This is a genomic window from Bacteroidota bacterium, from assembly GCA_017303905.1.
Classification (GTDB): Bacteria; Bacteroidota; Bacteroidia; order B-17B0; family Aurantibacillaceae; genus JAHEYG01.
This window is the reverse complement of sequence record JAFLBH010000002.1, coordinates 1-57,671: the sequence shown is the minus strand read 5'-3', so window position 1 is coordinate 57,671 and position 57,671 is coordinate 1. Positions and strand designations below refer to the sequence as shown.

The 57,671-nt window shown below is 35.3% G+C and carries 51 protein-coding genes, 2 tRNA genes, 1 rRNA gene and 1 pseudogene (1 of these 55 running past the window's edge); 14 read left to right on the top strand and 41 right to left on the bottom strand.

Annotated features, from left to right (window positions below; translation table 11 throughout):
- The 21 genes from J0L69_08045 to J0L69_07945 all read right to left on the bottom strand — a co-directional run.
- Positions 1–1,236 carry the 5' portion of an efflux RND transporter periplasmic adaptor subunit gene (locus tag J0L69_08045; GenBank protein ID MBN8693132.1) on the bottom strand. It extends 144 nt beyond the left edge of the window, so the window shows 1,236 of its 1,380 coding nt (coding positions 1–1,236); the start codon lies at positions 1,234–1,236; its stop codon lies off the left edge, out of view.
- Positions 1,233–2,423 (bottom strand): TolC family protein, encoded by a 1,191-nt coding sequence (locus J0L69_08040; protein MBN8693131.1) that lies wholly within the window; start codon positions 2,421–2,423, stop codon positions 1,233–1,235. The genes J0L69_08045 and J0L69_08040 overlap by 4 nt, the downstream gene beginning before the upstream one ends.
- Positions 2,424–2,512: 89 nt before the next feature.
- Positions 2,513–4,408 carry an efflux RND transporter permease subunit gene (locus tag J0L69_08035; GenBank protein ID MBN8693130.1) on the bottom strand — a complete coding sequence of 632 codons (1,896 nt, stop codon included), beginning with the start codon at positions 4,406–4,408 and terminating at the stop codon, positions 2,513–2,515.
- Between the two features lie 24 nt (positions 4,409–4,432).
- Entirely contained in the window at positions 4,433–5,695 is a 1,263-nt protein-coding gene (locus tag J0L69_08030) for an efflux RND transporter permease subunit (GenBank protein MBN8693129.1), read from the bottom strand.
- A gap of 103 nt (positions 5,696–5,798) precedes the next feature.
- Positions 5,799–6,008 carry a heavy-metal-associated domain-containing protein gene (locus J0L69_08025; GenBank protein ID MBN8693128.1) on the bottom strand — a complete coding sequence of 70 codons (210 nt, stop codon included), beginning with the start codon at positions 6,006–6,008 and terminating at the stop codon, positions 5,799–5,801.
- A 6-nt stretch (positions 6,009–6,014) separates the two neighbouring features.
- Entirely contained in the window at positions 6,015–8,444 is a 2,430-nt protein-coding gene (locus J0L69_08020) for a copper-translocating P-type ATPase (GenBank protein ID MBN8693127.1), read from the bottom strand.
- An 84-nt stretch (positions 8,445–8,528) separates the two neighbouring features.
- Positions 8,529–9,092 carry a helix-turn-helix transcriptional regulator gene (locus J0L69_08015; protein ID MBN8693126.1) on the bottom strand — a complete coding sequence of 188 codons (564 nt, stop codon included), beginning with the start codon at positions 9,090–9,092 and terminating at the stop codon, positions 8,529–8,531.
- A 7-nt stretch (positions 9,093–9,099) separates the two neighbouring features.
- Positions 9,100–9,654: an ATP-binding protein gene (locus J0L69_08010; GenBank protein ID MBN8693125.1), complete on the bottom strand. Its 555-nt coding sequence runs from the start codon at positions 9,652–9,654 to the stop codon at positions 9,100–9,102.
- Positions 9,635–10,243 carry a hypothetical protein gene (locus tag J0L69_08005; GenBank protein ID MBN8693124.1) on the bottom strand — a complete coding sequence of 203 codons (609 nt, stop codon included), beginning with the start codon at positions 10,241–10,243 and terminating at the stop codon, positions 9,635–9,637. Before J0L69_08005 ends, J0L69_08010 begins: the two co-directional genes overlap by 20 nt.
- 5 nt (positions 10,244–10,248) lie before the next feature.
- The gene (locus J0L69_08000; GenBank protein ID MBN8693123.1) at positions 10,249–10,713 is read right to left on the bottom strand and encodes a hypothetical protein; all 465 of its coding nucleotides are present in this window, start codon (positions 10,711–10,713) and stop codon (positions 10,249–10,251) included.
- 145 nt (positions 10,714–10,858) lie between these two features.
- Entirely contained in the window at positions 10,859–13,483 is a 2,625-nt protein-coding gene (locus tag J0L69_07995) for a cation-translocating P-type ATPase (protein MBN8693122.1), read from the bottom strand.
- On the bottom strand, positions 13,470–14,336 hold the full coding sequence (locus J0L69_07990) for a restriction endonuclease (protein ID MBN8693121.1): 867 nt from the start codon (positions 14,334–14,336) through the stop codon (positions 13,470–13,472). The genes J0L69_07995 and J0L69_07990 overlap by 14 nt, the downstream gene beginning before the upstream one ends.
- Entirely contained in the window at positions 14,333–14,626 is a 294-nt protein-coding gene (locus J0L69_07985) for a winged helix-turn-helix transcriptional regulator (GenBank protein MBN8693120.1), read from the bottom strand. The genes J0L69_07990 and J0L69_07985 overlap by 4 nt, the downstream gene beginning before the upstream one ends.
- An 84-nt stretch (positions 14,627–14,710) precedes the next feature.
- Complete coding sequence (locus tag J0L69_07980; GenBank protein MBN8693119.1) at positions 14,711–15,085, bottom strand: heavy-metal-associated domain-containing protein; 375 nt, start codon at positions 15,083–15,085, stop codon at positions 14,711–14,713.
- A complete protein-coding gene (locus tag J0L69_07975; GenBank protein ID MBN8693118.1) occupies positions 15,082–15,957 on the bottom strand; it encodes a T9SS type A sorting domain-containing protein in 876 nt (291 codons plus the stop codon). The genes J0L69_07980 and J0L69_07975 overlap by 4 nt, the downstream gene beginning before the upstream one ends.
- On the bottom strand, positions 15,957–17,669 hold the full coding sequence (locus J0L69_07970; GenBank protein ID MBN8693117.1) for a multicopper oxidase domain-containing protein: 1,713 nt from the start codon (positions 17,667–17,669) through the stop codon (positions 15,957–15,959). Before J0L69_07970 ends, J0L69_07975 begins: the two co-directional genes overlap by 1 nt.
- 11 nt (positions 17,670–17,680) lie before the next feature.
- Positions 17,681–18,571: a T9SS type A sorting domain-containing protein gene (locus J0L69_07965; protein ID MBN8693116.1), complete on the bottom strand. Its 891-nt coding sequence runs from the start codon at positions 18,569–18,571 to the stop codon at positions 17,681–17,683.
- A 109-nt stretch (positions 18,572–18,680) separates the two neighbouring features.
- Positions 18,681–19,067, bottom strand: a complete 387-nt coding sequence (locus tag J0L69_07960; GenBank protein ID MBN8693115.1) for a hypothetical protein — start codon at positions 19,065–19,067, stop codon at positions 18,681–18,683.
- A gap of 203 nt (positions 19,068–19,270) precedes the next feature.
- Entirely contained in the window at positions 19,271–20,497 is a 1,227-nt protein-coding gene (locus J0L69_07955) for a hypothetical protein (GenBank protein ID MBN8693114.1), read from the bottom strand.
- Between the two features lie 4 nt (positions 20,498–20,501).
- On the bottom strand, positions 20,502–20,942 hold the full coding sequence (locus J0L69_07950) for a Rieske (2Fe-2S) protein (protein MBN8693113.1): 441 nt from the start codon (positions 20,940–20,942) through the stop codon (positions 20,502–20,504).
- Positions 20,942–22,132 carry a c-type cytochrome gene (locus tag J0L69_07945; protein MBN8693112.1) on the bottom strand — a complete coding sequence of 397 codons (1,191 nt, stop codon included), beginning with the start codon at positions 22,130–22,132 and terminating at the stop codon, positions 20,942–20,944. The genes J0L69_07950 and J0L69_07945 overlap by 1 nt, the downstream gene beginning before the upstream one ends.
- Positions 22,133–22,210: 78 nt before the next feature.
- Between J0L69_07945 and J0L69_07940 the strand changes: the two genes are divergently transcribed.
- Entirely contained in the window at positions 22,211–22,867 is a 657-nt protein-coding gene (locus tag J0L69_07940; GenBank protein ID MBN8693111.1) for a metal-dependent transcriptional regulator, read from the top strand.
- Here the strand turns inward: J0L69_07940 and J0L69_07935 are convergent.
- The 6 genes from J0L69_07935 to J0L69_07910 form a co-directional block, all read right to left on the bottom strand.
- Positions 22,864–23,232 carry a DUF3703 domain-containing protein gene (locus tag J0L69_07935; GenBank protein MBN8693110.1) on the bottom strand — a complete coding sequence of 123 codons (369 nt, stop codon included), beginning with the start codon at positions 23,230–23,232 and terminating at the stop codon, positions 22,864–22,866. The two genes, J0L69_07940 and J0L69_07935, sit on opposite strands and share 4 nt — an antisense overlap.
- Positions 23,229–23,369, bottom strand: a complete 141-nt coding sequence (locus tag J0L69_07930; GenBank protein ID MBN8693109.1) for a hypothetical protein — start codon at positions 23,367–23,369, stop codon at positions 23,229–23,231. Before J0L69_07930 ends, J0L69_07935 begins: the two co-directional genes overlap by 4 nt.
- Positions 23,369–25,360 (bottom strand): cadmium-translocating P-type ATPase, encoded by a 1,992-nt coding sequence (gene cadA / locus J0L69_07925; GenBank protein ID MBN8693108.1) that lies wholly within the window; start codon positions 25,358–25,360, stop codon positions 23,369–23,371. Before cadA ends, J0L69_07930 begins: the two co-directional genes overlap by 1 nt.
- A gap of 93 nt (positions 25,361–25,453) precedes the next feature.
- Positions 25,454–26,623, bottom strand: coding sequence for an efflux RND transporter periplasmic adaptor subunit (locus J0L69_07920; GenBank protein MBN8693107.1), 1,170 nt, complete (start codon positions 26,621–26,623; stop codon positions 25,454–25,456).
- 15 nt (positions 26,624–26,638) lie between these two features.
- Complete coding sequence (locus J0L69_07915) at positions 26,639–31,015, bottom strand: CusA/CzcA family heavy metal efflux RND transporter (protein ID MBN8693106.1); 4,377 nt, start codon at positions 31,013–31,015, stop codon at positions 26,639–26,641.
- Between the two features lie 114 nt (positions 31,016–31,129).
- Positions 31,130–31,435 carry a hypothetical protein gene (locus J0L69_07910; GenBank protein ID MBN8693105.1) on the bottom strand — a complete coding sequence of 102 codons (306 nt, stop codon included), beginning with the start codon at positions 31,433–31,435 and terminating at the stop codon, positions 31,130–31,132.
- 419 nt (positions 31,436–31,854) lie between these two features.
- On the opposite strand from J0L69_07910, the gene J0L69_07905 reads away from it, so the two are divergent.
- The 5 genes and pseudogenes from J0L69_07905 to J0L69_07885 all read left to right on the top strand — a co-directional run bounded on the left by J0L69_07905 (position 31,855) and on the right by J0L69_07885 (position 34,692).
- Positions 31,855–32,310 (top strand): hypothetical protein, encoded by a 456-nt coding sequence (locus tag J0L69_07905; GenBank protein ID MBN8693104.1) that lies wholly within the window; start codon positions 31,855–31,857, stop codon positions 32,308–32,310.
- 10 nt (positions 32,311–32,320) lie between these two features.
- The gene (locus J0L69_07900; GenBank protein ID MBN8693103.1) at positions 32,321–32,605 is read left to right on the top strand and encodes a hypothetical protein; all 285 of its coding nucleotides are present in this window, start codon (positions 32,321–32,323) and stop codon (positions 32,603–32,605) included.
- A 105-nt stretch (positions 32,606–32,710) separates the two neighbouring features.
- A complete protein-coding gene (locus J0L69_07895; protein ID MBN8693102.1) occupies positions 32,711–33,667 on the top strand; it encodes a hypothetical protein in 957 nt (318 codons plus the stop codon).
- 215 nt (positions 33,668–33,882) lie between these two features.
- Positions 33,883–34,134, top strand: coding sequence for a hypothetical protein (locus tag J0L69_07890; GenBank protein MBN8693101.1), 252 nt, complete (start codon positions 33,883–33,885; stop codon positions 34,132–34,134).
- A gap of 30 nt (positions 34,135–34,164) precedes the next feature.
- Positions 34,165–34,692, top strand: a pseudogene (locus J0L69_07885) (recombinase family protein).
- A 209-nt stretch (positions 34,693–34,901) separates the two neighbouring features.
- Here the strand turns inward: J0L69_07885 and J0L69_07880 are convergent.
- The 9 genes from J0L69_07880 to J0L69_07840 form a co-directional block, all read right to left on the bottom strand.
- Positions 34,902–35,075 (bottom strand): hypothetical protein, encoded by a 174-nt coding sequence (locus J0L69_07880; GenBank protein ID MBN8693100.1) that lies wholly within the window; start codon positions 35,073–35,075, stop codon positions 34,902–34,904.
- Between the two features lie 665 nt (positions 35,076–35,740).
- A tRNA-Ser gene (locus J0L69_07875) sits at positions 35,741–35,829 on the bottom strand.
- A 65-nt stretch (positions 35,830–35,894) separates the two neighbouring features.
- Positions 35,895–36,389, bottom strand: coding sequence for a 16S rRNA processing protein RimM (gene rimM, locus J0L69_07870; protein ID MBN8693099.1), 495 nt, complete (start codon positions 36,387–36,389; stop codon positions 35,895–35,897).
- A complete protein-coding gene (locus tag J0L69_07865; protein ID MBN8693098.1) occupies positions 36,389–37,999 on the bottom strand; it encodes a CTP synthase in 1,611 nt (536 codons plus the stop codon). The genes rimM and J0L69_07865 overlap by 1 nt, the downstream gene beginning before the upstream one ends.
- A 55-nt stretch (positions 38,000–38,054) precedes the next feature.
- Positions 38,055–40,040 carry a SpoIIE family protein phosphatase gene (locus J0L69_07860; protein ID MBN8693097.1) on the bottom strand — a complete coding sequence of 662 codons (1,986 nt, stop codon included), beginning with the start codon at positions 40,038–40,040 and terminating at the stop codon, positions 38,055–38,057.
- Between the two features lie 38 nt (positions 40,041–40,078).
- Positions 40,079–40,429: a heavy-metal-associated domain-containing protein gene (locus tag J0L69_07855; protein ID MBN8693096.1), complete on the bottom strand. Its 351-nt coding sequence runs from the start codon at positions 40,427–40,429 to the stop codon at positions 40,079–40,081.
- Positions 40,426–41,055 (bottom strand): polysaccharide deacetylase family protein, encoded by a 630-nt coding sequence (locus J0L69_07850; protein ID MBN8693095.1) that lies wholly within the window; start codon positions 41,053–41,055, stop codon positions 40,426–40,428. The genes J0L69_07855 and J0L69_07850 overlap by 4 nt, the downstream gene beginning before the upstream one ends.
- A 6-nt stretch (positions 41,056–41,061) precedes the next feature.
- Complete coding sequence (locus tag J0L69_07845) at positions 41,062–41,823, bottom strand: class I SAM-dependent methyltransferase (GenBank protein ID MBN8693094.1); 762 nt, start codon at positions 41,821–41,823, stop codon at positions 41,062–41,064.
- A gap of 2 nt (positions 41,824–41,825) precedes the next feature.
- Positions 41,826–45,098, bottom strand: a complete 3,273-nt coding sequence (locus J0L69_07840) for a DUF2723 domain-containing protein (protein ID MBN8693093.1) — start codon at positions 45,096–45,098, stop codon at positions 41,826–41,828.
- 134 nt (positions 45,099–45,232) lie between these two features.
- Between J0L69_07840 and J0L69_07835 the strand changes: the two genes are divergently transcribed.
- The 3 genes from J0L69_07835 to J0L69_07825 all read left to right on the top strand — a co-directional run bounded on the left by J0L69_07835 (position 45,233) and on the right by J0L69_07825 (position 46,377).
- A tRNA-Gln gene (locus tag J0L69_07835) sits at positions 45,233–45,305 on the top strand.
- A gap of 108 nt (positions 45,306–45,413) precedes the next feature.
- Positions 45,414–45,728, top strand: coding sequence for a GIY-YIG nuclease family protein (locus tag J0L69_07830; protein ID MBN8693092.1), 315 nt, complete (start codon positions 45,414–45,416; stop codon positions 45,726–45,728).
- Between the two features lie 124 nt (positions 45,729–45,852).
- Positions 45,853–46,377, top strand: a complete 525-nt coding sequence (locus tag J0L69_07825; GenBank protein ID MBN8693091.1) for a hypothetical protein — start codon at positions 45,853–45,855, stop codon at positions 46,375–46,377.
- A gap of 37 nt (positions 46,378–46,414) precedes the next feature.
- On the opposite strand, the gene J0L69_07820 is transcribed toward J0L69_07825, so the two are convergent.
- Complete coding sequence (locus J0L69_07820) at positions 46,415–47,182, bottom strand: hypothetical protein (protein ID MBN8693090.1); 768 nt, start codon at positions 47,180–47,182, stop codon at positions 46,415–46,417.
- Positions 47,183–47,358: 176 nt separating this feature from the next.
- Positions 47,359–48,135, bottom strand: coding sequence for an ABC transporter substrate-binding protein (locus tag J0L69_07815; protein MBN8693089.1), 777 nt, complete (start codon positions 48,133–48,135; stop codon positions 47,359–47,361).
- A gap of 97 nt (positions 48,136–48,232) precedes the next feature.
- On the opposite strand from J0L69_07815, the gene J0L69_07810 reads away from it, so the two are divergent.
- The 5 genes from J0L69_07810 (at position 48,233) to J0L69_07790 (ending at position 53,659) form a co-directional block, all read left to right on the top strand.
- Positions 48,233–49,132 carry a DMT family transporter gene (locus J0L69_07810; protein ID MBN8693088.1) on the top strand — a complete coding sequence of 300 codons (900 nt, stop codon included), beginning with the start codon at positions 48,233–48,235 and terminating at the stop codon, positions 49,130–49,132.
- Positions 49,129–49,998, top strand: coding sequence for a YicC family protein (locus J0L69_07805; GenBank protein ID MBN8693087.1), 870 nt, complete (start codon positions 49,129–49,131; stop codon positions 49,996–49,998). The genes J0L69_07810 and J0L69_07805 overlap by 4 nt, the downstream gene beginning before the upstream one ends.
- A 1-nt stretch (position 49,999) precedes the next feature.
- Entirely contained in the window at positions 50,000–50,917 is a 918-nt protein-coding gene (gene miaA / locus J0L69_07800) for a tRNA (adenosine(37)-N6)-dimethylallyltransferase MiaA (protein MBN8693086.1), read from the top strand.
- 1 nt (position 50,918) lies between these two features.
- The gene (locus J0L69_07795) at positions 50,919–52,169 is read left to right on the top strand and encodes an MFS transporter (protein MBN8693085.1); all 1,251 of its coding nucleotides are present in this window, start codon (positions 50,919–50,921) and stop codon (positions 52,167–52,169) included.
- Between the two features lie 179 nt (positions 52,170–52,348).
- A complete protein-coding gene (locus tag J0L69_07790; GenBank protein MBN8693084.1) occupies positions 52,349–53,659 on the top strand; it encodes a hypothetical protein in 1,311 nt (436 codons plus the stop codon).
- Here the strand turns inward: J0L69_07790 and J0L69_07785 are convergent, their stop codons facing one another.
- The 3 genes from J0L69_07785 to rrf form a co-directional block, all read right to left on the bottom strand.
- The gene (locus J0L69_07785; GenBank protein MBN8693083.1) at positions 53,660–54,535 is read right to left on the bottom strand and encodes a DUF4249 domain-containing protein; all 876 of its coding nucleotides are present in this window, start codon (positions 54,533–54,535) and stop codon (positions 53,660–53,662) included.
- A gap of 2 nt (positions 54,536–54,537) precedes the next feature.
- Positions 54,538–56,913 (bottom strand): TonB-dependent receptor, encoded by a 2,376-nt coding sequence (locus J0L69_07780; GenBank protein MBN8693082.1) that lies wholly within the window; start codon positions 56,911–56,913, stop codon positions 54,538–54,540.
- Positions 56,914–57,338: 425 nt separating this feature from the next.
- Positions 57,339–57,451: ribosomal RNA gene (gene rrf / locus J0L69_07775) — 5S ribosomal RNA — on the bottom strand.
- Between the last annotated feature and the right edge of the window lie 220 nt (positions 57,452–57,671).

The following is a 57,671-nucleotide window of genomic DNA, read 5'->3' as shown; positions in this document are numbered from 1 at the left end:
ATTGTTCTCCTTTAAAAACACCACTTTATTATTGCCTAAATCAACAATAGAACTAACAGGAATGAAGAGTCCTGTTAGTTCTCCTGCGTCAATAGTTGCCTTTACATTCGAACCAACTTCAATTGAATTGTTTGGGTTGGAAATGTAAACTCTTGCAGTAAGAGTATTTTGTCCTGCTCTTATTTCAGGCTCTATAAAATCAATTTTACTACCATTGGATAATTGTTTGCCGTCAACAGTAAGCAAAACATTCTGACCTTTTGAAACTATGTTTTGATTGTCAGTATAAATACTTAATAATACCCAAAGTTTTTTTGTGCTGTACACATTAAAAACAGCTTGACCTTTTTGAACATACATCCCTTCCTTAATCAAAAGTTCTTGTTGTATTTGTTCGTTCATCGAAGTCATTGTTGCTGAATTTGTTTTTTCTCCAATTAAATCATGCAAGTGTCCCGAAAACGGGCTATAAATTGTCACATATTCTATTGCCTTTTTATCTCCTTTTATTTTCTTGATTTGCTCTGCTGTTAATCCTTGAAGTGCTAAACGATCTTCAGCAGCTTTAATAAGAGCAGTATTGTCAGGATCATTTTTTAAAAGATAAATGTAATTCTCTTGTTCTGTTAGTAGTTCCTTACTATAAATATCCATTAGCTTTTGCCCTTTACTTAAAGGTTGGTATAAGTATTTGATGTACAATTTTTCAATCCTTCCCGCTACTCTTGATGATATAGTAGAAATTTCCCGTGTATCATAACTGACTTTTCCAGTGGCGTTAATCAACAAAGGAATCTTCTTTTGTTGCATACTTACCGTTTTAACCTGAGAGACCACATATCTATTAGTAGGTTTAAGTAGAATGTCTAACTCTGTATATTCTTCTTTGGTTTCCTCATTTTTCATTTCAACCAAATCCATTTTACATTTTGGGCATATTCCAGTTTTATCTTGAATAATTTCAGGATGCATAGGGCATGTATATTTCTTATCTGAAGAAGCCTCTTCTTTTTTCTCAACAAGATCCATTTTGCAAATGGGGCATTGTCCCGGTTCATCCTTTATAATTTCCGGATGCATAGGACAAGTGTACTTCTTGCCTTGGCTTGTTGCAACGTGATTTTTATGTTCACTGTTGTGGTGTTCATTCATATCGTTATGTTCTTTCTCATTCGTGCTATTGCAAGAACTAAAAATTAGAACGATAGATAATATTTTTAATAAACGCATTATCATTTTATTTCAAGTTGGTTTTCGTATTGAATTTGCAATTCAGCTAATTCCATTAGCTGGTCAATATAGTTTAATTGCATTAATTTTAAGTTTTGCCAAGCGTCCAGTACCATAAATAATTCTTCTGTATTCTGCTCATATGCCAACAAAGTTGTCTCGTAATTTTTCTTCATAGATGGAATAACAACTTTTTCAAAAAGCTCAATCTGTTGTTTTTTATTCTTAATTTTTACTTTGATATTTTCAATAGTCCCACTTACATTATTTACAAAACCTTGCTGCTCAAATTTAGCAGCTTCGATCTCATAATTTAAACCCTTCACAGTTGACTTATACATTTTAGATGACCAAGGGGCGATAGGTATTGTTACCATTGCCATTAAACTGAACTGCTGTGGCTGCTTTCCAAAGGCAAGCATGTGATCGTATTTTAAACCAAAGTCCGGGAGTCTTTTCGAGTTTTCAAATGTCTGTTTAGTTCGTAATAGGTTTTCGTTTTGCTTAAGAATCTTGAAGTCACTCCTTGCCGACATGATTGCAGCACTATCAATCAACACGTTTTCATATTCATTAAACTTTATTAAAGTATCTACATCAAAAGAGAGTTTTTTGTCACGATTCATTAAAGTATTTAATTCAATCATTTTTTGATTGATTTCTTGATTTGTCATTACCATCATAGTTTGAACGTCTCCTAACATACCCTTTGCTTTGTAATAAGCGTTGAGCTTATCCATTCCATATTTATATCTTAGCTCAGTTGACTCGATAAGGTATTTTAAAATATTCTCACTTTCCATAAGTATGGCTCTCCTTCTTTTTAGAATGACCCACTCATTGTAACTCATTTTAGCCATAGAAAAGAGTTCGTTTTTCATCGAGCCTTTCATTTCCTTTTCAATACCCGACATGCTTTTCATGTAATTTGAATTTGCATTTAACTTTTTAGGATTCATGATCATTTGTTGAGCTGACAACATAAAAGACCCCATGCCGTTTGTGTTCATTGCCGGGTCAGCCTTCCACATCTGAGGATTATAAGGAGTCATAAAGAAACCTGCGCCAACCTGTGGTGCATCCAATGCCTTTGCGCCTGTAGCATAAGTGTCATACGCATTAATTTTTGCATCGTATTTTTTCAAATCAGGTTGATTTTTTTCAATCTCATTTAAGACATTTTCAAGTGACATTACCTGTGAAAACATTTTTGATGAGTCAAGCAAAAAAACTGTAATCAGTAGAATGCTTTTTATTAAATATTTATATGTATTCATCATTTTTAATCTTCAAATTCCTGAACAATTAATTTTCCGTGTTTTCTTAGCTCGTATTCTCTTACCAATGCATAAAGGACTGGTAACACAATTAGCACAAATAAAGTGGAGGTAATCAACCCAAATACAAACGGAATAGTAATGGGCTTCATTACATCGCTTCCTGTTCCTGTTGCAAGTAAAACCGGCATTAGACCAATAATATCCACTAACACTGTCATAAGTTTTGGGCGTAGTCGTAAAGCTGCGCCATCGTAAATAGCGTCCTCAACATCTTGGCTTGTCAATTCTTTGTTTTCCGATTTCACCTTTTTTACTTTCTTAAATACTGAGTTATTCATATAGACCAACATCAGCACTCCTGTTTCGACCGCTACACCAAACAAGGCAATAAAACCTACGGCAACAGCCACAGAGAAGTTTACATTAAAGAAATGCAAAGAATACGCCCCACCAACCAAAGCAACCGGAACCGCTGACAAAACGATAAGAACTTCTCTGAAAGTATGGAAGGTGAAATAAAGTATGACCATAATTATCACAAGAACTATAGGAATTATCATAGTTAATCTCTCATTTGCCCGAACTTGGTTTTCATACTGACCACTCCATGTTAAGAAATAACCTTTAGGCAATTTCTTTATCACGCTTTCAAGTTTCTTTTTAGCATCATTTACCGTACTTCCTAAATCCCTATCTCTCACGTTGAATAACAATGTTCCTCGCAACATAGCGTTCTCAGAAGTAATCATTGGCGGGCCTTCGTTTATTTTAATTTCTGCAACAGCAGACAATGGTATTGGCCCATAATCCATTGTTTGTAACTGTAGTCTCTTTAGTTTATCAATTTTGTCCCTAAAATCCTGTGCAAATCTTACATTAACAGTAAAACGTTGTCTTCCTTCAACCGTAGTAGTTACATTCATTCCTCCTAATGCAGTTTCAATAAACATATTCACATCATCTACACTTAGGTCGTAACGACCAATTTCATCTTTTTTGATTTTTATATCCACATATTTACCTCCTACAATTGGATCAACATATAAATCCTTAACTCCATCAATTCCTTCTAATTCCTTTTTAAATTTTTGAGCAAGTTTGTTTATGGTGTCAAGACTTTGTCCATATATTTTCACCCCAACATCAGTTCTGATTCCGGTTGAAAGCATATTGATGCGGTTAATGATTGGTTGAGTCCAGCCATTAATTACGCCCGGAATTTGCATTTTCGAATTCAGGTCATTAATTATATCATCCTTGGTAAATCCTTCTCTCCATTCTTTTTGGGGCTTTAACAGAATAATACTTTCGATCATGCTTATTGGCGCATTGTCTGTTGCTGTATTTGCTCTTCCTGCTTTTCCCAATACATTTTGCACCTCCGGCACGGTCATAATTAGTTTATCCTGTACTTGCATAATTCTCTTTACCTCAGAATTTGAAACATCAGGCAATGTAACAGGCATGAATAACAATGAACCTTCATCTAAAGGAGGCATAAATTCCGTACCAAGGTTTAAAACAAGCGGAACGCTTCCTAATACCAAAGCAATACTTAATCCGATAGTAGTCTTTTTCCATTTCAAACACCACCGTATTAGCGGATTATACATCCAAAGGAAAAAGCGTGAAACAGGGTGTTTGCTTTCAGGCCTAACATTTCCTTTTAAAAACATAGTCATAAGAACAGGAACAAGGAATACTACAACGAAGGCAGATCCTATCATAGCGAAAGTTTTTGTCCACACAAGTGGGGAAAATAGTTTATGTTCCTGCCCCTCTAAAAAAAGGATCGGGCTAAATGACACCAAAGTGACAAGTATGGAATTGAACACTGCCTTTCCAATCAATTTAGAAGAATTTTCAATCTTCTTTTCTCTTTCTTCGTTTGATAACATATCAGTTAAATTATTTTGCTCAAATTAATCGTCTTCACCACTTATTGATTTTAATGCGTTTTCTACCATCACAATACCCGCATCCACTAAGTCACCAACCGCCAACGCTACACCGGCCAGCGACATAATATTAGATGTTATCCCAAACCAACTCATCATAATAAATGAAATTAAAATAGAAATTGGTATTGTGATAATTACTATCAAAGCGCTTCTTACATGAAATAAAAATATTAGTAACACGATTGCAACTACAATAATCTCTTCAATTACTGCCTCTTTTAATGTAGCTATTGTAGCTTCAATTAAATCTGACCTGTCATAAGCTGTTTTAAATTTTACACCGACAGGTAGACCTTTTTCTATTTCGGGAAGCTTTTCTTTTATTCTGTCAATGACATCTTTTGCATTCTCTCCATAGCGCATAATTACTATTCCACCAACTTTTTCTCCTTGTCCGTTCTCATCAATAATCCCTAATCTTAAATCGCCTCCCATTTGCACAGTAGCGACATCTTTTACTCGTATTGGAGTCGAATTAATAGTTTTCAAAGGAATCTCTTCAATCTCCTTAATATTTTTGATATAGCCTGAACCTTTTATGATATAACCAATATCAGATTGTTCAAATTTCCGTCCTCCAACATCGTTGTTATTTGCAGCAATTTTTTCATTAAGATCCATCAATGTTACATTATAGTATCTTAGCTTATTTGGGTCGGCAACGACTTGATATTGTCTTTGAAATCCCCCGAAAGAAGACACTTCACTCACACCTTCAACTGTTTGTAATGCAAAGCGAACATACCAATCTTGTAATGCCCGTAATTCACCTAAATCATATCCGGGTGCATCTAAAGTGTACCAATAAACATGTCCTAATCCGGTTCCATCAGGCCCAAGTGTAGGTGTTATTCCTTCAGGCAACAAACGCTGGGCATAATTCAATCTTTCTAAAACCCTTGTCCTTGCCCAATAAATATCTGCGTCATCATCAAAAATGACAAAAACGAAACTCATTCCAAACATGCTGTTAGCTCTGATGTTTTTTACTTTAGGAATACCTTGTAGGTTACTTACCAAAGGGTACGTTATTTGGTCTTCGATGATTTGCGGATTTCTGCCCATCCATTCAGTAAAAATAATTACCTGATTCTCGGATAAATCCGGAATAGCATCAACAGGGGTATTCTTAACCGCAATTATCCCATAAACAGTCACACCCGCTGCAATTAGCAGAACGATGATTCTGTTTTTTAATGCCCATGTTATGAAGTTACTTATCATCTTTTGTCTTTATTTCTTAAACGTACTACTTGCTATTTACAGCATGATTTTTTTGGGACAAATATCCACTTTATAATTCTCAAAATATTTTTAAGAACTCTTTTCATATTTTTTCTGCTTTAAATCCGGCTTTTTCTATTGTTTCGATTACTTTCTGTGCATCGATATGCGTTGTTTCAACTGTCAGAATTTTTTCAGGGTTATAGATGTCAACTTCCCACTTTTCAATCTCTGATTCGTTATTAAGCAAGGGCGTTACTTTTGCAACACATCCTGTACATTTTATATTGGTTTTGAATTTTAAAGTTTCCATGTTTTTTTAATTTATAGTTTTTAATTTAAGCCATAAGCTATTGCTTACAACACTAACTGAACTTAATGCCATTGCAGCACCAGCAATCATTGGGTTAAGAATAAATCCATTAAATGGATACAGAAGTCCGGCTGCAATTGGGATCCCTATGATGTTATAGATAAATGCCCAAAATAAATTTTGCCTGATAGTTTTTACTGTAAGCCTTGATAGTTTGATCGCCTCCGGAATGAGCATAAGATCTGAAGAAATGATTGTCATCTTGGCTACATCAATAGCAATATCTGAGCCCTTACCCATCGCAATACTAACATCTGATTGTGCTAAAGCTTGAGAATCATTAATGCCATCACCTACCATTGCCACAACTTTTCCCTTAGCCTGTAATTCTTTAATAAACTCGGATTTTTGAGCGGGTAGAAATTCCGCTTTGTAATTTATTAATCCGACTTGTTTAGCTACCGCAGAGGCTGTTTGTGTATTGTCGCCAGTAAGCATGTATACTTCTATTCCCTGATTTTGCAAATGCTCTATAGCTTTGGCTGAATTAACTTTTACTTTATCCGCTATTGCTATCACTATTAAAACCTGTTTTGAATCAGAAAAGAAAGTTACTGTTTTAGCTTCGCTTTGCAGGGCAGCTGCTTTTTCAGAATCAGCGGAATTTATTTGAATATTATTTTCGTTCATTAAAGCCTTGTTCCCTACAAAATAAGCTTGCCCATCTATAATTGCTTTAACGCCTTTACCAGTAATATTCTCAATACTATTTAATTGAATCGGAATTGTATTATCCTTTTTCAAATACTTACTTACAGCTTCGGCAAGCGGATGAGCAGATTGCGATTCAATGGCCATCAAGATTTGTTTTGATTGATCTGCACTTATTATATCCGAAATAATGAAATCAGTTACTTCGGGCTTCCCTTCTGTTATAGTTCCGGTTTTGTCTAAAATAATTGCAGTAACATTTTTTGCCAATTCAAGACTTTCGGCATCTTTAATTAATATGCCATGCTCGGCACCTTTTCCAACCCCAACCATAATAGCTGTGGGAGTTGCCAATCCTAATGCGCATGGACAGGCAATTACTAATACGGTTACCATTGAAAGTAATCCTTGTGTAAGCCCATTGTCACCACCAAAAATCCACCAAACCATTAAACTTAATATGGAAAGAGCTATTACAACGGGGACAAATATCGCTGCAATTTTATCTACAAGTTTCTGAACCGGGGCCTTACTTCCCTGTGCTTCCTGCACCATTTTTATTATTTGAGCAAGAACAGTTTCGCTTCCAACTTTAAGTGCCTTAATTTTGAAACTACCTTTTTGATTTAATGTACCGGTAAAAACTTTGTCGCCTTGTCGTTTTTCTACAGGAATAGGTTCTCCACTGATCATGCTTTCATCAACAAAGGATACGCCTTCTATTACTTCACCATCTACCGGAATTTTATCACCGGGTTTCACCAGAAGAATATTACTCATGTGTACTTTTGAAATCGGCATTTCCATTTCATGACCGCCTTCATGAATGACTGTAACAGTCTTAGGTTGTAAACCTATTAATTTCTTAATGGCTGATGACGTGTTAGACTTTGCCTTTTCCTCTAACAGCTTTCCTAATAAAATAAATGCTATTACCACTGAGGCTGCTTCAAAATAAACATGTGCATGTAAGCCTCTCTTATGCCAAAACTCAGGATAAAATGTATTAAATGCACTAAACAAATAAGCTATCCCTGTGCTTAATGCAACCAAAGTATCCATATTAGCACTAAAGTGCTTGATTTGCTTGTAAGCATTAATAAAAAAGTTCCTGCCAAACCAAAAAAGAACAGGAGTTGTTAAGACCATCATTATTTGATTTGCGTATGGCATTTCCATAAAGAACATACCAATAATGACAACAGGAAAAGAGAGTGCTACCGCCCAAATTGTTTTATTTCGTAATTCGACATAAAGATTCTGATGAATTTTCTCCTTTAAGTCGTGTGCATTTTCCTCATCAATTATCATGTCATAACCGATTGATTGTAATGCGATTTTCATTTGAGAAAGAGTTACAAGATCAGGAATGAATTCGACAGTTGCGCTTGCATTTGCAAAGTTGGAGGCTACACTAATTACACCATCTAAGGATTTCAAAATTGATTCGGTACTTACCGCACAAGAAGCACAGGTCATTCCTGTGATTGGAAAAGTTTTCTTAATACTTTCTACATCATAACCTAAATCTCGGACAGTTTTTACAATGTAACTGAATTCAGGCTTTTTAGAATTGAATTCAATAACCGCCTTATTATTATTAAAGTCTACACGATGCTTTGATATACCTTCCAATTTAGATAAACCACCATCAATAAGCATAGCGCAATGCTCGCTATCCATACCGACAAGAGGAATTTCGATTGTATTTTTTAAGGTTTCCATTATTATTATTTTTTATTCAAAGGTAGACAGGTTGGCTTACATAAATATTATGATATTTTCTTTTTAGTTTATGATATTTACTGGTTAAATTTTATCTAATGATTTTCTTTTGTTTTCCTTAATAGTTTTAAAGTAACTTGGGGTTAGACCTGTTACTTTTTTGAATTGCCCTGATAAATAAGCAACACTACTATACCCCATTTGGTCAGCAATTTCACTCAAGGAAAGCTGATTATACACAAGGAGTTCCTTTACTCTCTCTATCTTCTGTAAAATAATATACTTTTCAATAGTAGTTCCCTCAATCTCTGAAAAAAGATTACTCAAATAGTTATAATCACGTTTAAGTTTTTCCTCAATAAATTTTGAATAATTGATACGAACATCATTATCATTGTGATGAATTAGATAAATGATTTCTGTTTTTATTTTTTCTATCGTTTTGGCTTTAGAATCATCCAATATTTCAAAACCAATTTCTTTTAAGGCTATTGATAGTGCTTCCTTTTTATCGGCACTTAATTCATTATCAATAGTAATCTCACCAAGGTCAATACTTGTTGTATTAATTCCAAGTTTAGTTAACTCAAATTTCACCGCCATTTTGCAGCGATCACAAACCATATTTTTAATATAGATTACCATCATCTCCCTCCTATAAATTATTCAATATGTAATCAACTCTTTCATCCGTTGGTAACACCGGTACATGCACAACAGGAAAGGGAAGAGCCTCATAAACTTCTGTTATCAACGAATGAATTTTCTTTTGAGCCTCAGCATTTTCTTTGCGCGCGTAATCGTTTACTAATGGTAGACATTCGAGAATGAATACTTTTTTATAATAAACATTTTTCAGCGCCTCTATTAATTTTAAATCAGGCTCAAGATTTAAAAAGCGATAATAGGCAAGCGCATCAGGGATTGCACGATCAAGAAAAACCTGAACCTCAGGTGCGATTTCATTTTCTTGCTCGATTTGCATATCTAAAACTCCCAACTGAAATTCACGTTGATTTTTTCTAACCTCTTCAATAGTTCTTCCTTTTAATCGTTGAGTATCAAGAAAATGTCGGGCATGCTCCATTGTTGTGATGTAGCCTCGCTCTCTTAGTATATTTACTGTAGTGGTTTTGCCTGAACTTGGCCCACCTGTGATAACATACCAATTGGTTTGCTTTGTAGAATTATTAATGATGACTTTTTTCATTAGTGCCTTTAGTTTCAATTGAGTTTTGTAGTACACGGTTAATCTTCATTATTTTATGAAAATCATCATACTGCGTTAATTCGATATTATTATGAAAATCCATGTCTATGAGATCATGAAATTTATGATTTTCCGGAAAGGCAGCTTTAATATTGTAAATTGTAAGTTCTTGAATATTACTCTTGGCATCTTTGCTGAAATAAAAAGTAGTCTTTACGGTTGAACCGCTTTTTCCGGTGGAGCCTGAAACTACTTTAAAAATCATTATTGCTTCATTTGGATTAATTAAAGGATATTCTGAGTTATTGTAAACCCTTACAATTGAGCCATCACAATATTTAATTCCGTAAATAGAATCTTTAGGATAAGTGTAAGTTGAATCGGCATGTTTGATTGAAATCTCTTTTGGATGAAAAATCATATCAGATTTTATTTTATGTTTTTGAGTTTTGCAGTTAATAGCAAAACTTAAATTGTGCTTCGTGTAATCATCAGCGGTAAAATAAATCCCACTACTGTCTTTTTGTGAGAAAGCACAATGGGAGATAATGATTATAGCACTTATAAGTATTACGTTTATTGTTTTCATGATAGTTAATTTAATTTATTTATGTTTTCAAAATGTTTTCTTGTATCCTTTAACATACTTTTAACACACCACTTTGCGTACCATTTACCAAATAGAAAACCCAAAAGTCCTTTGTGTTTAGTGTAATTAATACCAAGTTTGGCATTAGATTTCCCATCCTTTTCAGGTGTCATTGTCAAATCCATTTCAAACCAATCAATTACTATCATTTTCGCATCTCCTACAGTACCCCATACTTTCTCTTTTCCCCCAATCCATTTGCTTACTTCAACAGTAAAATCCATTTTCATTCCCACAACTTTTCCTGTCCATCTATATTTAGTGCCTAATCCTGTTTTGTGATCGGAGAGCCATTCGATTTTCAATTTACTACCTGCCATTGCTCCACTGCTCTCTGTCATGTGTTTACCTGTATTTCTAATATCATCCATAAAAGCAAAAACCTCTTCCTGTGATCCATTAAGAATCATTTCTCATTCGTGATGTCTTGTTTTTCTATTTTTAACAGTGTCAGTTTTTATTGATTCGTTTAGTGTGTAGTGCAGACAGAAAGCAGGACTTGCTATAATTAACACTATTAAAATCGTCAAAATTATTTTCATTCTATTATTATTTTTATTGTTGTGCGATTTTTAATTTTTTACCAATCTGAATTACTATTAAGGAAACTATACTTGCTCCAATAGAAATAAGCCAATCATAAATTGACATCTCATAAATTGATAGCACTTTCCTAACAGGTTCAATTGCATAGACGCCTAATAAAATTATTATAGAGAGAGCAATTGCACCCCATACATATTTATTCCTAAGTACTTCTGAATTGAAAAAAGATGTACCATTTCCCATATTGAAAACATGAAGTAACTGTGAAAATATAAGTGAGAAAAATAAAATATTGTTACATAATTCCGGGTTCCAAGTTTCTGTATTGTGAACTGTAAAATGACTAAAAAATACTGCTCCAACGCTAACTGCTCCAATAATAATTGAATAAAAGAAAATGGCTATCCACCTTTTTTTGTCAATGATAGGTTCATTCATGTTCCGTGGTGGTCTTTGCATTATTTCATTACTCCCTTCGGTAACACCCAAAGCAAGTGCAGGTAAAACATCCGTTATTATGTTAATAAATAGTATCTGAAGAGCGAATAGCTGAAAATGAAGATTAAATACAGAAGCAGTGGCAATTACTAATAGTTCACTCAAATTACATGAGAGTAAAAAGATCACGAACTTTCGGATGTTCTCAAAAATAATGCGCCCTTGTTTAATGGCAATTACTATTGATGAAAAGGAATCATCTTTCAATACCATGTCAGCTACTTCCTGGGAGACTTGCGTACCTCTTAAGCCCATTGCGATGCCTATATCTGCCTTTTTTAAAGCAGGGGCATCATTTACACCATCTCCTGTCATTCCAACAATGTTTTTTCCTTCCTGTAAAACAGCTACAAGATCCAATTTTTGTTTTGGGCTAACTCTTGCAAACACTTGCGTGTCCATCCAACTCAATTTTTCATTGACGGTCAAATGTTCAAAGTCTTTCATTTCTTTACCAATCATTGCTTTAAAATTGCCGTTGTCGGCAATGCCAAGTTTAACAGCAATATTTTTAGCAGTTGCAGGATGATCACCTGTTATCATTATAACTTTTATTCCTGCTCCTTTGCATTCTTTAATGGCTTCAAATACTTCTTCTCTCGGTGGATCTATCATTCCGAATAATCCAACAAATACAAGATTAAGAGACAAGCCTCCTTCAGCAGAAGCCAAAGGATTATATGCACCTGCAATCACTCTCAATCCTGAGTTTGCTAGCTCCTCCGCTTTTTTTATCCAAAGGGTTCTGTTTTCTGTATTAAGTTCTTTAATGCCATCCTTCTCTAAAATACGATTACAACGCAACAGCAACTCTTCTGAGGCTCCTTTTGCATAGGTGGTATTATTGCTTTGATCTTTATGCAGTGTAGCCATTATTTTCGTTTCCGAAGAAAATGGTTCTTCTTTTAATTTTGGATATTTTGCCCTATAGCCTTGAACATTTATGGAATTCTTTTCGGCAAATTTTAGTAGCCCTGTTTCAAGCGGATCTCCAATTTCTTTAACAGTACCGTTACTGTTTTGTAATTCAGCAGTATTACATAAAACAGCAATACGATTAATAATTTCTAACGCTTCAATATTATCAGCAGGCGTAACTATTTTATTTACTTCTATTTTATTTTGAGTAAGTGTGCCTGTTTTATCTGTGCATATTACATTCGTTCCGCCAAGCGTTTCAACTGCGGATAGTTTTTTTACAATTACATTGTATTTTGCCATTTTCATCATCCCTTGTGCTAATGCCATTGTAGCAACAATGGGCAAGCCTTCAGGTATAGCGGCAACTGCAAGTGCAATTGAGGTCTCCAACATTTCAAGGAATTTTTGTCCATTCAAAAGTCCGGCAACAAAAATAACAACTACCAACCCCACGGTAATCCAAATAAGTTTTTTGCTAAAATTTTCTAATTTTTTCTCTAAAGGAGTGGCTGCCTGATCAGCTGATTGAACCATTCGGGCGATATTACCAAGCTCGGTGTCCATTCCTGTAGTTGTTACAACCATAAACCCATTCCCTTTTGTTGAGAAAGTGCCTTTATACAACATATTGGTTCTCTCTGCAAGAGTTGTATCCCCATGCAATTTATCGGTTTGTTTCTCTACAGGAAGCGATTCTCCTGTTAAAGCTGATTCATCAATTTGGACTTGAGAAGCTTTAAAAATTCTTCCATCGGCAGGAATCATGTCTCCTGCCTCAATATAAATTATATCTCCCGGAACAATTTCCTCCGCATTTATTTCTTCTAACTTTCCATTGCGCATTACTTTGGCAGGAACAGCAGATAATTTCTTTAAGGCATTCATAGAGCGTTCTGCTTGGTACTCCATGTAAAAGCCTATAAGTGCATTGATTAGTATTACAATAAGAATAGCGATGCCATCTAATAACTCACCAAAATAAAAAGACAATCCTGCTGCGAAAACAAGAAGCCATACTATAGGACTTTTAAATTGACTCAGGAAAATGAGCCAAATACTTTTGTCTTTTTTTGCTTCAATTTTATTTGCACCATTCTTTAATCGTTTTTGTGCTTCTGTTGAAGTTAAGCCATTTGCAGCATCAGAATGTAAGGCAGTTAATACTGCCTCCGGCTCAATAGCGTGTGGATTTATATTTAATTTAATGCTTGCCATTATTCATTAGTTTATGGCAAAGTTGCTGCCCCTCTTCTAAAACCTTTTTAACTTTAGTTTCATTCATTCCAATATCATATAGAAGTTTTTCATTGGCACAAATTTCTGTACAGAGTACAATTTTCATTTCCAGTAACTTTTGTTTTTCAGCGCGAGTAAGCGTAGTAAGGCAGGTAATAGGGTATAAGCCTAAATCATCAATAATATCTTTAAGACTGTTTTTAATCGGGTAATCCCATCCTAAAAGTTTTAATCCGGCACAGTTTCCGTATTGTATGGCATCTGAGCTAAATTTTGTATTTGTTACAACCCATCCCTGATGGATTTTTTTATCGTGTTGGGGAATTTTTAGCCATTCAACTTCTACATCTTTAAAGCGAGATTGAATGTAAAGAGGTATTTTTACATCACACACAATCCCTTGCATATTATGGTATTTACACTCTATCATAAAATGATGATGATCCGCCAATGCAATCACATCTACTTCGTGAGTGACACATTTACCTTTTACAATCTCACCAACTTTTACCGAGTAGCCTTGCTCTTTTAGTATTTCTCCAATGAATCTTTCAAATGGATAGCCGGAAGGGCCTAATTCCATTATGCCTTGTTTCAAATGGTATCGAGCAGCCAAATGTTTAGAGCGATCTTTTAATTTATTAAATGCTAAACGATAGATTTTTTTTGTAGAAATTCCTTCATATAATTGACTCGAAACTTCTTTGAGTATTTCATCAGTTTGTTTATCATTTGCTCCAGACCGTATCAAAGAATTGCGGAGCTTATCCTCAATAAAAGGTGCTGTTTCTCCTGAAGCTTTTGTTACAAATATGCTTTTCTTATTCTTCATTTCTTGTGGAGCAATTTTTCGATACAGTTAAAAACCAAATTATTTTTGTTTAGTGAGTAGTAAATGTGCGAACCAACTCTTTCAAACATTAAAATCCCTTTATTTTTTAATATTGAAAGATGCCTTGACACTTCAGGCTGATTTAATTTTAACTGGTCACAAATCTGACTAACCGAAAACTTAATTTCTTTTTTTTGACCAAGAAGAGTTAAAATACTAATTCTATCAGGGTGTGCCATTGCTTTCAATGACTCCGATATCAATACTAAGTCGTGTTCTTTTTTTCTCATAGTTTATACATATTCAGATATACGAATATCCGTATATCTGAATATGTACTAACTGATATGCATCAAAGAACGATATGATTTATATCACTTTCTATCGTATTGACAGCATCCGGCTAACTCACTATAAGCCTTGTCGTCCCCTTTGTATTTTTCATTATCGTAACCAACCGAGGCAATGTTTTTTTGTATTTGATCCAAAGTGATCTTACTATTATCGTAAGTTACTGTCATTATTTTTGAATCCACATTCCAGTCAGCTTTTGTAATTCCATCAACTTTTAGAGAACTTTCTATAGTTTCCTTACACATTTCACAGTTCCCCCAAACCTTGAAAGTCGAAGTTGTTACCCCATCTATTACCTCAGTAGCTGTTGCGGTATTTTCAGATTCTGCTTTATTAGAGCAGGATGCAAGTACTACAACCATAAGGCTTGCTACTAATATTGTTTTTAGTTTCATTGGATTATTATTTTTTTGTTAATACTTGATTTATTGTTTCTACTTATTTTAATGAAATAGGCTCCTCTTGCCCATGTCATTGTATTTACTGTTACACTATTTGAAGATGATGTACAAAAAACTTGTTTCCCCAATATATCACTAACTGTTATTTCTACTTCAGATATATTGTTTTTCAATTCCACTATGAGCAATTCAACTGTTGGATTGGGATAAATAAGGACATCTTCCTGATTTATACTTTGTTCATTGATACCGATAACCGAGCCAGTGAATAGCAAGTTGTCCAAATAAATATAGCTTCCGTTCTTCGGACTACTTGAACTTGAAGACAAAATAATTAACGCACTATCAGGAGCATCTCCACTTTGATAATTCAAATAAGTACTGCCAACAAACCAAGAATGCGCCATTGCATTGTAATAGCTGGCGCCATAAGCAATCGTATCACGAAGCATAGTTGAAGTATTCCATTTAGTTAACAAAACTTTCACACTCGTTGAGTCCGTTGGATCATAAGGCATGTATTGGATATTGTAATTTAAACTTTGCGGCCTATTTGTAAAGGAGTAACCTGATAATGGCTTATAAGTGTTTGTGTCTAGTTTTCCTGAAACTGCAATTCCCGGAACGACTCCTCGGCCCGGAACAGTTTTAGACATTAAAAACAGGTAACTGCTGCCGGGATTTCCCGGAGTCCCTTGCGAACACGTAAATATTCCACTTGAAAAAGTTATTTGATTTAAGTTGTCCCAATTCGCAGGGGTCGAATATCCACTCATGGAATTCCATGTTTCAAAACTGTTGTTAGGAACTTGCCCAACAACAGTCTTGAATCCCAACATCAATATATAAATCAAATAAAATCTCATTATTCTACAATTATTTTTTTAAATGCTCTGCTTCCTTCTTGTTGAATTTCTATTAAATATAAACCACCTGACCATTGCCCAATATCAATTACCGTATTTGTATCTTTAATATCAGTTTGATAAACCAGTTTTCCAATGCTGTTGTACACTTTTACTTCAACAGGTTTCGGGTTGGATAACTGTTCAATATTTAAAAACAAAATATCTTTTACGGGATTCGGATATATTTTGATACTTAAGTCATTCAAAGCAATTTCATTTACACTTGTCAGGTTTGGTTTAACAATAAACTGTCCCATCATACCATCATCTTCATGCATTAAAATATGGCAATGGTACATAAATGGAATAATTGTATCTGCAAAGTCTTCGAATTTTGTAATAAACATTACCGAATCTCCTGGAGGGACAAGTACCACGTCTTTTCTACCTAACTCTTCCGCAGGCGGAGTACTTCCGTTTCTATCAAACAAAAAGAACTGCACGTCATGGATGTGAAAAGGATGAGCAACCATTGTTTCATTTACCAATTTCCAAATTTCAATATTGTTCAATGGAATCTCATAGTCAATGCGCATCATATTAAATGTGCTATCATTGAAATAAAATGGCCCATCCATTACCATTGCACTATCTGCTGTAAATCGGATAGTTCTTGTTACATTAGCCGATCCTGTTGGATAAGGATTATTTGTTGTTAAAGTTGCAGGGATAGTCGTAACCGGACTTGCAGTTTGAGGAACAACATTTATTTGCATGATATTAAAATCAATTCCGTTCAACGGGCTATCCATTGGTGGCCCACTTGGCATTGGCATTGTTGGCCCACCTTGTATTCCCATTGGAAGTTCGGAAGCATAACTCATTAAATAAATGGTTTGACCATTCATTCCGTTTAGGTCAAGTAAAATTTCTGCACGTTCGCCCGGTGCAAGTCGTAAACGTGTTGTGTTAACCGGAGCATTTAATAATCCACCATCACTTGCAATTATTTTGAATTGCTTATTTGCAGTAAATCCGAAATTAAAAGTCCGCTCACCTGAAGCATTTAAAATACGCATACGAACAATTTGCGCAGGACAGTTTGCGTATACAGTATATCCATAATTTGCTCTTGCTCCGTTTATCAAAATAGTTGAATCTTGCATACCGAGAGGCATTGCTTGATTAGCTGAATCGTATTGCTGACATTGAATTACTAATGGAAAATCATCCACTCCATATTTCCTTGGCAAATTTAATGCAGCTTCAATAGGATCTCTCACAATTATTAATCCGGCAGCACCTTTAATCGCTTGCTCTGCCGTTTTCATATGCAAATGTGGGTGATACCAGTACGTTGCAGCATTATCCATTACCGTAAATGTTGGATTCCAACTTGCGCTTGGTAATATTGGTGTGTGTGGCCCGCCATCCCATTTTGAAGGAAGATGAATACCGTGCCAATGTACTGTAGTTGTGTCACCAATCTGATTATTTACAGTAATATTTACATTAGCTCCTTTGTTAAATATCAATGTTGGACCAAGATAACTGAAGGAGTTGAATGCATAAGTTTGCGATTTATTTCCGGGAAAGAATTGCACACTATCTTTGTGCATGTTCAAAGTATAGCTCGGCCCTATTAAGGTATCAGGAATTACGAGTTGAGTTGTTTGGGCTGCTACATTAATGCAAAGCAGCCCCAAACATAGGTTTAATAGGTTTTTCATGGCTCTTAGTATTATTCTATTACTAATTTTCTTGTTTCAGTTGCATCCTCACCTTTTATTTTCACGAAATAAGTTCCTTTGGCAATACCTGAAATATTCATGTTTTGATTAGTTTCGCCTTGTATTTTTCCAAAATTTGTTGAACGAATTAATTTACCATTGATGTCGGTAATTTCAATATTTACTTGTTGAGCAGTTTTGATATTGAATTTAAAATTTACGTTCTCAGAAGATGGATTTGGATAAACTATCATATTTGTTACAAACGATTCGTGATTTTCAATTCCGGTTACTGATCCTGAAAATCCAAGATTGTCTACCCATAAATAATCATTAACTGTTGGCGCACTACCACTTGCTCTTAATTCTATAATACATGAATCGGGAACAACGCTGCTTAAATAGGTAAAGTTAATGCTAAAGTTAGCCCAACTCATTGCCATACCTGCAAGAGTTTGTGCAGCAATAGCCACGGTATCTCTTTTACTTAAACCTACGTTCCATTTTGTAAGAACTGCTTTAACTGACCCTTGGCTTGTTCCATAGATCATGTGTTGCCATTTTCCTGTAAAACTTACAGGTTGTAATGTGCAAGGGAATCCTGATTTCGGTTTCATTGTTATTGAATCTAATACACCGCTAACTGCGATGCCATTTACTACAGACGCACTAACTGTTTTAGAAGTTAACTTTAAGTACGAAGCCCCTGGACTTCCCGGAGTACCTTTAGTTGCTGTGTAAACGCTATAGGTAGCTGTTGTATTATTCATTGTTCCCCATCCATTTGGTACTTCATATGAACCAACTGTTGTAAAACTTTCAAATCCTGCGTTAGGAATTTGTGCCATTGCAGATGCAGATAATGCAACTACAGAAATTATTGATAAAATTGCTTTTTTCATTTTTATATTTTTAAATAATTAATAAACTAAATTGAGTACACGATTGAGTGCAAAGAACCAAGTCCCGGAGCTATTGGTATAGTCGGGATCTACTTAGTAAATCGGAAAATCAAATAATTAATACCCTATGCTTAAGATATAAGGGATTATCGTATAAGACGGGTGGAGCGTGATAATTTTCAACAATACACTCATGTGTATTGTAATGAAAATTGTAGGTGAAATAAGGAACTTCAAAGTCTGATATCTGTCCTTTAAAAGTTACTACTTTTAAAGAGGTATTCGAATTGTGTTTATCTTTTACCTTTAGATATTGTTCTTTATCATCGCAGCAGTCCTTCTTCTTCATTGAAGATCCGCAGCATCCGTCATCATCACTTGGTGCAAACAGAGAAATATATTTTATCTTCCCACCGCAATAATGCAATTGAATATTTACACCGCAAGCTAAAGTGGTGTAAACAAAAAGCAAGGTGAAGACTAGAATTCTTTTCATTGTATGACGAAAGTACAAAATTCGATTGAGATAAAAAAATGATACTTATTAGGTTTTCGTTACAATATACTTGTTATCAATCAGTTGCGTGACATGAACCCATAATGGAAAGGGTTTGAAAATTTGCCGCCTAGGGTCTGCTTAGCTTAGGCATATTAATACCCACCCACTAAATAGGAGCTTTTACTTAGTAAAGGATAATTTTAAAAATAACTGCTCACGCCAAATTGAATTGCACCTGTTCTTGCAGCAAGATTACCTAAAATATCTGTTTTCCATTCATAGCGGTAATTTAAGCGGAGGACTGTTTGTGGTGAAGTCCTGAAACTGATTGCTGGGACAATAGCAAAAATCTCATCTGCAATATTCCCTCCTGTTTCATTGAACGTACCAACGTTCCAATCAACATATTCTGCACGGATAGCTGCATTGAAACTTGCTTTTTCAAAACCAAACATTTTTTTCTTTATAATAGGTTGTACTATATCTATAAATCCCCCATGCTGTTTCTTTCCGAATTGTTGAGTATAAGTGTCAGGAACATCCACAAAAGTCCAAGCAAACTCTGTTGTAATTACTGTGTTTGCTTTAGGGATTGTGGTATTAAAATCGATAGCGAAAACGTCCGCTCTTCTTTTTTTGTCCAATACTAAACCATCTTCTTGAAATTTATTGTAAACCCCACCCATGTATGACAAACCAAGTTCACCAATTTTTCTATACCTGAATGACGTCTTTGCGCTTGTTAATGGCTCGCCATTAAAACTCTCTTCAAATCTATCAGGGTTTAATTTTGCAGCAGGAAGGAATGTTTTATTCTCTGCATTACCAATGATGTTGTCGTTTAAGCCATTAGTTAAATACAATTCATAAGCCCACACTGTATTCGGTTTATAAATTTTGCCATAAAAACCAAAGCCAACATTACTGAAGGTTGATGGTAACATTTGGGTTGCAGAGATTGGTCTATCAATAAATTCCCAACGTGGACCATCGTGGTTTTGATTAAATGCTCCAATTGGATTCATAATTATTCCTCCTCTAAAATTCAGCAAATGATGGAATTGAAAATCTAAGGCTGCAAATTCTATATTGATTTCTTTTGTCCCATCTTCGAACTCAATCTCTGTTAGGAACTTAATTTTGCGATGGATTGAGGATGACAAAAACAAAGTCATCCTTCTCATTTGGAATGAAAAACCTTCTGTTACTCCATCTGTAACTGCATATTGTGTGTTTGCTTCTGCATAACCTCCAATAGCAACAGGTATTTTACCGTATTGTAAGAAAGGACGATTATAAACTGCATCTAAATTCAATTGCATTTTTGATGTATCAGTTGGAGTTCTTTTTACTTTACTCGTATCTATTTGTGAAAAAGAATAATGAGTAGAAAAAAACAGAATTGTAAGGATAAATAAATGCTTCATTAGTTTAAAGTTGGATATAAATGTTTTCATGATCTGTTGAGGTAATAAATGATTTTAAGTTAGTTTCAGCAGGCCCAGTTGTTACTTCTCCTTTTGGATTAAACTCTGCGCCATGACAAGGACACACCATCATGGTTTCATGCGGAGAAAGTTCACAGCCTTGATGCGTACATTGTAAATAAAGTCCTTTGTATTCATTATCGTTTAATTTGTAAAGAGCAATAGGAAACTGCATTGTCTCCGGTTTAATTAAAATAAATTTTTGCTGAATAGTTTTTTCCTTTTTTATAACCGTAAACTCTGACTTTTTAATTACAAGTTTATTCTCCTTAATGCCTACGTTGGTAATGTATTTTTGTGGGGTACATGCCTGAAGCAACCATGATGCTCCAATGCTACCTGCACAGGTTAAACAAGCCGATTTAATAAAGTCTCTTCTTTCCATTACAGGCTTTCTAAAAATTTGATTAATTTTTGTTTATCGCTTTCAGATAAGTTTTGATAGTTGGTGTTGCTTTGTTGCCCTTCACCACCATGTAATAAAATTGCTTGTTCTATTGATGTTGCCCGTCCGTCATGCATTAAAAAATAATTTCCACCTTGAGAATTTTTGGATAAGCCCAAACCCCATAAGGCAGGTGTTTTCCACTCATAAGTTTTAGCAGAGCCCTCCGTGTAATTATCATCCAAACCACTACCCATATTGTGCAAAAGTAAATCGGTGTACGGAAAGAATATTTTATTTGAAAGAGCTGCGATTGGCGATGCTCCTGTTTTCAATTCTTCTTTGTGGCATTTATTACATCCTACCGAAATGAATAGTTGTTTTCCCGCTTGAACATCGCCATCGTTTTGATTTCTTTGGATTGGCACTTTTAAGGTTTTTAAATAGAATACAACATCATGCACCGTATTATTTGTTACTTCCGGATCAACTTCTAATTTTGAATAAGTATCATACGGTTCAAATGAAGTGTTTATGCCCATATCTTGATTATAGGCGTTTGCTGTTTGTTGCAGTAGGTCGTAAGCAGCTCCCTTTTTTCCAAACCTTCCGATATATTTTCCTCCTTGGGAAATTGCATTTGCTCTTAATTGGCAATAAGACGGAACATTTACCCAATTTGGAATACCTGAAATTCCATCAGCATTAGCATCTGTAGGATCAGATATGGCAATCAAATCTGCATCAGAAACAGCATCTAAAAATCCCAATCCGGTATTTGCAGGTGGAAGTATTTTAGAAAAACCTACACCGCTTGGTAAAGCTTCAGGTGTGTAACCGGGAATAGCTCTATTCTGTAATTGCGGTGCGCCAAAAGAAAGCCATTGATTTCCTGTACTATCTACTTGTCCGAATCGAGTTAAGGTTGTGAAAGGATGTCCTTTACCATCTCCTGCATGGCAAGAGCCACATGAATTGGCAACGAAAATTGGTCCGAGTCCATTTTGAGGTGTAAAAATATCATCATTGAAAGCAACATCTCCTTTTAGGAATTGCTGAGTCTCTGCGGTTGTTAAACCCTCCACAGGCCCATCCAATAATTCATCATCCTTTGGACTTGGTGGCATTATTTTCTTGCATCCAATAACTACCAATAGTAAAACAACTACTGTGAAAAGTGTTTTTTTCATCTTTTAAATGTTTTGGCAAAGCTGATTATAATTTAGAAGATTAAAATTATTATTTTTGGCATACCAAAAAGATAATTTATGAGACCAGAAACTATAGAGAATTACCTAAAGACCATATATAACCTGTCTTCCAATAATACCGCTGTTGTTAGCAACCAAAAAATTGCAGATAAACTTAGTTTAAACCCTGCAACCGTAACCGAAGGTTTAAGAAAATTACATGAATTAAAGTATGTAATTTATGAAAAATCATACGGTTCACGATTAACAACATCAGGTTCTAAATTGGCATTGGATATTGTTAGAAGGCATCGGATTTGGGAAACGTACCTCGCAAAAGAATTGGGTTTCGGTTGGGATGAGGTACATGCAATTGCTGAAGAGTTAGAACATGTAAACAATGCAAAACTCATAAACAAACTGGCTTCCATTCTTGGCAATCCAACTTACGATCCACATGGCGATCCTATTCCTGATGCGAAAGGAAAGATTCAAAAAAGTAATTTCATTAAACTATCCGAAACCAAAGTAAAAGGAAACTATAAGGTAATGGGTGTTACAGACCATTCACCAACATTTCTTAAATATTTAGAGAAACATCAATTGATTATTGGTGCAACTATTAATATAAAAACGATTGAGGATTTTGATAACTCAATCGTTCTTGTTTGTCAAAAAAAGGAAGTGAACATTAGCCCCAAGGCTGCTGAATGTATTATCGTTCAGTCCATTTAGCTTTTGTACATCGAGAGTATCTCTTGCAAATCAGAAGGTATCTCCATTGGTTTTAGAGGTGGTACATTTGCTCCGCCCGAATTCCCCAATGGAATCTCGCCTACAAAAGACTTTATACCGCCCACAAGTAACCGGGGAATTTGTCCGATGATTTCTTTAGTGTTTTTAATTTGGAATGCGAATAGCAACATGTGCCAATGCGCCTTTGAATGTTCAAAGGGATAAGCCTGACCAAGAATGTGCGCTCGTTCAAGATGTCGCCATGCGGTTTGTAAATCTCCCTTTGAAAATAGTTCTTTTGATTTTAATAATTCTCCATCTACGTGCTTTTTTAAGCCCTGAGGAATTTTATAATGCAATTTCATTTCTTTATTTTTTCAACTTCAATTTGTGTTTTCATTATCACTAATGCAGTCAAAGATAATTTCTCCAATTCCTCCTTTTTTGAAAGTGGATTATTGGTTAGAATGAATTTAATTATCTCGTCCTTTGAAATTTGCATTAATGAAATTTAATATTTTGTATTCTAACTGCGTTCAAAATTGCGACCAATGCAACTCCTACATCGGCAAATACCGCTTCCCAAAGGGTGGCTACTCCGCCTGCACCTAATGCGAGTACAATAATTTTAACCACCATTGCCATTGTAATATTTTGCCAAACAATTTTTCTTGTTACGTTTCCGATTTTTATTGCAGTTACAATTTTCGAAGGCATGTCATTTTGAATCACAACGTCAGCAGTTTCAATGGTTGCATCGCTACCTAATCCTCCCATTGCAATACCTGCATCCGCCAATGCAATTACAGGCGCATCGTTTACGCCATCACCTACAAAAGCAATCGTTCGGTTTTCGTTTTTTAAGGCTTGTACTTTGTTAACTTTATCTTCCGGTAATAAATTACCAAATGCATTTACAATATGCAATTCTTTAGCAACTTTATCTACTACGCTTTGCTTATCACCTGAAAGCATTACTACTTTTAAGTTTAGTTTATGCATATCAACAATGGCTTGTGGAGCATCTTCTTTTATTTCATCAGCAACTGTAATATAACCTGCATACTTATTGTTTACCGCAATAACAACTATACTCTCAACAATACTTTCTATTTCGGTATCGTAAGCTATATTAAATTTTCGGAGCAATTTCGCATTTCCTGCCAATATTTGTTTGCTATTAACAACTCCTTTTAATCCATGTCCTGCAATCTCTTCAACTGTTTCAACCACAGCCTTGTTGTTTTGAACGTGTTGTGTTATAGCTATAGCAATGGGATGTGTTGATTTACTTTCAATACCTGCTGCCAAAGTCAATAGCTCACTTTCTTCAATCCCAACTGCAACTATTTTTTGAACTTTAAAAACACCTTTGGTTAGTGTTCCTGTTTTGTCCATAACTACTGTATCAATCTTTGTCATCACATCTAAGTAGTTTGATCCCTTAAATAAAATTCCATTTCGAGATGCTAAACCAATTCCTCCAAAGTATCCTAAAGGAATAGAAATTACCAAAGCACAAGGACAGGAGATAACAAGGAATACTAATGCTCTATAAAGCCAATCGTTAAATACATAATCCTTTACAAAGAGTGCAGGGAGCAAGCAAATACCTATTGCCAAGAAGACAACAATTGGTGTATAGATCTTTGCAAATTTGGAAATGAATAATTGTGTAGGTGCTTTTCGTGCAGTTGCTTCTTGCACCAATTCTAAAATTCTTGAGAGTTTACTGTCTTGAAAAAGTGCTGTTACTTTTATTTCGGAAACAGTATTTAGGTTAATCATTCCAGCCAATACATGTTCACTTTTCCGTTTTGTATCAGGCTTACTTTCTCCTGTTAGTGCAGCTGTATTAAATGCAGATGTCTCAGAGATAAGTTCTCCATCTAATGCTACCTTTTCTCCCGGTTTCACTTGTATTACTTCTCCAATTTTTACTTCACTTGGCGATACTGTAATTGTTGACCCATTTCTTATTACAGTTACCGTATCAGGTCGAACATCTAACAAAGCTTTAATACTTCGTTTTGCACGTTTAACTGCTGCTGATTGAAATAACTCACCAACCGCATAAAATAACATAACAGCAACGCCTTCTGAGTATTCTCCAATAAAGAATGCTCCAATGGTTGCAATGCTCATTAAAAAGAATTCGGAAAAAAACGAACCTTTTGCGATAGAGTTTACTGCATCTTTTAATACAGGAATTCCTACAGGAATATACGCTACGATATACCAAACAAGGCGAACATAATTTTTAAAAAAATCCGGCTTTATAAAATTATCAAGAATAATTCCTGACATTAAAACAACAAAACTGATAATTGCAGGTAAGTATTCTTTCCAAGCAGATTCTTCCTCGTGGTCGTGATTATGCCCTTCATGCGAATGTTCTTCTGCTTTCGCATAGATTTTATCCTCTAACGTACAACAGGTCATTTTGCCCTGCTCATCGTAGGTGTGTTTATGGTTTGGATCTGTATTAATCATTTCTATTCTATTTTAATTTGGTGGGCGAGAGAACCTGGCTATGAAAAAAGTTTAATCAAACTTAAAAGGAACCAAGCCTCCGCCCATTATATTTTAATGCCCATGACCGCCTTCTTCCTCGCTGTTTTTTATTTTAGCGAGTATGTCGTATGCTCCGTTTATTACAATCAACGATTCATTATTCAAACCTTCCTTTGTTACAATTTCGGTGTATCCTAATTCACTTATTCCTTTTGTTACTTCAAACATTTTAAAGTGATTTGCTTCCTTTTCCGCAACAAAAACATAATCTTTACCTTCAAAATTAACAATGGCTTCATTTGGCAATGCAGATAAACGCTGAGTTCCTGCTTCAACATAAGCCTTTAAGTACATTCCCGGTAACAAATCTAAGTCCTCTTTATCTAAATGACAATGAATTCGTACAGTTCTATCCGTGCTAATTTCCCTCCCAATCAAATAAACTGTTGCTGTACGTTCTTCTGTTTCATTTGCTAAAGTAAAGCGCACTTTTTGTCCTAATTTAATCTTGGGGATATCTTTTTCAAAAACAGTTAATTCAGCGTGGAGGTGTTCTGTATCAACAATTTTAAACATCACATCGGTTGGATTAACATACATTCCAATGTTTACATTTACGTGTGTAACATAACCACTTATTGGGGAAGAAATCGTGATTGAGTTTTGCATGGTTTGGCTTGTTAATTTCTCTCCATTTATTCCAAGCATCATTAATTTAGATTTTAATCCTGCATTTTTTGCAAGCATACTTTCGTATTGTGATTTAGCTTGTTGTAATGTTTTTTGAGAGTTCACATTATCTTTCGATAATTCCTTTTGTCGGTTATACTCCAATTCCAAATATTCCAATTGACTTTTGGTTTCTAAAAAGTCCTGTTGCATTTGAATGTAATCAGGATGTTGCATTACTACAATCGCCTGCCCTTTGGTTACTTTTACTCCCTGCAATAACTCCGTGCTTTTTACAAAGCCTCCCATTGGTGCGGAAATGCTAACCAAATTTTGTGGTGGCACATCCAACATTCCATTCACTTTTATTGCACCGCTCAGGTCTTTCATCTCTATCTTACCTAATTTAAGACTGATTATTTTAACCTGTTCAGGTGTTAATTCAACAATACTTGCTTCTTCTTCATGGTGTTCTTCTTTTGTAGCTTCTTCTGATTTGCTTCCACATGAGCTAATAAGAACTACAGTAAACACAAAACCAAGTAGTTTATTTATAATGATTGTCCTTTTCATATTTCTATTTTTAAATTATTTTTTACCTAATAAGAATTCCAGTTTTATTATGCTTTGATTGTATTGATTTAAGCTTGATAGATGGTTTGTCTTAATTGTTAAAGCCGTTCTAATGCTTTGTAAATATTCCACATAACCAATCTCTCCGTATTTAAACCCTTTGTCTGCCTGTTTGATTATCAATTCGGCATTCGGAAGCGCACTTTTTTCATAATACTCCAAGGTATTCTTATCCTGCATATATTCTTGCAAGTATTGAGCATATTGATTTTGAACATTCGTTTGATATTGTTCAAAATTGCTTTCCATTACTTTTTGATTTAATCCGGCAGCTTTTACTTTAGCGGTTTGTGGAACAATCCATAGCGGAATTGAAACTCCAACCTGAAATCCTGTAAAACGCTTTGAAGCATCGTAATAGGTATCTGTTCCATTTGTATTTTGATAACCTATTAAAGATTGATTGAAATAGCCTAAAGTAAATTCAGGTAGCACCTTTGCAGTCTCCACTTTCTTCTGCTTATTGCTTATTTCAATTTGCTGTTTCATATAAAGCAAATAAGGATTTTGTGAATACGCTGTGCTATCTGACGGCAGGTTTAGTTCTATTTTCGTAATAGTCTTTTGTTCTATCTGCACAGGCACTTTACTATTCATTAATGCTTGCAACTGTGATTGATAAATAAAAACATTCGATTGATTTTGCGCCAACAAATTTTTTATTTCCATCAATTGTGTTTCAGCAGTAGTTTTTTCAAGTAGTGTATTTTCACCTGCTTTAAAACGACTGATTGATGCATTAGAGAAAGAAGTGAAGATACTATCCTGACTCAACAACAAATTTCTTTCAGCTTGCAGATACTCTAAATAATAATAGATCGATTTTACTTGATTTATTAATTCGTTTTGAGTTAACTGCAATTTTAATTCACTTCCCTTAATATTGGCTTTGTTCAATTGACTTTGGCTACTGAACAACGTTGGAAAGGGAATGCTTTGTGAAACTGAAATATTATTATCTGTATTAATGGAGTTGTATTGCCCATACATTAACGACACATTAGTTTTACCAATGTCTGTTGATGTTTTCTTTAAGGCTTTACTATAATCAATTTCGTAATTCCCGGCTTTAATACCTGCATTGTTCTTTAATGCTCCATCAATTGCTTGTTGCAAAGTAATTCCGTTATTCGTTTGAGCGTTGCTTAATGATGGTACTAACATTAACAGAATAATAATTGAAGCATTTACTTGAATGGTTGATTTTGATTTGCCAATTTTCTCAAAGAACCAATACAACACAGGTAATACTAACAAGGTGAGTAATGTTGCAGTTAGCAAACCTCCAATTACAACTGTTGCTAATGGTTTCTGAACTTCGGCACCCGATCCGTGCGATAATGCCATTGGTAAAAAGCCCAACGAGGCAACTAATGCAGTCATAATTACAGGACGCAATCGCACAGATGTTCCTTTCAGGATTATTTCTTTTATATCTGTCATACCTTCTTCTTTTAATCTGTTAAACTCTGCTATCAAAACTATTCCATTCAATACAGCTACTCCAAACAAGGCAATAAAACCAACCCCTGCCGAAATACTGAATGGCATATCTCTTAACCAAAGTGCAAATACGCCTCCAATTGCAGAAAGTGGAATGGCTGTAAAAATGAGAATACTTTGTTTGAAGGAATGAAAGGTGAAGAACAGTAACATAAATATTAAAAGTAATGCTACCGGAACCGCAATTGATAAACGCTGACGAGCCTCAATTAAATTTTTAAATGTGCCACCGTAAGTTGGATAATAGCCTGCGCTAAACTTTACTTCTTTGTTTACTCTGTCTTGCATTTCTTTTACAACACTTTCTATATCCTTTCCCCTTACATTAAATCCAACGGTAATTCTACGTTTGGCATCATCACGTTGTATTTGGTTTGGACTAATCTTAAATTCAATTTCTGCTAATTGTGAAACGGGAACTTGATTTCCGTTTGGTGCGGTAACAAACAAGCCTTTAATATCGTCTAAACTCTGACGGGTTTCTTTTTCCAAACGAACAACCATATCAAATCGTTTTTCTCCTTCATAAACATATCCGGCAGACTCTCCTGCAAATCCTGCTTTTATAACTTGGTTTACATCTTCTATATTTAAACCAAATTGTGCAATTTTATCTCTATCGAATTTTACTACTATTTGCGATTGTCCGGTCACCTGTTCAACATAGATGTCTTGTGCGCCATCAATAGTAGCTGCAATTTTACCAAGTTTAGTTGCATAATCAGTCAGCGCATTTAAATCTTCGCCATATACTTTTACAACAACATCCTGCTTTGCGCCAGTCATTAATTCATTAAATCGCATTTGTATTGGTTGTTGAAATCCAAAAGTAACACCCGGAATATCCTCCAACGCTTCTGCCATTTTCTCGGCTAATTCATCCCTCGTTTCGGCACTTGTCCATTCCGATTTATCTTTTAAGATTACCATTAAGTCACAAGCTTCAACAGGCATAGGATCAGTTGGTATCTCGCCCGAACCAATTTTTCCAATTACTTCTTTTACTTCAGGAAAATTAGCCTTTAATATTTTTGCTGCTCTTAATGAAGCTTCAATAGTTTGTGAAATAGAACTACCCTGTAACACCCTTGTTTCTACTGCGAAATCGCCTTCATCTAATGTTGGTATAAACTCACCGCCCATGTTTATAAATACTACAATGCTAAAAACAAACATCACCACGGCTGTAATTAAAACAGCTACTTTTCGCTTTAATGCTACGTGTATCATCGGCTTATAAATTTTCTGAAAGAAATCCATAATGCGGTCAGAGATGTTTCTTTTATGAACTGTGTTTTTATTTAAAAACAAAGCAGCTGCCATTGGTACATAAGTTAAAGAAAGAATAAACGCACCAAGAATGGCAAAGGAAACCGTTTGAGCCATCGGCTTAAACATTTTACCTTCAATACCAACCAATGCAAGAATTGGTAAATACACAATTAAAATTATGATTTCACCAAATGCTGCTGAACTTCTTATTTTAGAGGCAGACTCATAAACTTCAAGATTCATTTCATCTTGACTTAATTTTCTGCCACCAAATTTTTGTAACAGCGTTCTACCAGTTAGGTGATGTAGTGTGGCTTCTACTATGATTACAGCACCATCCACAATTAATCCGAAATCAATTGCACCCAAACTCATTAAATTGCCCGACACACCAAATAAGTTCATTAATGCTATGGCAAATAACATAGCTAATGGAATTACAGAAGCAACAATTAATCCTGCTCTAAAATTTCCGAGTAACAATACCAAAACGAAAATAACAATTAACGCTCCTTCAGCAAGGTTTTTAGTTACTGTACCAATGGCGTTGTTTACTAATTTTGTTCTATCGAGGAAAGGTTCTATCACAACACCTTCAGGAAGATTTTTTTCTATTTGTGCTATGCGCTCTTTTACATTGGAAATTACTTCCGATGAATTTGCACCTTTCAGCATCATAACAATAGCACCAACCACTTCGCCTTCATCATTGCGTGTCATTGCACCATAACGTGTGGCATGACCAAAATCTACGCTCGCTACATTGCGTATTAATACCGGAATTCCGTTCGGGTTTACTTTTACAACAATTTTTTCGATGTCTTCTTTCGTGCCTATTAAACCTTCACTTCTTATAAAATAAGCGTTTGGTTTTTTATCAATATAAGCACCTCCGGTATTTTGATTGTTTTTTTGCAAAGCTGTAAATACATCATTGATGCTGATATTCATGCTTCGCAGTTTATCAGGATTTAAAGCTATTTCGTATTGCTTTAAATAACCACCAAAGCTACTTACATCTGCTACGCCTTCTGTTCCCAACAATTGTCTGCGAACAATCCAATCCTGAATGGTTCGTAATTCCATTGGAGTATATATTTTTTCATATCCCTTTTTGGTATGAATAACATACTGGTAAATTTCGCCCAAGCCTGTGGTAACAGGGGCTAATTCAGGAATACCAACTCCTTGCGGAATAATAGTTTTGGCTTCATTGAGGCGTTCGTTAACCTGCTGACGAGCCCAATATACATCGATATCATCTTTAAATACAATTGTTACAACGGATAAGCCAAAGCGTGAAAATGAACGCACTTCCTCAATGCCCGGAATGTTTGCCATTGTTTGTTCCACCGGAAAGGTTACCAATCTTTCAATATCTTCTGCTGCCAATGATGGCGACACGGTAATAACCTGTACTTGATTATTTGTAATATCAGGTACAGCATCTATCGGGAGTTTAGTTACTGAGTAACTTCCCCAAATGATAAGCGCAAACGTAAGCAGGCCTATTATCATTTTGTTTTTTATAGAAAAGTGTATGACTTTATCTAACATAGTTTATAATTGATAATATAAATAAGACGCTAAACCTTATTTATTTGGTTAATACATAAAATGAGAATAGTGCAGGGATTTCCTACACAGAATCAGTAATTACTGAAGAAAAAATTAAGCAAGTTTTGGGGGTTGCCAAATGGCAATAACCGCAGAGGAAATTTCCGATTCAGGATTAACCGTGTAAATGGAATTAATTTCTGCTATTTGAGTGTGTATGGTTTGAAAAGGTTTAACCACAAAATGTGTAGCACAGCATGAACATACACAAAACGGAGTACAGACTTCATCCTGATGATCTTCGGTATTTTGAGAAGTTTGATTGTGTTTTATTTCATTACAATCATCCTTGTCTCCACAAGGCACAACAGCAAGTGAAATAAAATAGAAACAAAATAATATGTAAAATGCTCTTTTCAACGGAACAAATATACAGATTTTAAAAATACGGTACAAATAAGTGGTTTAGAGGTGTTTACTAAGGGTTTTGTTGACCAAGACAAAAGTTTCCGATTCAAGTACCTAAACATCTTTATATAGCATTTGAAAGCACTTCTCGGCAGTTTCCGCCCAAATCGGTAAAGCGAGTTAAACCCCTGCCGTTACTTTACGCTAAAATCGAAAAACTTTAGAAAAGATTATAAAACAAACGAAAAAGATTGCAATGAACGTCAAAAATGCGGAAAGCGTAAAATACACTTGTTGCATCTTTGTTTTTGTAAACGATAAACGCCAATACCGTTCAATAAGAACCAATAAGGTTCAATACGTTCGGGAATCGGCAAACAGTAAAATACAGTAAACGACCTTTGAATTTTTAAACGTAAAATACAATAGCCATGAAAGAAACGAAAGGAGAAAAAACAGAACAAAAACAAAACGGAAACAAGACCGAAAAAACTTTATCAGGAACAGATGCCGAAAAAGGTGCTTGGGAAAAAGCAGCAGATACCATTGCCGGAGACAATAAATTAATGGGATCTGTTTTAAAACTTGTATTAAGTCCTATTACACTATTGGTTGGTGTCGGTTTATTGATCTATGCCTTTATAAAATTAAAAGGACAAAAGGAGGAAATCGAAAAACTGAAAGCAGAAAACCTTAAGCTAAAAGAAGACTACACGGAGCTTGAGGAGGATCTTGAAAAAGTAAAGAAGAAATACAAGAAGATAAAAGTGTTATCGGAAACAGAAACGGAGAATCCCCATTTAGGAATCGGGATGAATGCAATCAGAGACGTTTTACCAATAACGCAACCGGAGAAAAAGAAAACATATGAAACCGCTTATTTATAAAACTAAACAAATGGAAAATAAATTGATTTTAAAACGCTATAAAGTACCGGAAGATTTGCTCATGGATATTTTACGCATTTTGTTTGGTAACAATATCAAGCATCAAATTATTGGAATTCAGGAGCGACAAAACATTGTATTGCTAAATGTGAATTTTGATTTAAACTCTATTAAGAGTAGAGAAGCAAAGGAAAACATGGAAGGCATATTAACTGATTACAGCGAATACATGAAAGGTTTGCTTGGCGATACAGTTTTGATGTTGGATGAAGAAGATGATGAAAACGAATTTTAAACTAATTAGAATTTAAAAAGAATGGAAAGCACCTGTTTACATTGTGGAGAGCATTTTACGGCAATACGGTCGAGCAAAAAATATTGTAGCGATAACTGTAAGCAAATGGCATACTTTAAAAGAAATGGCTTGGTGCTTTCGGGAACAACGGAATTAGAACCAAGTTTAAAAATGCCAGTAGTTAGCGTAAAGCCTGTTACTACTGATGAAGTTAACGTAAAATACGATAAGGAAAAAGATACCGTAAAATACGCTAATGAAGAGCTTAACGTAAAATACGATAAAGATGAGCGAAGTGAATTTGAATTTGTACCGCTTGCGGATGCAGAAGAAGAAGAAGAAGAAGAAACCGAAATAGCAGAATCAAATAATGTAAGAGAGATTGAAAAGGATACTCAGAAAGTTGAACCAATTAAAAGTTCTTTAAATATTGAGAAAGAACAGCAAGAAGAAAATGAACCACGTTATAAATGGATCAACAGTAAACTCATTAGTTTAATTGAAAAAAAATACGAGCAAAATTCCGGAGGTATTAAAATAAAAGAGCCTTTTGATTATTGGGAATACGAAGATGCAAAACGTATTGTTTGGGTAAACACTCGCTTTAGATGTTTAGCCGAAGGATTAATAAAGCTTAGTAACTATAGCCGGATAGACCAGCACACCTTGCTTTGTGTAACGGATGCATTTAAGCGATTGGTTACAAGTGCAACTTTTAACAAGCTTCCAAATGATTATTCTTTTAAGGAATTAATTATTGAACTCTTTCTCGGACTAAATAAAACGATAGAAGAAAAGAGACATTTAAAAATGCTTGCTTTCAAATTAATAAAGGAAAGAAAAGCGCATCTGATTTGCATTAGGCATCAATTAATGCGTCACACAACTGAAATAAAATTTTCCGAAATAGATTTTATTGAAGAGAAACCGCATCAAGAAAAAGCGCAACAATTCATCTCCGGTAAAAATGAAGCGGAAAAGAAAAGTGATTGGAGGTACAGATACGAAGCATTGAAGAAACAAGGATTATTAAAAAGTCAACAACAAAATAAAGCTGCATAACATGAAACAAAAAATAAAAATCCGATCACCTTGCCAAATTTTAGAATACTAAAATGTACAGGAGAAAGCTATAAAATCAACCTGAAAATTGGGCAAATTTAGGGCGATTCGAGGGCATTTCTTTATTCCAAAAGATGTACGTAAATTAGCTATTGTATTGACAATCAATATAATAAAAATGAAAAGGGAGTATAGAACGGAAGTCAAAAATAGAAATGAAAAGTGAGAGCGAAAATAATAAAGGATTAACGGTTGAAAAACTAAGAATGTTAAAAGGTTATGAAAGTGTGAGCGATGAACAAGCAAATAAGATTGTATTATCAATCAAAAAACTGGCTGTTCTTTTATGCGAACATCTTTCAAAACTAAAAAAGAAAAATGAGATTGATGAATCAACTGAAGCAAAAATAATTTTATTGAATGCAGAAAATAATGAATCAGAAATTGAATACAGAAAACAAGCGTAAAAAAATTAATAATAAAAGAAAGGAGGCAAAATGACAGAAGAACAAATAATAGCAAATCGGTTTGGACGCTTTGGTAAAAAAGAAGTAAAGCAGTCCACATCCAATTTAGCAGTTATGTACACAAGGGTTTCCGGCAAAGGTCAGTTTGATAAAAACGAGTCTTTGGAAACTCAGCGTAAATCAATTGAGGAATATGCCAAGCGCAATAATCTCACAATTGTTTCAACGTTTGGTGATACTTATGAAAGTGCAAAAACCGATGCACGAAAAGAGTTTCAACGAATGTTGAGTTTTGTAAATACAAGCAAAGGAAAAATAAGCACCATTTTGGTTTACAAAATGACTCGCTTTAGCAGAACAGGAGGCAAAGCTATTTCCATTGCAGATGAACTAAGAGAAAAGCACGGGGTTCATATTAAAGCAGTAACAGAACCAATCGACACATCCAATCCAAACGGAGTTCTATTTCATGATATGCAACTTTTGTTCGGGCGTTGGGATAACGAACAACGAAAGCAAGTTGCAATGGCAGGAATGAAAGCCAAATTTGAAAAAGGAATTTGGGTTGTGAAGCCACCGCAGGGTTATGATATTGTTAGAACAAGTGGTGAACGTAAAATTGTAGTGAATGCGGATGGAAAGAAAATTAAAAAAGCGTGGGAATGGAAACTAATGGGTATGAAGAATGAAGAAATTATTTTGAAGCTTCAGGCTATCGGTGTAAAAATGTACAAACAACAATTGCATAAGATTTTCATTAACCCATTTTATTGCGGATTAGTTTCGCACGGAATGCTGAACGGAAAAGTAGTTGAAGGAGTGCATGAAAAAATGATCTCTAAGGAAACGTTTATGAAAGTGAATGAAGTCATTTCATCTTCAACTAAATTCGGAGTACCACACAAAGCAGAAGATGTAAATATTCCACTTAAGGTTTTCATTAAATGCTCGGATTGTATTCAGCCATTTACAGGCTATATTGTAAAGAAGAAGAACTTGTACTACTATAAATGCAGAACAAACGGCTGTAGGTGCAATAAAAGCGCAAAAGAAATGCACCGTTTGTTTTCAGAGGAACTTGAGAAATACGAAGTAAAGCCTGATCTGAGCGAAGCAATCAAAATTGAATTGGAAAGCACCTACCATGAACTGAATAAAGACTCCGTTGAAAAGGAAGCGATCCTTAAGGCGAGAATTGTCGAACTAACAAAGGACATAGAAACGCTTGAGGAGAAGCACTTCATAAAAGAGGAGATGCCCAAGGAAACCTATGAACGTTTTAGAGTAAAATACACTAAAGAATTTGATAAAATCCGAATGGAAATGGCGACTTGTGGGATTTCCATTTCGAACCTAAAAGAAATGATAAATGAAGCAGTAATTCTTTGCCGAAACCTGCGCCAACTGTGGCAAGATGGCGGTATTGCAATGAAAGAAGGATTGCAAAACTTACTCTTCCCGTCCGGTTTGGTATACGACAAGAAAACTGGTGCATTTCGAACCTCTGAAATCAATTTTATAATTGCACAAATCGCCCGACACACGGGCGATTTGGCTTTAATAAAAAAGGGACTTAGTTCTCTTTTTGAGCCTAAGTCCCTTTCAGCGGTGAAGGGGGGATTCGAACCCCCGATACGGTTTAACCCGTATGACAGTTTAGCAAACTGTTGATTTCAGCCACTCATCCACTTCACCAGTGATTTGAGAGAGGGCAAAGTTATTTAATTTTTTTTATTGAAGAAGATTTTACCCCATTTTTTTTACTCTTCTAAATACATGTCTATCAAGCCTTCAGGAGCATTGTAATGTAATTGCTTTTTGGCCTTATGTACTTTGGTAATTAATTCTTCGGTAAATGGTAATAGAACTTCTTTTCCTTTCACTTCAACGATTAATAAAGGATTGGCATCTCCGCCTTCAATTCCCTTTATCTCCCCTACTTCACCTTTAATTTTATCAATTAAGACAAAACCCGCAAACTCAAACTCATCTTCCTTAATGATGTATTTTTCATCAGCCAAAACTTCCTTATTCTTTAATGCAGAGGCTGCATTCACATCGTTCACACCTTCCAGTTTTACTAAAAAACCTTTATTAAATTCTGTCATTTCCTCAATGAAATAAGGCGCCTGAGAGCCCTTGCTTTCAATGAAGACTACATTCATACTCTCATCAAAATCGAGTGATGTGAATAAAATTAAATGCCCTTTTAAACCGTGTGGTTTACTAAAATATCCTATGGGTTTTAAATTCATTATTTGCTATCAATAGCCGCTTTTACAAAGGCTACAAACAATGGATGCGGTTTTTCAACCGTGCTCTTATATTCCGGGTGAAATTGTACACCCATGAAAAACGGATGCTTGCTGTTTAATTCCACAATCTCTACCAATCCTGCATTTGGATTGATACCCGAAATAATCATGCCGGCTTCTTTAAACTTCGTCAGATATTCGTTATTGAATTCATAACGGTGACGGTGACGCTCGCTGATTTCTTTCGCACCATAAACTTTGTAAGCTAAGGTGTTTTCTTCTAAACGACACGGATAAGCGCCTAAACGCATGGTGCCACCCATGTGCGAAATATTTTTTTGTGCTTCCAGTAAATCAATTACCGGATTGCTGGTAGCAGGATTCATTTCCCGGCTATGCGCGTCTTTTAATCCCAATACATTACGCGCAAATTCAATCACAGCACACTGCATACCTAAACAAATTCCGAAAAATGGAATGTTATTTTCACGGGCATATTTAATGGCTGAGATTTTTCCTTCGATACCACGATTTCCAAAACCAGGTGCGACTAAAATTCCTTTTAATCCTTTTAAAGTTTCTTTTACGTTTTCATCAGTTAAACTTTCGCTGTGAATCCAGTTTAATTTAACCTTTACATTATTGATAGCTCCGGCATGGATAAATGCTTCCGCTATGGACTTGTAAGAGTCTTTTAATTCTACGTATTTTCCTATTAAACCAATTTCAACTTCCTGTGTTGGATTATGTAATTTATAAAGAAAATCTTTCCAGGTCTTTAATTGTGGTGCGCCATCAACTGAAACGCCTAATTTCTTTAGTACTACCACATCCAATTCTTCTTCTTCCATCAACACCGGTACTTCGTAAATAGTAGAAGCATCTAAGGCTTCAATAACTGCATTTACATCTACGTTACAGAAAAGGGCAATCTTACGACGGATGTCGTTATTAATGGCATGCTCGGCACGACAAACCAATACATCCGGCTGAACACCATATTCCAAAAGTAACTTAACAGAATGTTGAGTTGGCTTTGTTTTTAATTCGCCTGATGTAGATAAATATGGTAATAAGGTAAGGTGAATAACCGTACAATCGTTGCCCATTTCCCATTTAAGCTGACGAACAGCCTCGATGTATGGCAGAGATTCGATATCACCAACAGTGCCTCCAATTTCAGTAATTACGAACTGATATTGGCCGGTTTTTCCTAAAAGTTTAATGCGGTTTTTAATTTCATCGGTGATATGTGGAATTACCTGAACTGTTTTTCCTAAAAATTCCCCTTTGCGTTCTTTTTCGATAACCGATTGATAAATGCGGCCGGTTGTAACGTTGTTTGCCTGAGAGGTAGGAACGTTCAGGAAACGCTCGTAATGCCCCAAATCCAAATCTGTTTCGGCGCCATCGTCTGTTACATAACATTCTCCGTGTTCATACGGATTTAAGGTACCCGGATCAACGTTGATGTAAGGATCTAATTTCTGAATAGTAACAGTATAACCGCGAGCTTGTAATAATTTGGCCAGAGATGCTGAGATAATACCTTTTCCGAGAGACGATGTTACCCCGCCGGTAACAAAAATATATTTGGTGTTGGATGACATACAGTTTTGAATAAAAACTGTTTTCAAAGGTAACTAAAATGGGATGAACTGCAAACTAAATCTTAATACCAATTACTAAGATATCATCCACCTGTTCATAACTGCCTTTCCAATCGTAGTGGGCACTCAAAACCTGCCTTTCCTGCTCTTCCATGGACTTTCCGGCCACGTTTAACAGCAAGGATTTAAAGTTCTTGGTCATGAATTTTTTACCATCCTTACCTCCAAACTGATCGGCATACCCATCACTGAACACATAAACCGCATCGCCCTTGCTCAATTGTACCGAGGTTTGGTTAAACTCGTAGTGGTCGGGGGTAAAACCTGCGATTGCCACTTTATCGGCTTTGTATTCGTTAATATTTCCATTACTTATCACGAAAAGTGGTCGGTTAGCACCGGAAAAAGCAACTGTATTGGCGTTTAAATCAAAACGTAACAAAGCAATATCGAGGCCATCCTTTTGCTTAGACTGGTCGTCGTGCTGTTTTAAAGCTTTTTTAATTTCGATATTAATGTGGCTAAGTATTTGAGACGGTTCTCGTAATTTCTTTTCAAATAAAGCCTGACTGATTTTATCAACGCTCACTATACTCATCAAGGCGCCGGGAACACCATGCCCTGTACAGTCGGCTGCCAAACAATAAAAGTAATTTTCGATTTTATGAAACCAGTAAAAATCGCCGCTGACTACATCTTTAGGACGATAAAAAATAAAGCTATCAGGGAAAACAGTTTTGAGTTCATTTACATCCGGGAAAAAGGAGGTTTGGATGCCTTTAGCGTAATGAATACTGCTTTCTATTTCCTGTTTCTTTTGGGATATAATAGCGTTTTGTTCTTTGAGTAATAAATTGGCGCTATTCTTCTCTTTATTTCGTTTGTACAATAAGTAAGCTATCACAATAATTACAAGTAAAATAACGCCTACTCCCATAAGCGCAAAACGGTTTTTTTGCGTTTTTAATTCCTGTATTTCGTTAGCTTGTTTTAACTCCTGGATACTGGTTTCTTTTTTTTCTAATTCATAATTGTTTTTAAGATCGTTTAAAGTAGAGGAATTAATTTCCTTCTGAATCGAATCATTGAAACTATTATATCGCTCTAAGAAAAATAAAGCTTTCTCAGTATTGTTCTTTGCCTTATACGTTTCGTAATAATTCTTGTAAATAGTAATGAGTATATCCCTGTTATCATTTCGCAAACAATGTAAATAAGATAAGTGAAGCATTTCTAAAGCTTTATCTGGCTCGCCAATCATCGTATGATATCCTGATAAATTAGCAAGATTCAGAAAATACCCTACTGAGTCTTGTGATTTATTGAAATAATACTGGCTTTTTTCGGTGTAGTAAATGGCTGACTTATAATCGCCCGATAAAGACATAAGCTGACCTATATTCGCATAAAAGATGGCAAGCTTATTATTTGACTTCATAATCTTTTGCAATTCAATACCGCTGTTGTAATACTTTAGAGCCGAATCAAAACTTACTTTTTGCTTATCGGTAGCATATTTATCGTTAAACATGTTTCCGAGCGCATTATATACTTTAGAAATTCCGAATGTATCCTTAAGATCAATAAAAGTATTGAGTGCCTTATAGAAATAATGCGCTTCATTGTATTTTTTTTGTTGAATACAAATTATCCAACCTATGTTATAAGAAGAGTTGGCGATTCCTACCCTATCATTTAACGAGTCGTTGATACGATACGATTTAAAGTAATATGACTGCGCTTTGCTGTAATCGGTATGAAACCAATACGCGTCGCCTAAAGCGTCATAAGCCCTAACAAGCACTTTTACATTTTTGTTTTTTTGGGCCAAGCGAATCGCTTCACGAGAATACTCATAGGATTGAAGGAAGTTTTCGTTTTGGGTTAGTTCGGCTAATCGAAGCAGGTATTCTGTTTTTTTATCTTCATCAATAGCGAATTCAACAGAATCGGCATAGCGCTGTTTTACATCTTTTTTCTGACTGAATACCCAAACCGGAATCAGTAAAAAAAACAAAACACATAGCCTCCTTAAATTCATACCTGAATAAAGGAACTAATTTAATAATAAAACTGAGATTATTTAGATTCGAAAGGGCGGCGTTCGTACTGACAACACTGAGGAAGGTTGTCGTATGCGTAATCGTTCGCGTAATATTTTTCGTTATCGTACCCTACTTTAGCAACCGCTTGTAATACGGCATCCACCGATATAATATTCGTATCTAATTGAAGGGTTAAAAGTTTAGAATCAACATCCCAGGAAGCCTTAGAAACGCCATTTAAGTTACAACTGTTTTCTATGGTTGATTTGCATTTCTCACAATTTCCCCAAACATGAACTACTGACTCAGATGAAGATGGTCCTTGCTTACAGCCTATAAAATTAAGACTTACAAAAAACAAAATTGCGTATACGTACTTTCTCATTTAAGATGCGATAAGGCTACAAAGTTATAATTTAATTTTAAAAAATACTCAATTGTGAGTGGTAGTGCATATTTTATGTTTTTTTCGGCTTTTACATTGTCATGAAACAAGATGACACTTCCCTTTTTTACATTTTTTTTAACGTTTAAAAAGCATTGTTCAGGGCTTATTTTTTCATAATCGTAAGAAATCACATCCCACATAACAATCTTATAACCATGCTCTAAAAGCTTTTTGTACTGCGGACGTTTTAATTGTCCGTACGGCGGTCTAAAGATTTTAGTTTGAGTAAGAGCTTCACACTTTACGGTATTCTCAAGATAATCGGCTGTTTTGGTTTTAAAACCCTTAACGTGATTAAAGGTATGGTTAGCGACCAAATGGCCTTCCTTTATTATTCTGTTAAAAAGTTCCGGGTGCTTTTCGATATTATTTCCAACGCAAAAAAAGGTGGCTTTAACATTGTATTGCTTTAAAATATCCAGCACCCATTCGGTTAATCCCGGAATTGGTCCGTCATCAAAGGTGAGGTAAAGATTCTTTTCTTCATTTTTTACATTCCAAACTGCTTTGGGATATAAAAGCTTTAAAGCTCGTTTAGGCTGTAATAAAACTTTACTAAGCAATTGAATTTACTTTTCTGCGATGTAAAACAAATCGAGGCTGGCGTCATCCACTTCCTTCAGGAAAAAATCAGATGATTTAATACCTGCTGTTAAGTCGGTATTAGATTCCAATAACTTCTTTCGGTTACGGCGATTCATAATATCGTAAGGTATTTGTAAAATCTGGCGTGGTAATATCCATTGGAGATTTAATACATCATACTTCATAATCTTATTCACCGACTCCTTATTCTTCTCGTAATAATCCATCACCACCTTGTTACCATAAACCCCTTGTGTATTCACATTTTTGAAATGTTTCTTTAATAAAGTAACCAATTCATTGGGTTTATATTCACGAATATGCCAAGGGTTGCGGCTTAATGACATATGGCGATTAGGAGTTGTTACAATAAGTTTACCACCGGGTTTTAAAACGCGAGCAATTTCTTTTACGTATAAACCATCATTCACAATGTGTTCGATAACCTGGAAGGTAACCACAAAATCAAATGTATTGTCGGCAATGCCTTTAAATGGCGGAACCGTCATTTGAAGGAACTGAACATTTGGATAGGTTTTAAAATCAACATCACACACAAACTTATCGATGGTGACAAATTTATCGACCACGGGAGCAATGTACTTTACACCATAACCGGAACCGGTACCAATTTCAAGAACCTGTCCTTTTACCATCTTAGCAGCTTCTAAATAGGCGAAGATGCTTCGTTGTAAAACATAATTATCAGAACTATCAGTAGCGCTTACGCGTTCGGCTGTTGACATATTTAATTTGATATTGGTTGCGATGCTTCTTGTTGCGGCATTAATTCCTCAGGAGGAACTACAGCCTGAATTCGCGTCATAAATTCCTTTTGTAAAGCATCTTGTTTAAACTGCATAGTTAAGCTTACTAAACGGCGCATAATTTCTTTAGCCTGATTAATTTCGCGACCATATGCTGCACGGTGAATTCCTTTTTGTTTGTTATATACTTTTAAGTCGCCCTCAAAAATATCGAACAATTGTTTAGCTAACTCATTTGCTTTTTTAGTTTCACCTAATTGATAATATCCTGCAGTGATTGTAAACAATGTTGCATCATATGGAATATTTGTATCCGGCATTTTTTCTAAGCACTTATCTAATACCGCTTTTGCTTTACTGTTTTTACCTTCTCCAATTAACGCATTAGCTAAAATCGACATTTGCATACGAAGGTTTCCGGCCATACGCATACAGTTTTCATCTAAGTTAACACCCGGCTTATCCATTCCACCCCACAAGAATTTATTCATGATATTATCATACATTACTTCCGTATTTACTCTTCCTCCACCCATTTCTTCTTGTTCAGTTTGTTTGATTGGAACCAAACGGAATGCTAAACCTTCTAATTGGAAATATTTTTCTAATCCAATATAAGCATCGCTACCGGTTGTTACCGCAAAATAAATCGGACGCTTCCAATCGTTATGCGCTACTAAATCCAATACCATTAAATCATTTTTAGTGATGGCACCACGACCGATAGACCAGTTAATAGATTTAACCAAGCGAGCAGTGTCTTTCACATTGATTACTTTGTTTTTCATTACAGCTAAAGAATCAACCGGTGAATAGAACTGCTTAGTTGGAAGATAATCTAAATAACCTCCTCCGTATTCAAACTTATTAGCAGGGTCATCGCTCTCAATAAACTCAATGGCTTTTTTGATATTCATTGGCCCTTGATTTTTATCGAACAAATAAACCACTTCGCGTAAACGCTGCGTTAATTTTTCTTCAGGTATTGTAAATGGTACCGGTGCTGATTCATAAGCCGCACGGCGCATCTGATTAATGTACCAATCGGTTTGTAATAAACTTAAGTTAACAACACGCACATCCGTACGAATGCCTTCCACTTCTTGTGCATACCAAAGAGGGAATGTATCATTATCTCCATTGGTAAATAAAATAGCATTTGGAGCGCAAGACTCTAAATAGTTAATCGCACAATCACGTGACAAAGTTCTTAATGAACGATCATGGTCATCCCAACCTTGCGCAGCCATAATTCCGGGAACAACCAATGAAACTGCAGTGGCAATAGCTGCAGCCGATTTTGCATTGGCTTTTTTACTTAAGAAATCATACAAGAATAGAACACCAAATCCAATCCAGATTGCAAATGCGTAGAACGAACCGGCGTAAGCGTAATCACGTTCACGTGGTTGATACGGTGTTGGATTCAAATAAATAATAATAGCCACACCTGTTAAAAGGAAGAATGAACCAACTACCCAGGCACCACCTTTATTGTTTTTGTAATGCCACCAGAATCCTAATAAACCAAGAATCAATGGTAGTCCGTAAAAATAATTTGCTGCTTTATTATTTTTCATCACATGAGTTCGCAATGAACTATCTGAATCTAATAACACATCGTCAACCGCCTTAATACCGGTTACGGCATTTCCTTCGAGAGTATTATTATTCATGCCCTGAATATCATTTTGTCTGCCTATGAAATTCCACAAGAAATAGCGGAAGTACATATAGTTTAACTGATAATTCAGGAAGAAACGGAAGTTAGCACCGAATGTTGGAATTTCGATGGTTTCCACTTCTCCGGTTTGCTCATTGGTACGATTTAATGTTTTATGATTGTTTGCTACATCACCCCAATAGCGATACGATGCCTCATGATGACTCTGACTACTCCACATACGTGGAAAAATTGTACAGAAACGTTCATCATAAACCGGAATTGAATGTTTACGATCGTCAACAACAATGTATTTTCCTTTTTTCTCATCCTTCATGTAAACAGGATTTCCGTTTTTAAACTCATTTTGAGATTTGGTTGGAGCATTGTAGTATTGTCCGTATAAAATTGGCCAATCACCGTATTGTTCACGCAACAAATAAGAAAGCATATTCGGTGCGTTCTCCGGATCATTTTCATCCATTGGCGTATTTGCTTGCGAACGAATTACTAAAACAAAGAATGAAGAGTAGCCAATTAAAATTGTAGCTAAACTCATCATGATAACATTTAAATTATTGTAATTGTTTTTAATTTTTGTGATACCGTATAAAATCGCACCGAAACTTAAGGCACGGGTAAACATGGCGCCACCATTTCCGGCACTAATTACGCAAAGGATGGCAAAAGCAACTGCTGAATAAAATCCAACCTTATAATATTTTTCAGATTTGGTTGAGCTATAAGCTATGAAAGCCGCTAAAGAAGTAATTAGCAATAAGAAATAAGCAATTGTTCCGGAGCTGAAGCCCATTCCCAATGAATTGGTGAAATAAACCTCACAATCGGAAAGGAACATTACAATTTTTGGAATAATAAGTGATTGTACAGTACCCAAAATCAAAACTGAAACAGCACCTGCAATAAAGAAACTCTTCCAGGTAAAGGTGTATTTTTTGTAATAGTAGATGAAGCAAATAGCAGGGATAACAAGTAAGTTTAACAAATGGACACCAATTGACAAGCCCATTAAGTAAGAGATTAAAACAATCCAACGAAGAGCGCCAACCGGATCGGTAGTGTCTTCTTCTTCCCATTTCAAAATAGCCCAGAAAACTACCGCTGTAAAGAAAGCCGACATCGCATAAACCTCCCCTTCCACAGCTGAAAACCAGAAAGAATCGGAAAAAGTATAAGCTAAAGCACCAATTGCGCCGGCGCCTAAAACAGCCCATTGCTTTCCTTGAGAAAACTCCTCACCCTTTTTAACAATTCCTTTATAAGCTAAACGAGTAATGCTCCAAAAAAGGAATAGGATAGTAAATGAGCTGCATAAAGCCGACATAATGTTAATCATCATACCCGCGTTAGCCGGATCGCTGCCGCCAAACAAGGCAAAGAAACGGCCGATTAGAAGGAAAAACGGTGCTCCCGGAGGGTGACCAACTTCCAATTTGTAGGCACAGGCAATGTACTCGCCGCAATCCCAGAAACTGGCTGTGGGTTCTATGGTTCTTACATAGGTAAAAGTTGCTACGGCAAAAACCAGCCATCCCAAAATATTATTTAATTTTTTAAAATCAGACGTCATATTGTAAAAAGGTAAGTTGCGAAGTTAATAAAATGCCATTTACAGGCTAGAAATAAACGTTTAATTTTTTTCAAATATTATTTGCGTAAACAGAAAATTTGTTAATTTTGCACACGCTTTAAAAAGCACGGTACTGTCCGATGGTGTAACTGGCAACACGTCTGATTTTGGTTCAGAAGAGTCTAGGTTCGAAACCTAGTCGGACAACTAATAAAGCAGAAAAAATCGCCCCCTAAAGGGCGATTTTTTCGCTTTATTAACCTGAAGCGAATGAACCGGAGGTGTATTCTGCTTCAGGCGAATTTTAAACCTATGCTGCCATATTGTGTTTATATATTGTTCAGCGAAAAAGATAGCTTACTATACATTGGATTCACTTCTAATTTGGAAGAAAGAATTAAAAATCATTTTGCAGGTAAAACTAAAAGCACCTCTTACAGATTACCTTTGAAGTTAATATTTGCCGAGTACTACCTTTTCAAAGAAGACGCTTTAAAAAGAGAAGGATATTTTAAAACCACCGCCGGAAAAAAGGCTATTCGACTCATGTTAAAAAATACGTTAGAAAATTTAGGCTATAAAATCAAATACGAAAACCTTGGAGTTGTGAATATAGACGAAAAGGATTGATAGCAGTAAAAATCGCCCCCCTAAAGGGCGATTTTTTTATTCATATCGGTTAATAAGTTTCATAAACCTGAATGGCGGCGATTGCGTATAATTGAATGTCACAAGCTTTTCTAAAACCGTACTTATGAATCTTTATACACGATTTACTTCATTCTTTATTCTATTACTGTTTTTTAATTTCTCGATTGCGCAGAATCTCGATTTTGACTTTGTTAAAAACTGTATCAATTATCCTGAAGAGGAATTAATTCAGCAACTAAGCTCTAAAGGCTTTCGTTTAATTGCCAAAGAGCATAAAAATGTTGGCGATAAATTAATTAATAAATCAGACTATTATTCCAATAAATCGGCTAACGATCTCTCTGTTGAAGGGTCAGCGGAAACTGCCATTTTTTCAAACGGTAAAAAATCTAAAAGAACTGTGTTTATTTCATTCACCCAAAATCAATCATTTAATAACTTTAATAGTTTGGAGGCTGAAATAAAAAAGAATTTTAAAAAGGAAAATGTATTTCAAAGTGAAAAGTACGAGTCGAGCATTTTGAAATTTTCGAATGGCGAAGTATTGTATTATCTATTTAAAGAAGAGGAAGCTTATTACATAATAGTTGCCAATTCTCCTTTAGAGGAAAGTTATTTCAAGAACTAAGTAAAATAAAAAGCCCCCTGAATCCGGGGGCTTTTTTTTATTCGTTTCCGCTATCTTTATTACTTTGTATTCCTTTCTCAGGATGTTCCGGATCAAAGAAGATGTCGTAAAAATTAGATCCTTTATGATAGCTAATTGTTAAAACAGATTTTTTATCCCATTCGCTAATTGGCGTTTTGGTCATATTTGTAATCGTTTTATAACAAGAACTGAATGTTTTCACTTTCCATTTTGCCTCATTGTTTTTAGGATGCCATCTTGCAAAATACAACTTAGCCTCTTTTTCTTTACCGCAAGTATTTAAACGCTTGTTATATGCTTCTACTAATATTAACATGTATATTGAATCTCCAACCTGCTTTTCAAACAGCACCATTTTTGTTTCAGGATCAATAATAGAAGAATCATTAAAACACTTAGTAAGATTTGTGTCTTTATTTACGATGTTGATGCAAAGCTTCCATCTCTCGCCTGCTTTTTTAGGCCTACGGTTCTTAATATAAAAAACCTGATCTCTGCTTTTCATCGCCTTAACAAAGGCAACGCGAATTGAATCATTACGCTTTTTTACATCTTTAAAATATGTTGTTTTACCTGTTACCGGATCTGTCTCAGATTCAGACGGTAATTGATATTCCAAGGCAGCAGCAGCAGTCATACCCTCATACAATGCGTAACCCATCACCGAATCTACGCTTGGTCTTTCTGCGGTTTCAGATGTTTTTGTTGGGTCAATTTTTTTTCCTTTTTGCGCGTTAGCAACAATAGCCAACGAAAGGAAACAAAACACGAGCAATCTTTTCATAATAGTAAATTTACGTTATACAATATTAAAAACTTTGTTTCATAGGTTGGCATGCAAGTTTGATGCAGTTATTAGTCAACAAATGTTAATTTAGAGAGTTCTGAAATCAAATTTACAAACAAAGCCTGTACAACACTGACAATCTGGTAATTAAGTAGATTGAGAGTTATTAGAAATTAAGCTAATAATTGATTTAAATAGTCAGGAACTTTTAACAAACGACTCCCGTACCAGCTAAACATCTCTCCATCTACTATTTTCACTCTGCCTTTTCCAAACAAAACCTCAAATTCGCTGATATGTTTATCCGAAAAAGGGAAAGGCTCTGTTGAAAGCATTATCAAATCTGGATTTAACGATTTTATTTCTTGAACATCGGTAACCGGATAGCGTTCTTTTTCTGCGAATAAATTTATCATCCCCGCTGAATTTATAATTGAATGAATAAATGTATTAGAAGCAGCGGCCATCAATGGATTGTACCACATCAGATAAACAACCTTTTTATTTTTTAGATGTGTATTATTCACCAGCGAAAATTTCTTCTGAGTTTGATCCGATAATATGGCTGCTTCCGATTTTTTTCCGGCTAATTCACCGATTGATTCTATCATTCTCAATGCATCATCAATCGTATAGATATCACTCATCCATACATTAAATTCTTTGCGTAATTCTTCGATTTGTGTTTTATCGTTTTCTTCTTTATTTCCAATAATCAAATCGGGTTTTAATAAACGTATCTTTTCCAGATTCAATTGCTTGGTCCCGCCTACTCTTTCAATGCGCTCAAACATCGCCTTTGGATGAATACAAAACTTTGTAATTCCTACTAATTCATTTTTTAAACCCAAATCCCATAACAATTCACTTTGTGACGGAACTAAAGAAACGATACGTTTCGGTATAGCTTTTAATTGAATTGTATAACCTGTTTGGTCGGTATATTGCATTGTCTTTGTACTCGTCTATTTCCCTCGAAAATTAGCACAATTGTAGGGCTTAAAAAAGTATTTATCCAAATTATTCTTGCATCTTTGCATACCCCTTATGAGCGACGCACTTAAAGCCCATATTTCATTATTTGCTGCACAAGTTATTTACGCGCTCAATTATTCTATAGCCAAAGATTTGATGCCGGTTCATATCGGTCCTTTAGCTTTAGTATTTCTTCGCATTTCAGGAGCTTGTTTACTGTTTTGGATATTATCATTATTTGCTCGAAAAGAATCATTAGATGTGGGCGACTTAAAAAAAATGGCGATTCTGGCCATCTTTGGTGTTTTCGTTAATCAGGTGTTTTTTATTTACGGATTAAGTTTAACGATCCCCATCAACTCCGCTATTATCATGATTTCAAATCCGATTATGGTGATTGTATTTACACTGATTGTTTTTAAAGAGCGAATTACCTTTTTAAAAATATCCGGATTGAGCTTAGGTATCGCGGGCGCTGTATCCTTATTATTATTCAGAGGTAATTTTGAGTTTGGAAGTGAAAATATTGCCGGTGATTTAATGACGCTTATTAACTCTGCGTCTTGGGCGGTTTTTGTAGTGATGGCAAAACCATATATGCAAAAATACCAAACCGTAACTGTTATGAAATGGATTTTTCTTTTCGGATTAATCTATATGACGCCCATTGGTATTTACGATTTACCACATGTGAACTGGTCGGCTTTTACACCTGAAATTATTGGCGCAATTTCCTTTGTGGTAGTGGCCACTACTTTCCTCGCCTATCTGTTAAATACTTACGCTTTAAAAGCATTAAGCTCATCGGTGGTAAGCATGTACATTTACACGCAGCCTTTTTTAGCAACCATTTTTGCTGTAATTTTAGGCAAAGACAGTTTAACTCCAATTAAAGTTCTTGCCGGAGTTTTAATTATTACCGGCGTGTATTTGGTGAGTTATAAACCAACAAAAAAAGAAATTATTAAATGATTAAATCAATGACAGGCTTTGGAAAAGCCACGAAAGAGTTTACCGATAAAACTGTGAATGTTGAAATTCGTTCTCTGAATAGCAAAGGAATGGATTTGAGTTTACGTCTTTCCAGTATTTATCGTGAGTTTGAATTAGAATTACGTAACGATATCAGTAAAAAATTAGAGCGCGGTAAAATTGACTTAAGCATTTTTGTGGAAAGTAAAAATCAGGAAACACCTGTTGATATTAACACCGATTTAGCCAAAGCCTACCATAAAAAGCTTAAAGATTTGGCTAATGATTTAAATGAAAACAGTGATTCATTATTGTCGCAAATCATAAAACTTCCTGATGTTTTAAAATCTGAACGTAAAGAAGCGAACGAAAACGAGTGGAAAGAAATTAAAACAGTTATTGAAGTAGCTATTGAAGGCTTGAACAAATTCAGAGATGATGAAGGAAAGTCAATTGAAAAAGACTTTACGGAGCGATTAAACATCATTATGGATTGCTTAGAAAAAATTAAAGAATTGGATAAGCTCCGTATTGAAAATATAAAGAAACGTATTAAAGGTAACATCACCGAAGTAATCGGAACAGAAAAAATCGACATCAATCGTTTTGAGCAAGAGCTAATTTATTACGTTGAAAAACTCGACATCAACGAAGAGAAAGTACGTTTAAAAACACATTGCGATTATTTCCTTAAAACCATGAAAGATCCTTCGAGCGGAAGAAAATTAAATTTCATTACGCAAGAAATAGGCCGGGAAATTAATACGATTGGTTCTAAAGCGAATGATGCTGAAATACAGAAACTGGTTGTGTTAATGAAAGATGAATTAGAGAAAATAAAGGAACAAAGTAACAACGTACTATAAATTGAGCACCGGCAAAAAATACTTGGTAGTCATTGCCGGACCAACCGGTGTTGGAAAAACTGCTCTTGCTATTCAATTGGCCAAGTATTTTAATACAGAAATAATTTCGGCCGACTCACGCCAATTTTACAAAGAAACAAGTATAGGAACAGCAAAACCTTCGCAAGAAGAATTAAATGCTGTTACACATCATTTTATTAATACTTTAAGTATTCATCAGAATTATAGCGTTGGTGATTTTGAAAAAGATGTGATAAAACTATTACATGAATTGTTTACTAAACATAACATCGTTTTTTTGGTAGGTGGATCCGGATTATACATTGATGCAGTTTTATATGGTGTTGATGAATTTATAGAGGTGTCGGAAGCTACTCGTCATTTCGTAAAAGAGAATTACTCACAAAAAGGAATTTCCTGGTTACAGGAGGAAGTTAAAACTAAAGACCCTGTTTACTTTTCTAATGTCGATCAAAATAACCCGCAACGACTTATGCGTGCACTGGAAGTTTGTAACGAGAGCGGAAAACCTTACTCTTCTTTCTTAAAAAACAACACTTCCGAAAGAGAATTCGAAACCATAAAACTTTTAATCAATCAGCCACGTGAAATTTTGTACGAGAAAATTAATAAACGTGTCGATAAAATGGTGGCAGATGGATTGGAAGCAGAAGCTCAATCACTTTATCCGTTTAAACATCTTAATGCATTAAATACGGTCGGATATAAAGAATGGTTTATGCATTTTTCGGGTGAAATTACCCGCGAAGCGGCAATTGAACTTATCAAACAAAAAACACGCAATTACGCGAAACGTCAGTTAACCTGGTTTAAAAATCAAGATAACTATGAGGAATTTGGTCCGGATGATTTTGAAAAACTAAAAGCTTATCTCGAAATAATTTTGCAGCACTCCTAATATGTCGAATTTTCTGCACGATTATATAAAGATTGAAAAGCCTGTGATGAGCGTCATCATTTCGGAGTTTTTTATTCAGTTGGTGAATGCCACATTCATGAACATCCTGCCTCTCTACATGACCCGCGAAGGTTTTTCGGATGAAGAGATTGCTTTGTACATCACGTTTCGGTTTCTTGGTGTATTTGTTTTGGCTTTGCCATTCGGGAAATTAATTAAAGGGAAACCACTCGTTCCCCTGTTTTATATATCCAACATTTTTGTTCCGTTATTTGGACTACTCATTGTCCTTTCAATAGCATTAAAAATAAAATGGCTTATTTTAATATCTTTATTGCTTTGGGGCGCTTCATTCACCTTCATGCAAATTCCAGTTGCTCCTTTTATTTTGCGTAATTCAGCTAAACACAATCATACGGCAGGAATATCGTTGAGCTACAGCACCTGGAGTTTTGCTAGCATATTAAGTGGTGTAGTCATTGCCTTACTTGATATTATCAATCCAATAACGTTTAACGAGAAAAACATTTTAATTATTTTTTCCATTTTGGGATTTGGTGGGTTACCGTTTTTAATGCGAACAAAATTTAATGAGGTGATAGAAACGCCGAATGAAGAAACACCTTCATCCAACAAAAATGAAAGCAATTGGCCATTAATTTTTAAAGCATTAGTCCCTACTCTTATTATTGCAACAGGTGCAGGACTAACCATTCCCTTTATTAGTTTATTCTTTGATAGGGTACATCACCTTGACAAAGGCGGATTTTCTGTTATCAGTTCCATTGCTGCGGTTTTAGTTGCATATGGCGCAATGTTGGTTCCAAAAATTAAACATAACATTGGTTATAAGATTGCGATTCCTACAACCCAGTCCTTGGCTGTAATTTCATTAGTTGCGCTCGCAACCACACAGTTTTATAGCCAGTATTCTGTTGCGCTTTATATTGCGATTGCCTGTTATTTACTTCGTCAACCATTAATGAATATGGCCGGCCCTATGACATCTGAACTCGTTTTGAATTATGTAGGAAAAAACAATAGAGAAATCACCAGCGCCCTTACTTCTGCCATTTGGAGTGGCAGTTGGGTAATCAGCGGATTCATGGTAAAAATCATGTTTGGTCAAGGATTTGAATTCGTGAATATATTTTTAATCACATCGGCACTCTATGCTTTTGGTGTATTTATGTATTATATGTTAATTTTAGACTATATTAAACGAGAAAAAAGCGGACTCATAGATAACTGATGCGATTTTACCTGTACATATTTTTTATTCCGTTTTTTATAAACGCTCAAAGTGTCAAGAAAAACATCCTGAATGCTTCTTCTATAAGTTTTAGAAATTCTATCTATATATTCGGACTCGAATCAGACAAGGCAGGATTAAATTTTAAACTGTACAAGAGTAATATCGGCTTGAACAAAATGGATTCTGCTAAAACTTTTCTCGAAAAAGAAAAAGCAGAAAATTATCTCGATATAAGTGTAGACACTTTACATGGCTACTTAAACTTCTATTTACAAAAAGCCAATAACAAAAATCAAGCTGTTTTAATCCGATATAACGATTCTTTGAGATTAATTGTGAAGTCTGCGCCATTTGAATCCAATAAAATAAACAGTCTCACTACTTTTGAAAACGAAATTTACACTTACAAGAATTCAACTTACACTATTCGTACTTCTGAAGACAGCTTAGGTCGTCAGTTTTTTCTGAATAAATATACTGTTGTCGACGAAAAGAAAGTGTTTGAATATAAGCAAACCTGGCAATTGCCTTTAGAAAAACGGAACATTAACACAACGCATGTTTTCTATGCAGATAATGAATTTGTATTTGTTTATGTGAACATTATTTCCGGTGAGAAAAAAGGACAATGGGTATTAAAAATTGACGCGAAGAGTGGAACTGTTTTGAAAGGAATAAAGTTGAGTCCGAAAGGAGATCCCCGTTGTTTTATTTATAATGCCCACCATTATGACACAAAAAACAAAACATTACTAGTAACCGGAAATGCCTATACGGATGAGCAAATTGATTTTGAAAACGGAAAATTCACCTTTAAAAATCTCGATAAACAAAACAATTATTTTTTCACTGTAATTGATAGTACATGTGAAAACATTCAAAGATTGGAAAAAACTATTCCGTTTGTGTTTGCAGTAAACAAATCAGTGACTAAAGAAGTTTTCTCATATCATGTGAAAGTAAAGGAATTAAATAAAACAGGAAATGGAGAATACAAAGCTTCATGTTCGGTTTACAAATCATTAAACAACCAGTTAACCTTTTTGTATGAAAGCAGTTTTAATTATACACTATCAATGAGTGAGGAAGGTTTAGAACTGTATGCTGATAAATTACATTTACCATTATGTAATTTGAAAGGTTTTACCTCCGGTGATCCTAAAGATTTAAACGGAAAAATAGAATTAGTACGCGTTAATGAATTTGATAAGTTCTTATATAAATGGCCGGTAAGTGACATGGAAACGCATTTTGGGAAAGATGATTTGAAAAACCCGAAATGGATTTTATCGACCTCCAATTTAATCAGCGGAATAAATACATTTCACGATGTCAGAATCGGGCTAAAAGGCGCAGAGAAAAAAACAATATTGGAAAGCAGTAAATACAACCACCCAATTATTTATAAAGTGGCTGGTGATAAAATTATTCTGTTTTCTGGCGACAAAGAAACAGGAGCTGCCTCATTGCAAATTAAAACCTGGTAATTATTTTATTTTCTTCCAAGCAACTGAAGTATTCGCTACACTAAACCAACCAATAGCTTTGGTAGCGCCATCCGGTGTAATAATATTGGTTTTTACATTTTCCGGAGTAGTAGCAAATAGTCCTGAGTTGTTCGTTTGATTGATTACCTGCAGTAAAAAGAAGTAAGTTTCCTTGGTTATTGCATGTATTTCCACCGAACAAGAATCGCCTAACTCATAAACTTCACCGAAAGGTGTAACATTTGTAATAATTGGAGGCGTAAAAAGTAAGGTATCACCAGATGGAACACTTCCATTAGTTCCATCGATTGCAATATTAATTTGATTACTTTTATTAAATGGAATTCCGTTCTTAGAAGTTTTTACCCAATAATAATCTGATTTAGGTCCGGGTAAATCACGTGCCCATAAAACACAATAGTATCCTGGTTCAGAAGCGAAAATACTGGAACCATCTTCATACTTCGCGCTAATACTGTCTAATTTCGCTGTACGGTTCGATTCAGTAACTGAACTATATGTTTTACCATTGTAAGTTACATCAAGTTTATAATTATGAAACCAATGTACTATTGTATCCGAAGCTGTTGGCGTATAGATGTAATCCCCATTATTGATATCTGTGAAATTATAAATTTTACCATTAGATAAATCCGTTAACTTAACTGTTGCTCCAATTATAGCAGGAGGATTTTTAGAACTGAAATAATCATCCGTATACGTAAGCCTTACTTTTTGATTGGTTTTATTTCCATTTATAAATGCGTCGATCACAACCAAATCTTCACCTTTGTCAAGTTCAACTTGAATAACATCCTCACAAGAAGTAAATACAACTGAAAGGACAATACTAAATAATATGCTAAATCTTTTCATAATTAGAATCTGAAATTATATGTTAATGCAGGAATGACTGTACCGATTACAGAATAACGAACAGCCTCTGTTTGCATAGGCTCCCCTTCTTTTGTACGGAAGTAAATTGAGAAAGCATTTCTGCGGTTGTACACATTGTAAACACTCACCACCACCGAATGACGTTTCTTTGCCTCAGGGTTACGTGTTAAATTATAAGTAACAGCCAAATCTAAACGGTGATAAGGTGTGTTACGATAGTTATTTCGTTTGTTTTCTGTATTATAAGGAATATTAATAGATTGCAATTGTAATTTAGCATTTGGGAAAGTAGCCGGGGTTCCGCTTAAATAAACAAAGTTAGCAGAGAAACTAAAGCGTTTCCAATCGTAGGTTGCAGAAGTGTTCACCATGTGCGTTCTATCGTACTTCGAAAAGAACCATTCATCGTTAGAGATTCCGCGTACTAAACGCTCCGTTTTAGAATAAGTATAACTTAACCAACCTGTCAATTTTCCTTTTGTTTTGCGTAAGTAAACTTCTGCTCCGTAGGCTCGTCCTAACCCTTGTAATAATTGTGCTTCTAAGTATTTATTTAAGAGAAGGTCTGAATTATCAATATAATCCAATTGATTTTGCATGTACTTGTAATAAATCTCAATGGATGTTTCGTACATATTCTCTTTAAAATTTCTAAAATAACCGATAGCACCTTGGTCGGCCACCAAAGGCTTAATATTGTTCGTTACCGGAGTATATACATCTAACGGTGTGCTAGCCGCGGTATTAGAAACTATCTGTATATATTGAGCCATCCGGTTGTAGCTGGCTTTAATGGAACTTTTATCATCAATCGTGTAATTAAGAGCCAAGCGAGGCTCAGGATTGTGGTAGAATTTAATCGACTCCCAGCTTTTAGCCTTCTCCTCGCGGTCCAATGGTAGTTCTTCATTTGGAATAGTATCGCGATAATAATACACGGTTCCTTCACCCAGGTAATTGTAAAAACTCCAACGGATACCATATTCAGCTGTTAAGCGTGGTAAAAGTTTTTGTTCATTACCTAAATACACACCGTATTCAATTCCTTTTTTATTTTCGAGACTGATATTTATGGTGTTGCTTTTATTATCCGTAACTGCAGCCTTACCCGGAACGAAATCAAAATAAATGGCCTGTACACCAAAGCGAATTGTGTTTTTACTATTTAAATAGTAAGCAAAGTCAGGTTTTACGCTGTAATTAATAATATTTGACTTCCATTCGAATTTCTGACTGGTCCCTTCTTGCTTAAATCCTAATTGATAATCGTAATTACTATAGAATGCCGTCATATTCATAAATAATTTACTATTGAAAATATGATTCCAACGAAGAGAAGTCGTTGTATTTCCCCAATTAAAAGTAAAACCGGCACCAAACACATCTCGTCCGAGATATCCACTTAAGAATACAGTGTTTTTATCATTAATCTTCCAGTTAATTTTTGCCGTTAAATCGTAGAAGTAAAATTTAGCATCCGCCAATTCAGGCTGACGTTTTTTAAGCGCTGGTTTAGCAAGAACATCAATATAACTTCTTCTTCCTGCAATGATAAAAGAAGCTTTATCTTTTTTAATTGGCGCTTCAATTGCTAAGCGACTAAAAATAGTTCCAATTCCGCCATTCACTTCGTAGGTCTTACTGTTACCTTCTTTCATACGGATATCGAGAATAGAAGAAACACGTCCGCCATATTGAGAAGGAATTCCTCCTTTAATCAACTTCACATCTTTTACCGCATCCGGATTAAATACTGAGAAAAATCCGAATAAGTGAGAAGAATTATAAACCGGGGCCTCGTCTAGCAACACTAAATTCTGATCAATATTTCCACCGCGTACATTAAATCCACTTGCACCTTCACCAACGGTTGTTACACCGGGTAAAAGTTGAATTGTTTTAATCACATCCACTTCACCGAGGAGTGCCGGCATTTTTTGAATTTGTTTAATATCCAATTTTGCCACACTCATTTCCATGCTCTTTACATTTTTATCTGCAGCTTCAGCGGTAATTTCTACCTCTTGTAAATCGCGGCCTTGTTCCTTAGGCTCAAAATTGAGTGTGGTATTTTTTGTAAGATCAATTTCTTGCGTAATGCTAGTGTAGCCCACAAAGCTGATGAGTAAAGTATGTTTACCGGCAGGAAGCGTAAGAGAGTAAAAACCATATTCGTTGGTAGAAGAGCCCAACTGAGTATCCTTCTTGTAAACTAAAGCACCAATAAGAGCTTCTCCGTTTTTACCATCTTTTACATAGCCACTTATAGTGAATTTTTGATTTGGATTAGTAGAATTTTCTTGTGAGAAAATAAATTGTGGAATTATAAGAAGTAGTAGAATGAGACGATTTAGCATAATAATATATTTCGGTTTGCAAACTTAGGAAACTATTTTCAAACAAATAGTTTCTTTCACATTAATTAATAACCGTTAAACAAATTAATAGCAGATTAGTTTAGTTTTAATGAGAAGAGTTATCTCACGCACTACGGTTAGATTCGTGTAAATGGCATTATTTATTTTGTATAATTGCCACAAAACAAAAAACCCCCGTAATACTACGAGGGTTTTTCTTTGTAATCCCGATAGCTATCGGGATGGCATCTTAGATAACTCTTAGTGACTGCAAGGCTATAAGCCGCAGCAGGCGCTTAGAGATATCTAATCCCGAGTCTGCCGCGAGCGTAGCCTCGTGGTGTAGTGAAGCGTAGCGTCGGGAGACATGCTTAAGAATAATTCAAAAAAAAATCCCCCACCTTATTCAGATGAGGGATATTTAAAATTGGCATCGACATACTCTCCCGGGCTTTAGGCCAAGTACCATCTGCGCAGGCGGGCTTAACTTCTCTGTTCGGAATGGGAAGAGGTGATCCCCGCCGCTATAGACGCCATAAAGGGATTAATTTGAGGATTTAGGGTTTAGGACTTGAGGATTTAGTGAAAATCACTGTATCCTATTTATCCTTCATCCTGTATCCTTAAAAAATACATACTGAAAAAAGACACAAGGCGTGCAGCTAATAAAAGCTGATGCGCATAACAGAAAGCTTACGGATAATTAGTATTACTCGACTTTGACATTACTGCCTTTACATCTGTAACCTATCAACGTA

Coding starts and splice junctions, on each gene's coding strand:
- J0L69_07990 (MBN8693121.1), bottom strand. CDS start 14,336: ATGAAGAATAAGAAAAGCATATTTGTAACAAAAGCTTCAGGAGAAACA.
- J0L69_07825 (MBN8693091.1), top strand. CDS start 45,853: ATGAATCTTTATACACGATTTACTTCATTCTTTATTCTATTACTGTTT.
- J0L69_08005 (MBN8693124.1), bottom strand. CDS start 10,243: ATGAAAACAATAAACGTAATACTTATAAGTGCTATAATCATTATCTCC.
- J0L69_07895 (MBN8693102.1), top strand. CDS start 32,711: ATGGCATACTTTAAAAGAAATGGCTTGGTGCTTTCGGGAACAACGGAA.
- J0L69_07860 (MBN8693097.1), bottom strand. CDS start 40,040: ATGAATTTAAGGAGGCTATGTGTTTTGTTTTTTTTACTGATTCCGGTT.
- J0L69_08030 (MBN8693129.1), bottom strand. CDS start 5,695: ATGATAAGTAACTTCATAACATGGGCATTAAAAAACAGAATCATCGTT.
- J0L69_07780 (MBN8693082.1), bottom strand. CDS start 56,913: ATGCTAAATCGTCTCATTCTACTACTTCTTATAATTCCACAATTTATT.
- J0L69_08000 (MBN8693123.1), bottom strand. CDS start 10,713: ATGATTCTTAATGGATCACAGGAAGAGGTTTTTGCTTTTATGGATGAT.
- J0L69_07945 (MBN8693112.1), bottom strand. CDS start 22,132: ATGAAAAAAACACTTTTCACAGTAGTTGTTTTACTATTGGTAGTTATT.
- J0L69_07940 (MBN8693111.1), top strand. CDS start 22,211: ATGAGACCAGAAACTATAGAGAATTACCTAAAGACCATATATAACCTG.
- J0L69_07785 (MBN8693083.1), bottom strand. CDS start 54,535: ATGAAAAGATTTAGCATATTATTTAGTATTGTCCTTTCAGTTGTATTT.
- J0L69_07935 (MBN8693110.1), bottom strand. CDS start 23,232: ATGAAATTGCATTATAAAATTCCTCAGGGCTTAAAAAAGCACGTAGAT.
- J0L69_07930 (MBN8693109.1), bottom strand. CDS start 23,369: ATGCAAATTTCAAAGGACGAGATAATTAAATTCATTCTAACCAATAAT.
- J0L69_07805 (MBN8693087.1), top strand. CDS start 49,129: ATGATTAAATCAATGACAGGCTTTGGAAAAGCCACGAAAGAGTTTACC.
- J0L69_07855 (MBN8693096.1), bottom strand. CDS start 40,429: ATGAGAAAGTACGTATACGCAATTTTGTTTTTTGTAAGTCTTAATTTT.
- J0L69_07790 (MBN8693084.1), top strand. CDS start 52,349: ATGGATTCTGCTAAAACTTTTCTCGAAAAAGAAAAAGCAGAAAATTAT.
- J0L69_07920 (MBN8693107.1), bottom strand. CDS start 26,623: ATGAAAAGGACAATCATTATAAATAAACTACTTGGTTTTGTGTTTACT.
- J0L69_07845 (MBN8693094.1), bottom strand. CDS start 41,823: ATGTCAACAGCCGAACGCGTAAGCGCTACTGATAGTTCTGATAATTAT.
- J0L69_07955 (MBN8693114.1), bottom strand. CDS start 20,497: ATGAAGCATTTATTTATCCTTACAATTCTGTTTTTTTCTACTCATTAT.
- J0L69_07890 (MBN8693101.1), top strand. CDS start 33,883: ATGAAAAGTGAGAGCGAAAATAATAAAGGATTAACGGTTGAAAAACTA.
- J0L69_08010 (MBN8693125.1), bottom strand. CDS start 9,654: ATGAAAAAAGTCATCATTAATAATTCTACAAAGCAAACCAATTGGTAT.
- J0L69_07995 (MBN8693122.1), bottom strand. CDS start 13,483: ATGGCAAGCATTAAATTAAATATAAATCCACACGCTATTGAGCCGGAG.
- J0L69_07865 (MBN8693098.1), bottom strand. CDS start 37,999: ATGTCATCCAACACCAAATATATTTTTGTTACCGGCGGGGTAACATCG.
- cadA (MBN8693108.1), bottom strand. CDS start 25,360: ATGATTAATACAGATCCAAACCATAAACACACCTACGATGAGCAGGGC.
- J0L69_07795 (MBN8693085.1), top strand. CDS start 50,919: ATGTCGAATTTTCTGCACGATTATATAAAGATTGAAAAGCCTGTGATG.
- J0L69_08040 (MBN8693131.1), bottom strand. CDS start 2,423: ATGTCACTTGAAAATGTCTTAAATGAGATTGAAAAAAATCAACCTGAT.
- J0L69_07810 (MBN8693088.1), top strand. CDS start 48,233: ATGAGCGACGCACTTAAAGCCCATATTTCATTATTTGCTGCACAAGTT.
- J0L69_07980 (MBN8693119.1), bottom strand. CDS start 15,085: ATGAAACTAAAAACAATATTAGTAGCAAGCCTTATGGTTGTAGTACTT.
- J0L69_07815 (MBN8693089.1), bottom strand. CDS start 48,135: ATGCAATATACCGACCAAACAGGTTATACAATTCAATTAAAAGCTATA.
- J0L69_08035 (MBN8693130.1), bottom strand. CDS start 4,408: ATGTTATCAAACGAAGAAAGAGAAAAGAAGATTGAAAATTCTTCTAAA.
- rimM (MBN8693099.1), bottom strand. CDS start 36,389: ATGAATTTAAAACCCATAGGATATTTTAGTAAACCACACGGTTTAAAA.
- J0L69_07975 (MBN8693118.1), bottom strand. CDS start 15,957: ATGAGATTTTATTTGATTTATATATTGATGTTGGGATTCAAGACTGTT.
- J0L69_07915 (MBN8693106.1), bottom strand. CDS start 31,015: ATGTTAGATAAAGTCATACACTTTTCTATAAAAAACAAAATGATAATA.
- J0L69_07840 (MBN8693093.1), bottom strand. CDS start 45,098: ATGACGTCTGATTTTAAAAAATTAAATAATATTTTGGGATGGCTGGTT.
- J0L69_07965 (MBN8693116.1), bottom strand. CDS start 18,571: ATGAAAAAAGCAATTTTATCAATAATTTCTGTAGTTGCATTATCTGCA.
- J0L69_07970 (MBN8693117.1), bottom strand. CDS start 17,669: ATGAAAAACCTATTAAACCTATGTTTGGGGCTGCTTTGCATTAATGTA.
- J0L69_07880 (MBN8693100.1), bottom strand. CDS start 35,075: ATGAAAACCTTAAGTGGAATATTTACATCTTCTGCTTTGTGTGGTACT.
- J0L69_07905 (MBN8693104.1), top strand. CDS start 31,855: ATGAAAGAAACGAAAGGAGAAAAAACAGAACAAAAACAAAACGGAAAC.
- J0L69_07985 (MBN8693120.1), bottom strand. CDS start 14,626: ATGAGAAAAAAAGAACACGACTTAGTATTGATATCGGAGTCATTGAAA.
- J0L69_08020 (MBN8693127.1), bottom strand. CDS start 8,444: ATGGAAACCTTAAAAAATACAATCGAAATTCCTCTTGTCGGTATGGAT.
- J0L69_07960 (MBN8693115.1), bottom strand. CDS start 19,067: ATGAAAAGAATTCTAGTCTTCACCTTGCTTTTTGTTTACACCACTTTA.
- J0L69_08015 (MBN8693126.1), bottom strand. CDS start 9,092: ATGATGGTAATCTATATTAAAAATATGGTTTGTGATCGCTGCAAAATG.
- J0L69_08025 (MBN8693128.1), bottom strand. CDS start 6,008: ATGGAAACTTTAAAATTCAAAACCAATATAAAATGTACAGGATGTGTT.
- J0L69_07900 (MBN8693103.1), top strand. CDS start 32,321: ATGGAAAATAAATTGATTTTAAAACGCTATAAAGTACCGGAAGATTTG.
- J0L69_07820 (MBN8693090.1), bottom strand. CDS start 47,182: ATGAAAAGATTGCTCGTGTTTTGTTTCCTTTCGTTGGCTATTGTTGCT.
- J0L69_07950 (MBN8693113.1), bottom strand. CDS start 20,942: ATGGAAAGAAGAGACTTTATTAAATCGGCTTGTTTAACCTGTGCAGGT.